Source organism: Streptomyces deccanensis, assembly GCF_022385335.1.
In the GTDB taxonomy this organism is placed as follows: Bacteria; Actinomycetota; Actinomycetes; order Streptomycetales; family Streptomycetaceae; genus Streptomyces; species Streptomyces deccanensis.
The window spans coordinates 7,960,658-8,017,528 of record NZ_CP092431.1 but is presented as its reverse complement, the minus strand read 5'-3'; the positions used below and the strand labels follow the sequence as shown (position 1 = coordinate 8,017,528).

Below are 56,871 nucleotides of genomic sequence, written 5' to 3'. Positions count from 1 at the left end.
GACCAGTAGCGTCACCAGGTCCAGGGTGTTGCGGGTCGGGTGGGCGCGGCCGTCGGTGACGACGTACGACCGCACCAGTCGCCCCCGGGGCCGGCGGGGCGTCATGCCCGGCTGCCCGTGTCCAGCCGTGCCGGGCTGGTCAGTTCCCTGCCGAGCCGGTCGACGAGCTTGTGCATGCGGTACGTCACCGCCTCCATGTCGACCTCGTCGCCGGTGGAGACCGCGAGATAGGCGCCCTCGCCGGCCGCGACGAGGAAGACGAAGCCGTGGCCGAACTCGATCAGGGTCTGCCGCCACGGGCGGTCGGCGGGGCCGCAGAACTCCGAGGTGCTGCGGCTGATGGACTGCAGTCCCGAGAGGCCCGCGGCGAGGCGCTCGGCGTCGTCGCGGTCGATGTCGGCGGAGTGGGCGCGGAGCATGCCGTCGGCGGAGAGCAGGATGGCGTGCCGCGCCTCGGGGACCTTCAGCACGTCGTCGAGCATCCAGCCCAGCTCGTTGTTCGTGGGCTCGATCATGCGTGGGGGGTCCCTTCGTTCTGGTGGGGGGCGGACGGCGTGTGACGGTCACCGAGGTCATCACCGACAGCGGGGCCGGGGCCACGGTCGCCGTCGCGGCGGCGGTCCTGGTCAAGGTCGAGGGCGCGGTCACGGCCGTCGTCATGGCCCCGGTCGCCGTCACCGTCGTCGTCACGGTCCCGGTCCCGGTCGTGGGCGGCGTCCACGGCCGCATCGCGGTCGGGGGCGGGTTCCCGGACGTACTCCTCCTCGTCGAGGATCCGTCCCGCCGCCCGGCCGAAGCGGGTGCCGCGGGCGAAGGCACCCATGATGCGGGCGTTCTCCTCGGGCGATCGGCCTGGGGGCTCCTCGGCCTGGGTCGTGGGCTCCGGCTCGGGGACAGCGGTCCGCCTGGGGGTGCGTCGGCGGCGTTTGGGCAGACCGCCCTCGGTGGTCTCGGCGGTCTCGGCGGTCTCGGCGGACGCGGCCTCGACGGTCGTCGGGCGCGGGCCGTCGGCGGTCACGGGCGCCGGCGCCGGGGCGGTCCGTGGTTGCGGCGCCGGGGCGGGCCGTGGCTTCGGGGTGGCGGGCTCCAGCTGGGTGAGCAGCGCGGTGGGCAGGAACGCGACGGCGCGGACTCCGCCGTACGGCGAGCGGGTGTCCACGGAGACGGTGAACCCGTAGCGCCGGGCGAGCATCCCGATGACGGCGAAGCCGAACTGGGGCGGGTCGTCGAGCCGGGTCACGTCCACCTCGCCGTCCCCGGCGAGCAGCCGGGTGGCGCGCTGCACGGTGTGGGCGTCCATGCCGACCCCGGCGTCGTCGATGACCACGCAGGCGCCGTTGTGCACGTTCTGGACGTCCACCTCGACGGTGGTGTTGGGCTGGGAGTGCCGGGCGGCGTTGTCGAGGAGCTCGGCGATCGCGAGGACGACCGGTTCCACGGCACGGCTCTCCACCGCGAGGTCGACCTGTCCGTGGACGCGGACGCGCCGGTAGTCGCGGATGCGCGAGGTGGCGCCCCGGACCACCTCGACGAGCGGGGAAGTGGACCGCTGCCGCCCCGGCCAGGAGCCGCAGAGCACGGCGATGGCCTGGGCGCGTCGGCCGAACTGGGCGTTGGTGTGGTCGACTTCGAGGAGGTCGCGCAGCACGTCGGGGTCGTCGTGCCGCTCCTGCATCTCGGAGATGGACATCTGCTGCTCGTTGGCGAGGGCCTGGATCGAGCGCATGGACGCCTTGAGAGCGGCCTTGGCGGACTGGTCGGCGCGGTGCTGGGCGTGCTCGACGGCGCCGGAGAAGCGGACGAGCACCTCCTCGAGGCCCTTGCCGAACTCCGTGCCGGCGAGGCGGTCGTCGAGCGGTCCGACGCCGGGGACGGCCTGGCCCGGGTGATCGGCGAGAGCCGGCAGGCGGACCGTGACCAGATGGCGCAGCTCTTCCTCCCGGGCCCGCACGTCATCGGCCAGGGCGGCGTTCCTGGCGCGCTGCCGCCTGGTGATCCCGTGCTGGCGCAACAGGAGTACGGCGGTGGCGCACAGGGCCGCCGCGAGGGCCCAGGTCGCCGCCTGCGATATCGGTTCGGTCATGAAGTAGGAGTCCTAACGTCCTCAAGTCCCCAGGCGTCCGGGGGTCCCGGGACGCCGGCGGGAGTTGACGGAGCGCACGACGCTAGCGGCGCGACCGCGTCGGCACTTTCCGTGACGCGCAGGGAAGTTGTCACAGGGCGCATGAGTGACGCGAGGGGCGCGATGCGCGCGGTGAGGTTCCCCCTGGCATGTCCGGCCACTCGGCCCGGGCGGAACGGCAACCGCTTGCCACGCTAGGGTGCCCTCCGAGTCCGACCGGACCATAACTATTCTTGATCAAGCGGAAGTTGAAAACTTCCGCACGGGGGGCCGTAAGAGACCACGGGGGCCGTAGACGACAAGGACGTCGTCGGGGGGCCCGCACCGGGGAGGAGAGCGTTGCCCGCCGGAAGTTACAGCGTCGAGGCGCTGACCACCGAGGAGCTGGCCCCGCGTGAGCGTGCCGACTTCTGGACCGAGCAGATCGGCTCGTACCAGTCCCGGATGGGTTTCGGATACGCGCGGGCGGAGAACTTCCGCGGTGAGACCGTCCGGCAGCGCACCGACACGTACCAGTTGGTGAAGTACCGGTCCGACGAGATCGAGTACACCCGCACGATGCGCCAGGTGCGCCAGGATCCGGACGAGGACTACCGGCTGCTGCTGCCGACGAGCGGCGAGATCGTGCTGCGACAGGACGGCGCGGAGGCCCGGCTGACCCCGGGCACGGCCGCCCTGGTCACCTTCGCGTCCCCGTTCCAGTGCCTGCAGAGCGACGCCATCGACGCGTTCATCCTCACCATCCCGGCCCGTGAGGTGGACGGCCGGCTCAACAGCAGGTCGCCGGTGGCCAGCGGGCTGGACCTCGCGACCGGTCTCGGCCGTATCGTCGGCTCGATGCTGACCGGGCTGTACGAGGAGCGGGAGCACCTCACCGACCCGGAGTTCAACGCCGTCTCCGACCGGGTGGTGGAGCTGGTGTGCATGCTGGCCGCCGGCGACGACCGCCCCGACGCCCCGGGACAGCTGGGCGAGGTGGAGACGATGGTCCGCCGCTATGTGCGCGACCACGCCGCCGATCCCAACCTCACGGGCACGGCGGTGGCGCGCGCCCTCGGCTGGTCGCTGCGTCAGATCCAACTGGCCCTGCAGCAGGCGGGCACCACGCCCCGCGAGTTGATCCGGGAGGAGCGGCTGCGGCTGGTCCGGGACCGTTTACTGTGCGCGGAGTGCGAGCACCTGACGATCACGGATCTCGCCCACTCCGCGGGCTTCTCCTCCGCGAGCGCGCTGAGTACGGCCTTCCGCCGACGCTACGGCGTCAGCCCCCGGGAGATGCGGCAGAGCATACGTTGACTCAACTCCTGATGCGGACAACGGAGTTCGGGCAGGTGAGGCATGACGGACGCTACGCCGCCGAGTAGGCTCTTACATCGATCCACCCTGTCGTTCCATTGAAGTCTAAAGCTTAGTCAAAGCATGACCGTCGGTCGACCTCGGTCACTTTCCGGCCGTCGTGGTGTGAATGTTCCTGGAGTGCGTCGTGCCCACCGTGTGCGACCTCGCCCCTTTCGCACCCGACTCGCCTCGTTCCGCGGGTCGTTGACACGAGGCAACGCGGCGCGCTCTGGCCTGAATCATGCGCTCTCCACGGCCGGGAACAACGGCCGGAACGGCTGAATCCGCAGGTGACCCCCACTCCGGGCAGCCCCTCTTTCACAGTCGACGGGACGCCGTGGCCGAGGTGTGAAGAACTGCTGCGGCGCGGCCTCGCCGGAGACGGTAGAAAGGCGTCGCAGACCCTTGCCGCGCTGACGGCACCTCAGGTGACAGACCTCCCCTGAGCGTCTAGGACCGCTGGTCAGATAGTTGACGTTCTTCGCTACTCTGTCGCGTACTGGCTGATCGAGAGGACTCCGATGCCTGAACCCCCACCCTTCGCGACGACCCCGGATCGCGGTCGGCCGGACACGACGACGCCCCCGGCCCGTCACCGGCACGGAAAGCCCGGGGTGTCGGATTCCGCGAACTCCTCCGCAGCACAGCCCCGACTGACCCGGCTCGCCGTTCTTCCGGCCGCGTTCATGGCCGGAATATCCACCGCCGTCACGGGCACGGTCCTGCGGCTCCAGGAGGGCACCGCCGACGCCGCCACATGGGGGGTGCTGGCGGGCGGTGCGGTCCTCGGCTGCGGCTGTCTGGCCGGAGCCGTGCTGTCGGCCAGGAAGCGGGCGAGGTCCGACGCGCGGCGTGCCGAATCGTTGCGGCAGGCCATCACCAACGGCAACTGGGCGCTCGAGGAGGACCTGGCCCGCCTCAAGCGCGGCGAACAGCTGCTCTCGCGCGGCTTCGCCTACCAGGCCTCGCGCGGCGAAGACCCGTACCAGAAGCTGGAGTACGACGTCACGGAGGCCCAGCACCGGGCCCGGGAGGCGCTCGTCTGGGCGGCGAGCTACTTCCAGGCCGCCTCCGACGACAACAGCGACAAGGTCGAGGTCTTCGTCAACCTGGCCCGTCGGCTCCAGTCGCTCGTCCACCGCACCATCCGTGAACTGGACGACCTGGAGAACCAGGTCGAGGACCCGGACCTGCTCCGCCGGATCTTCGGCATCGACCACCTGGCCACCCGAATACGCCGGCACGCCGAGAACCTGGCGGTGCTCGGCGGGGCGGTCTCGCGTCGCCAGTGGACGAACCCGGTGACGCTGACCGAGGTGCTGCGGTCCTCCATCGCCGAGGTCGAGCAGTACTCCCGCGTCAAACTGGTGCCGCCCATCGAGGGCACGCTGCGCGGCCACGCGGTCGCCGACGTCATCCACCTGCTGGCCGAGCTGGTCGAGAACGCCACGATGTTCTCCCACCCGGACACCCAGATCCTCCTGCGCTCCCGCCGGGTGACCGCCGGCATCGCCATCGAGGTGGAGGACCGCGGCCTGGGCATCCCCCAGGAGGACCAGGACCGGATCAACACGCTGCTCGCCGACCCGGCCCGCATCGACGTCGCCAAGCTGCTCGCCGACGGCCGCATCGGTCTGTTCGTGGTCTCCTCGCTGGCCCGCCGGCACGGCATCGCGGTCCAGTTGCAGGGCAACATCTACGGCGGTGTGCAGGCGATCCTGGTCCTCCCGCAGGGTCTGCTGGGCGACGAGGAGGGACAGGCGCCCCTCCAGGCCCCGGCCCAGGCACGGCCGCCCGCCGCCCCCCGGCCGGCGCAGACGCCCGCGCCCTCCTGGCAGCCCTCGCCGCACGCGGCTCCCCCGGCCGCCGCGCCGTCCCACGCGCACGCGGCTCCCCCGCCCCGCACCGCCTCCCCGGCCGGTCCGCCGCCGGGCGTGCCGCAGCGGTCGGCCGCGCCCGCGCCGCCCCCGCCGGCCGCCCGGCACGAGCGGGCGCAGCCCGTCGCCGACGTACGGTCCGAGTACCGCCCGTCCGGCTACGAGCGTCCGGCGGCTGCCCCGCACGGCTCCGGCGGGCCCGGCGGAGCCGGCAGGCCGAACCTGCCCAAGCGGCGCGCCATGGAACACCTGGCCCCCGAACTCCGCCAGGGGCCCGCTCCGCGTCCCGACACCACCGAGCAGGAACTGAACTTCAGCCCCGGCCTCCTGGCCGGAATCAATCGAGGCTTCGGTCTCGCCGGCGCGACCTCCGACGCGATCCCCGTCGACGACGCGCGCTGGGCCCCGCCCCAACCGCAAGGAGAAGAACCCCACCATGGTGAGCGATAGCCACCCCACCGGGCAGAACATCGACTGGCTGCTGGACAATCTCAAGAAGACCGTTCCCGGTACCCGGCAGGTCCTGTTGCTGTCGTCCGACGGCTTGAGCAAGGCACATGTGGATCTGAGCACCGACGACGCCGACCGGCTGGCCGCGATAGCCTCCGGGCTCAACTCCCTGGGCCGTTCCTTCGGTCACGACAGGGTGCTGGGCAACGGCGGCACCGTCCGCCAGGTCATCGTGGAGCTGCACAACGGCATCCTCATCGTGGCCTCGGCGGGCCACGGCGCCGTGCTGGCGGTCACCGCGGACGCGTCCACGCACACGGAGACGCTCGGCTACGAGATGGGCATGCTCATCCGGGCCGTGCAGCCGTTCCTCGCCACGCCGGCCCGCCGCCCGACCATCGCGCCGTCCAGCGCGGGGATGTGACGCGATGACGGACGAGCTGTTCCTGGACGAGGAGGCCGGCCGCTTAGTCCGGCCGTTCACCGTCAGCAACGGGCGCACTCGACCCTCGACATCCTTCGACCTGCTCACCCTGGTGATGGCCACCGGCATCCGGCCGCTCGCCGACCTCGGCCCCGACCACGACATGGTGCTCGGGCTGTGCGTCAGGCCGGTGCCGGTGGTCGAGGTGGCCGCGCGGATGAACCTGCCGATCGCGGTCACCAAAGTCCTGTTGTCCGACCTGGTGCAGCACGAGGCGCTCACGGCACGGGCGCCCCGTGCCGTAGAGGCGGCCTCCGCCGCCAACCGAGAAGTTCTGGAGGCGGTGCTCGATGGCCTACGCGCACGACTCTGACCCCTTCCCGACCGCCCTGAAGATCCTCGTGGCGGGCGGATTCGGGGTCGGCAAGACGACCTTCGTGGGGGCGGTCAGCGAGATCGCGCCGCTGAGCACCGAGGAGGTCATCACCACGGCCAGCGCCGGCACGGACAGCCTCGCCGGGATCGAGGAGAAGGCCACCACCACCGTGGCCCTGGACTTCGGCCGGATCACCCTCGGCTCGGACCACGTCCTGTACCTGTTCGGCACCCCCGGACAGGAACGGTTCTGGTTCATGTGGGACGAGCTCTCCGACGGGGCGCTGGGCGCGGTGGTGCTCGCCGACACCCGCCGGCTCGACGCGTGCTTCCCCGCGGTGGACTTCTTCGAGGTGCGCGGCATCCCGTTCGTCGTGGGGGTGAACGAGTTCGACGGCGCCTACCAGTACTCCCTCGAAGAGGTACGTGACGCCATCGGCCTGAAGTCCAACGCACCGATCGTGTTCTGCGACGCCCGGCACTGCAGCTCCGGCACGGGCGTGCTCGTCGAACTCGTGCAGCATCTGCTCGGCATGACCCCACCCGTGGCTTCGCACCAGCCGCCCGCGCTGCGTTGACATCAGCTCAACTCGGCCGATCTCGAACGGAGTTCTGATGAACAGCCCCTATTCCGCCTATGAGCCACCGCTCGACCGCCTGCTCCTCACCCCCGAGGACCCGGGGGCGCCGCAGCGTGCCGCGAGGCTCGCCCAGTTGGGGCTCGCCGACACCCCCCGGGCCGAGTTCGACGCGTTCGCGCGGCGGCTGGCCCTGGAGCTGGACGCGCCGTACGCGATGGTCAACTTCGTCGACGACAGGCGTCAGTTCTTCGCCGGGCTCTACACGCCGGACGCCGGGCCCGTGAACATCGCGCAGGGGCAGGCCGCCGAGACGTCGATGAGCCGGGAGATGCGCCTGGACCACGGCTTCTGCCCGCACACCGTCAAGCGGACGGCGGCCCTGGTGCTCGACGACGTCTGCGACTACCCGCGGTTCGCGGGCAATCCGGTCGTCGACGAGATCGGCATCCGCTCCTACATGGGCGCGCCGCTCGTCGACGCGCTGGGCGGCATGAACCTCGGCACGATCTGCGTCGTCGACACCGACTCCCGTACGTGGGGGCGGCAGCGGCTGGAGATCATCAAGCACATGGCCCAGGAGATGTCCGACCGGATCCAGGCCATCGCCACCGGTCACTGAGGCCGACGGGCGCCGCCTGTCCGTCACGGTCGAGGGAAGCGGGCCACCGGGCACCCGGAACACGAAAGCCGCGGACACGTCGTCGTGTCCGCGGTTCTCTGCGTTCCCCGTCCCCGGGGGCGCTGTGACGGCCCCGCGGGCCGGTGGGGGCCGGTCGCGCGCACGCGGCGGTGCCGCGCCTCGGGACAGCCCCCCGCGCCCCGTGCGGGGCGCGGGTGCCGGGCCTCAGACCAGTTCCCCGACCGGGACCGGTTCCGGTTCCGGCTGCCGCTGCTCGACCTGCGGGGTGCGGACCAGTTCGGAGAGCCGTTCGGACCATTCGCCCTTGTTCTCGCCGAGTGCGAACTCGCCCAGCCTGAGGCCCTGGATCTCGGAGGTGCCGGCGGGCGCGTAGATGTGGAAGGCGTCGCGCAGGTAGCGCTCCACGGGGCGGTCGGTGAACAGGCCGCAGGCGGCGTGCATCTTGACGGACTCCTGGGCCGACTCGATGGACGCCTCGACGTTGTAGAGCTTCGCGGACATCAACTCGACGTCGCAGGGCCGCCCGTTGTCCAGCAGGTGCGCGGCGAGATAGGCGCTCTGCCGGGCGAGGGTGAGGCGCTGCAGCATCCGCCCCAGCTCGATCTTGATGTTGGGCAGGTGCCCGAGCGGCTTGCCGTAGCGCTCGGTCTCCCCGCAGTACCGGGCGGTCTCCTCGAACACCGCCTGGTGGATGCCCAGGGACACCGCGGTCAGGTTGAGGCGGCCGTAGAGCACCGACGAGGAGTAGGCGACGGCCAGCCCCTCGCCCTCCTCACCGAGCCGGTTGGCGGCCGGCACCCGGCAGTTGTCGAAGATGAGTTCCCCGAAGCTGAACCCGTGCAGGCCCATGGAGGGCACCTGGGGCGCGAGGGAGAAGCCGGGGCGGTCGGACTCGACGAGGAAGGCGGTCATGCCCTTGGAGCCCGGCCCGGTGCGGACCACGACGCCGTGCACGTCGCCCACATGGCTGTTGCCGACGAAGACCTTGCGGCCGTTGAGGACGTAGTCGTCGCCGTCCCGTACCGCGCTGCTCTCCATGCCGGCCACATGGCCCCCCGACCCCGGCTCGGTGACAGCGATCGTGGGCAGCACCTCTCCCGCGGCGATCCTCGGCAGCCAGTACCGTTTCTGGCTGTCGTCGCCGAAGTGGATGATCTTGGCGACGCCGAGTTGGGAGGCCTGGACCATGGCCCCCATCGCGCCGCTCACCCGGGACAGTTCCTCGATGATGATGGTCTTGGCGAGATGGCCCGCGCCCATGCCGCCGTAGGCCGGGTCGATCGTGGCGCCGATCCAGCCCTGTTGGGCGATCAGACGGGAGAGCCCCACCAGTGCGGTGCGGGAGGCCTCCATCTCGGGTATCAGGGGGCGTACCACCCGCTCGGCGAACTCGCGTACGCGCTGCCGTAGATCTTCGTGATCCTGGGTTGTGAAGACGTGTTCCACGCCAAGCCCTTCTAGGCGTTTCCCCGCGCCCGGGGGAGACGCGGTGGCTGTGCGTCGGATCGTGGTTCCGGTTCGGAAGTCTGACCCACGTGGAACATGGTCTACAAATCAACCTCTTACGCCAAGATCGTTTAGGGGGTTTGGCCGAAACATTGACAGTTGAAATATGAGCCAAAATGTGAGATACGAGTACGATGTTGTCCACATTTTGATACTTTCCGAGCCGAACTTGCGCGACTGCCTCAACTCGGAACAGAGCGGCGACGGACCTGACGACCTGCCAAACGCCGTACGACGCACGTTTCTTCGCGCTGTGCACCGCCAAATACCAAACTGCGGAGCCCCGCGTGCAGGTTTGAGCAGGTAGCCATAAATTTCAAGCCACCCGCCCCGAAGTCGGATGTGGCCGGAGGGTGCCGATCCTGCGAGGCCGCTGTGTCGACAAGTCAGCTTTTCCTGAGCCTCCGGAATCTTCCGCTCCTCCGCCGGACCTTCCGCTCCACCACCCCCGGCACCGGCACCGCGACACCCTCCCGGCCCGGGTGCCAAGTACTCCCGCCCGGTGGCGAGTTGCGCCGGGGCCCGGGAGCGGGTCGAGGCCCGGCAGGTGCTGACGACGGGGCTCGTGTCCTGATACCGTTCCGTCCGCCCGCCGACTTCCGCCGACGGTGCGTCAAGCCGGGCACAGGGGATGCCGGGCGGCACGCGGGCGCACCCCCACCGCCGTCGGACGTTCACTGTCGTACGAGGAATCAGATGCCAGGCACCCTCCCCCGCGCTCGGACCGAGTCGCGTGGCGGGACCCCCACCGGCACCCCACGCGGTACGAGCCGGTGGCCCCGATGAGCGGTGACACGCCCCGCACCGAGACCGGCGCCGCGTCCCTCCCCCGGGGTCTGCCCCGGCGGGCCCGCAGCGCCCCGCCCGCGCCACGGCTCCGCGAGAACGCGGCCGACGCCGCCCCGGCGGCCGACGACGACACCGAGGACACGCTCCGCCCCGACGACCTGGCCCGCGTCATGGTGGCGATCCAGCGGGGCTCGGCACGGGCCCGGCTCGCCGAACCCGATGGCGCCCACGACGCCGACGGCACCCGCAGCACGCACAGCACCGACGGCCGACCGGCACCCCGACCAGGTCCCGAGGCCGCCTGACGGGCGCTGCCCCGGCGCCCCGACGACCCGGCGCCGCCCCTGGCGCCGACCGACCGTGAGGAACACGCACGACATGACAGAGCAGGAACGACCCGGTCCCCAACTGGACTGGCTGCTGGACGGGCTCGTGGAACGCATACCCGAGATCCACTGCGCCATCGTGCTCTCCGGGGACGGCCTTCTCATCGGCAAGTCGAAGGACATCCGGTTCGACGACGCGGAGCATCTGTCGGCCGTCGGCTCGGGCATGCACAGTCTGGCCAGGGGCGTGGCCCGTCATTTCCAGGGCGGTGAGGTCCAGCAGACCGTCATCCAGATGGAGCGGGCGTTCCTCTTCGTCACCGCCGCGGGGCGGGGCGCGCGGCTCGCGGCGATCGCCTCCGAGGAGGTCGACGTCGGCATGATGGCGTTCGAGATGGGCACCTTGGTCAAACAGGTCGGCAAGTACCTGAGCGCGGCGCCCCGTTCGGAAACCCCGTCCGGCTACGTGCAGGACGCGTGAGCCGGGCCGGCGGCCGGGCCTGGAACTCGTCGAAAGGGTGATGGATGGTGTCCGTCAGCTCCGGGCCGGTCGTACCCACCGCCCTGAAGATCCTCATCGCGGGCGGTTTCGGCGTCGGCAAGACCACGATGGTCGGCTCGGTGAGCGAGGTGACCCCGCTGGCCACCGAGGAGCACATCACCCCGGCCGGCAGACGCGTGGACGACCTCAGGGGCGTCGAGAAGAAGGTCTCCACCACCGTCGCCCTGGACTTCGGCCGGATCACGTTCTCGCCCGAGCTGGTGCTGTACCTCTTCGGCACGCCGGGACAGGACCGGTTCTGGTTCATGTGGGACGACCTGTGCAGCGGCGCCCTCGGGGCCGTGGTCCTCGCCGACACCCGCAAGCTCGACGCCTGTTTCCCCGCGGTCGACTTCTTCGAGTCCCGCGACATCCCCTTCGCGGTCGGCGTCAACTGCTTCGACGGCAAGCGTGAGGTGGACGCCGAGCAGGTCCGCCAGGCGCTCGACCTGTCGCCCGAGGTCCCGATCCTCCTCTGCGACGTACGGCAGCGCCACTCCAGCAAGGAACTACTGCTGGCGGTGCTCGGCGCGGCCCGCCGCAGGATGGAGGCCCGCCTGGTGGCGGCGGGTCTCCGCCCGGGCTGAGGAGTCAGGGAGTCAACTCCTCGGCGGTGGCCAGCAGTTCGGTGCGTCCGATCGCGTCGGTGCGGGTCGAGGGGACGGTGCAGGCGTACGCGCCCGCGATGGCGCCGAAGAGCGCGCACCGACGCGGTGGTTCACCGGTGAGCCTGCCGAAGAGATAGCCCGCCGCGAAGGCGTCGCCCGCCCCGTTGGAGTCCACGACCGGGGTCGGCGGGGCCACCGGCGGCACATGACTCAGCTCGCCGTCGACGAGGTGGTACGCGCCCCGCTCCCCGTCCGTGGCGACGACGGTCCGGGCCCGGCCCCGCTCGGCGATCCGGCGCATGGTCTTCTCCGGGTCGGAGAGCCCGGCTGCCGACAGGAAGACCAGGTCGGCGGCGAGGGCGAACGGCTCGTGGTACGGGTTGACGCCGTCCCAGTCGTGCAGATCGGTCGAGACGGTGACCTCCAGCTCGCGCAGCAGCGGCAGCGAGGCCGCGCACGGCTGGCTGATGGAGACATGGACGTGCCGGCTGACCCCGGCCAGCGCGCGGACCGTGTCCGGGGGCAGCTCGTCCACCTCCTGGCTCCGGCTGCCGTCGTAGAGCGAGCAGCGGCGCCCGTCGGGGCCGACCAGGTTCACCGCGCGCCGGGTGCCGCCGGGCAGCGGCGCCTCGGTGAGCGGGATGCCCCGGTCGCGGTGGAGCGCGCGGACCAGGTCTCCCTCGTGGTCGTCGCCGAGCAGGTCGAAGTGGTGCGTCCGCAGGCCGAGCGCATGCGTGGCGACGGCCATGAAGTCGCCGGTCTGTCCGGCCCGGGTCTCGATGGCCGGCACCAGATGGCTGTCGGCGAACGGGAGCGGCAGTTCGGGGACGTAGACGATGGTGTCGACGCCCGCCCCGCCCAGCACGAGGACGTCGATCTCGGACTCGCTGCGCACGCTGCCTCCCACGGGAACGGGCTGACTGTGGGGGCAGCGTACGTCCGGTGCGCCGCCGCGTCCCGAAGGGGCGCGGGGACCTGCGCGGCCAGCCACGACATGCCCGCGGCCGACAGACAACCGGAGCAGGCGCCGTGTTCCGACCGGAGCGTCTACGTCCAGGACGGGTCGGTCACGGGAAACCCTCCGCTCTCGTGCGGAGCCGTCGGAGGGGCGGGCTCGGCGGTTTCCCGGCCCTCCGACGGCAGTTCTGCCCAGACGACACGACCGGACCGTTGTGGGGTGTCGCGCACCCCCCAGTCGCTGCTGAGCATGCCGACCAGCATGAGCCCACGCCCGTTCTGGTCGTCGGGGCCCGGACGACGCCGGGCAGGCTGTGCGTGACCGCTGTTCTGGTCCTCCACCTCGATCCGGAGGCGGCGGCCGGTGAAGTGCAGTCGGCACACGATCCACTCGCTGTCCGTGTGGGTCAGCGCGTTGGTGAACAGCTCGGACGTGATCAGGAGCGCGTCCTCACGGGTCTCCGGACGCACCTCCCACTCGTCGAGCAGCTCGCGCACGGTTCTGCGCGCCTCGCCCGCGGAGGCGGGCACCGCGGGCAGTCCGAACACGCCCGCTCTGTGGGGTTCGTACGCCTCTGTGCCGAGTGGGTACATGGTCGGGGCTAACCGGTCCGGGGACTGGGGGAGGGTGGGCGGAGCCATCGCCGTATGCCTTTCGTTGGCCCTTCGCACCGGTGGGGTGCCGGTGCCACGGCCGCCTCGCCACTCGCCGCGAGCTTGGGCAACTCGCCTCGAACAGCGCTGAGTTGCGGCCACATCTCCCCCAACCTGGCCGCGCGGCCCCAGTGTTCGCCGGGGCCGTGACGGTACGTCCACTGTGGCATCCGCGAACAACACCTCGCAACCAGCAAGTTGAAATTTGCAATTTGTGGGTCGCGTGCTGCCACCGTTCGAGCCAAGATCGTGTCAGACTGCGCACTCGAAGCGACTCGCACAACAACGCGCATTCCTTGAACGAAAGCGCTCAGGACCCGTAATCCAGATCGACATGACCTCTGTGGCTCGGCGTGAGGGGTGGTGGGCGTGACCGCGGAAACGGACTGGGGCGGCGCCCCCTCCGTCCTGCGCATGATCCTCGGCAGACAGCTGGAGGAGTTGCGCACGCGCGCCGGGCTCACGTTCGAGCAGGCGGGTGAGGCGATCGGTGTCAGCCATTCCACGATCCGCCGTCTGGAGGCCGCCAAGGTCGCCCGGTTGCGCCTGCCGGATGTCGAAAAACTGCTCCAGGTCTACGGCGTACGGGACCAGCAGGAGATCGAGACCTTCCTGGCGTCGGTCCGCGAGGCCAACAAGCGCGGTTGGTGGCACACCTACCGCGACGTCCTGCCCGACTGGTTCGCCGCCTACCTCAGCCTGGAGCAGGCGGCGCTCCAGATCCGCGCGTACGAGGCGCAGTTCGTGCACGGCCTGCTCCAGACCGAGGAGTACGCCCGTGCCCTGCTCGGCGCCGGCAACCCGCACGCGGCGACGGAGGACACCGAGCGGCGGGTGGCGCTGCGGATGCGCCGCCAGGAACTCCTCACCCGCCCGCAGCCGCCCCGGCTGTGGGTGGTGATGGACGAGACGGTGCTCAGATGGCCGGTCGGCGGACCGGACGTGATGCGCGCCCAGGTCGACCATCTGATCGAGCTGAACCGGCTGCCGCATGTCACGGTCCAGATCATGCCGTTCCAGAACGGTCCGCATCCCGCGATGCGGGCCGGTGCGTTCCACCTCTTCCGGTTCAGGGCCCCCGAGTTGCCCGACATCGTCTACCTCAGCGGTCTGGTGGGCGCGGTGTACCTCGACAAGCAGGACGACGTCGTCGTCTACCGCGAGGCCCTGGACCGGCTGGGCGCCCAGTCGGCGCCCGCCCGCAAGACCGAGGCCCTCCTCGGCGCGCTACGCAAGGAGCTCTGACGTGCACCACCACATGTCCAAGGGAACGACCCACGGAGTACACCACGACATCCGCAACGGCATGCCCGCCCGCGACCTCGGCGCCCAGGACTGGCACCGGCCGTGGAGCGACGACGCGGGCGGCGCCTGCGTCGAGGTGAAGAAGCTCGCCGACGGCCGGGTCGCCGTACGGCAGTCGACCGACCCGGACGGCCCGGCGCTGCTCTTCACCCCCCGTGAGATGACCACCTTCCTGGCCGGCGTGAAGGCGGGCGAGGCCGACTTTCTGCTCTGAACCTCTCAACCTGCTTGCTGCCACGCCTCGTTGACGCACCACCTGCTGTTTGTGGACCCGGGGTTCTCGTCGCTTGCCGAACCCCTGGTCCCTGCCCGATCGTGCACCTGACAGAACCATTTGATGGGAGGGACGGCGTTGCCCGACAACGGATGGCCGGCCGACCGGATCGACACCGAGCACGCGCACTCCGCGCGTATCTACGACTACATCCTCGGCGGCAAGGACTATTACCCGGCCGACAAGGAGGCCGGTGACGCGATGGCGCACGAGTGGCCGGCGCTGCCGGTCCACATGCGCGCCAACCGCGACTGGATGAACCGCGCGGTGCGCTGGCTCGCCGAGAAGGCGGGCATGCGCCAGTTCCTCGACATCGGAACCGGCATCCCCACCTCCCCCAACCTCCACGAGATAGCCCAGTCGGTGGCCCCCGAGTCCCGGGTCGTCTACGTGGACAACGACCCGATCGTCCTCACCCTCTCCCAGGGGTTACTGGCCAGCACCCCCGAGGGCAGGACCGCGTACATCGAGGCGGACTTCCAGGACCCGGAGACCGTCCTCGGCTCCCCCGAGTTCCGGGACACCCTCGACCTGAGCGAGCCGGTCGCGCTCACGGTGATAGCGATCGTCCACTTCGTGCTGGACGAGGACGACGCGGTCGGCATCGTCCGCCGGCTCCTCGAACCCCTCCCCTCGGGCAGCTATCTGGCGATGACCATCGGCACCGCCGAGTTCGCCCCCGAGGAGGTGGGCCGGGTCGCTCGCGAGTACGCGGCCCGCGACATGCCGATGCGGCTGCGCACGATCGACGAGGCCCACGAGTTCTTCGAGGGCCTGGAACTCGTCGAGCCGGGCATCGTCCAGGTCCACAAGTGGCACCCGGACGGCACGGGCGAGCAGAACATCCGTGACGAGGACATCGCGATGTACGGGGCGATCGCGAGAAAGCCGTGAGCTAGGACGGCGTGCCCCTGGCCCTGCTCTCGACGCCGGGCCGGGGGCGCGACCGTCTGGGGCCCGTCAGGGCCCCTCAGGGGCGTGGGGAACTGCGCGACCAGCCCCCACCGAACCCGCAGTCGCCCGAAAACCCTCCCTGGCAGCCCCGTAGGCGCCCGGAACCTACCTCGCCGTCCCCGTACTGTCACGAACGATCAGCTCGACCGGGATGACGGGGTCCCTCTCCAACGCCTCGCCGCCCTCCTCCGGGTCGTCCAACTGCGTCAGCAGCAGCCGCAACGCCCGTCTGCCGATCTCGGGGAAGTCCGTACGGATCGTCGTCAGCGGCGGCAGCAGATGCGCCGCCTCCGGGATGTCGTCGTAGCCGACCACGCTCACGTCGTCCGGCACCCGGCGTCCCGCCTCGTGCAGGGCGCGCAGCAGACCGAGCGCCATCTGGTCGTTGGAGACGAACACGGCGGTGACGTCCGAGCGGGCCGCGAGCCGCCGGCCCACGTCGTAGCCGGAGTCGGCGCTCCAGTCCCCGACGAGAGGTTCGTGGACGGGCGCGCCGGCGTCCCGCAGGGTCTCGCGCCAGCTCGCGGCGCGCATGTCGGCGGAGGTCCAGCCGGTGGGGCCCGCGATGTGCCAGACGGTGGGGTGGCCGAGGTCCAGCAGATGCCCGGTCGCGAGCCGGGCGCCCGCCGTGAAGTCCGAGGAGACCACGGGGGTGCCGTCGCCGAGGCCGTTGTCCAGCATCACCATCGGGGTGTCCGGGCGGGTCCGCGCGAGCGCGGTGGCGACCGGGCGCTGGGGGGCGATGGCGATGATCCCGTCCGCGCCCTCCGCCGACAGCCGGTCCACCGCCTGGACGACGGTGTCCCGGTCGGCCGTGTCGAGGGCGATGGAGCTGACGAGGTAACCCGCCGTCTGGGCTGCCGTGTTGATCGCGGTGAGGGTGGAGGCGGGGCCGTAGCGGGCCGCGTCGAAGGAGATCACGCCGAGCATGCGGGTGCGGCCGCTGGCCAGGGAGCGGGCGCTGCGGCTGGGACGGTAGCCGAGCGTCCGCATGGCCTCCAGCACGGCCTCACGGGTCTCCGGTCGGACCGCCGGGTTGTCGTTGAGGACGCGGGAGACGGTCTGCTTGGAGACACCGGCGAGACGGGCGACGTCGTCCATCACCGGCCGGGAACCGGCGAAGTTCCGACGGCTGCGGGTGCGGACGGGTTCGCCGGGCTCACGCCCGCCCGCGCCGCCGGCCGTGGTGCTTCGGGGCATGCGGCATCCTTTTCGACGGGGTTCGGGGTTTTCGGTGCGGAGTGGGGATGGGGTGGGTGCGTCGGTTCGGGGCCACAGGATAGGTCCGGCCCCTTCTTCGCCCCCGCCGCCCCTACCCGTCCCATCCTCAAGGGGCTGCGCCCCTTCGACCCCCACACGTCCGTCCGGTGGGGGCTGGTCGCGCAGTTCCCCGCGCCCCTGAAAAGCAGGGGCTGCGCCCCGTGCTTTTCGGGCCGAAAGGCCGTAGGCCTTTCAGGGGCGCGGGGAACTGCGCGAGAAGCCCCACCGGCCCGCAGCCGACGGACGACCGAGCGGGGTCGAAGGGGCGCAGCCCCTGGGGATGGGACGGGTAGGGGCGGCGGGGGCGAGGAAGCGTGGGGTCAGCCTGGGCGGAGGGGCCAGGATCGGACCGTGGCGCACTCCGCGCGCAGCAGCTCCGCCGGGATCGCCGCGTCACCCACCCGGCCGGGCACATACACCGGCGCCCCACCAGCGAGGGGCAGCACCCGCACCCGCAGCTCCCCCACCGGCAACCGGTCGAGCCCGATCTCCCACACCCGCCCCGAGTAGAACTGATCGGCGACCAGCCGCTCCCCCACATACGCACGGGCCACGTCACCGCTCCAGTGCAGCCGCAGCAGGGTCCCGGGAGGCGGACCGTCCGGCAGCGCGACGCGGTACTCCGCGGCCGCCGAGTCGAAGCACCCGTCGGCCGGTACGCTCGCCCGGCCCATGACGCCCGTGGTGACCGAAGGCGCCTCGCCCGCGGGCCGCACCAGGGTGACCGGCAGTACGTCGTCCCCCGACCGCCCGTCGTCCCCCGCGACCACCGTGTAGCGCACGAACACCCCGTCCTCCGCCTCCTTCACCGACGCCCCGGTCACCACCGGAGCACGGCGCGGCGCCGGCAGGACGGCGAACGACGGTTCTCCGGCCGCGCTGTGGAGGCGTACCTCGTCCGCGTGGGCGTCGAAGACCACTCCGCCGTCCGCCGACAGGATCAACCGCTCGGCGCCCCACGCGGGCCCCCGATAGGCGCCACGGGCCGTCGCCGCGTCCAGGACCAGCACACCGACCCGGCGGCCGTCGGCGGTGTCGACCTCGACCAGGGCGTCCGTGCCGGGGCGCAGCGCCGTCACCAGGGCACGGTCGCCCGCCGTCGTGACCTCGGCGTCCGACGGCGCGGACACGGTCGTCACGGTGCGCAGGTCCAGGGCGAGTTCGGGGGCGACGCCGTCGGTCGCGGCCAGGACCAGGATCGTCCGGCCGTGTCCGTCGTCGACCGTGCAGACGGGCTGCGCGGTGGCCCAGTCGAGCCGCAGCCCGGCCACCTCCAGCCGCAACGGCCAGCAGAAATAGGCCCCTTGGGGGATCGTGACAGGCACGCTCGGCAACGTCAGCACCGGCCCGTCCCCGGGGAACTGCACCTCGAACGACGTGTCCGGGCGGTCCGGCAGCGGCTCGTGCGGCTGGTGGTTGTTGACGAAGAGGAAGCCCGAGCGGTCGTCGGCGCGGACCGCCCAGCGCAGCGTCTCCCGGTCGTGCTGGCCCGTCGGCAGCCGCTCGGGCAGGACCGACTCCATCGGGGCGATCAGCCCGCCGAAGTCGGCCAACAGCAGGTGCTGGAGGCGGAGTTCGTCGTAGGAGGGGCGGTACTGGCCGTACTCGCCGAGGGGGGCCTGGAAGTCGTAGGTGAGGCGGGGGAGGTCGTTGGGGTAGCCGGTGGCGTGGGACTCCTGGAGGGGGGTGAGGTCGCCCGGCGGGTTGGTGCCGCCGTGGAACATGTAGTAGCCCTGCCACACCGAACCGCAGCCGATCTTGGTGAGGCCGAGGGCTCCGACATCGGCGGCGTCGACGCGCGGCCGACGGTGGTACGCCACCGCCATGCCCCCGCCCAACTCGCAGGTCGCCCAGGGAAATCGGTCCGACAGCTCCTCCGGGTCACCGCCCCGCACCGTGGTCGGACGGAGGTCCGCGCCGATGCCCTCGTCGTCCCGCTGGTGGGTGAAGAAGAAGTGCTTGCGGCAGGTGTCGGGCCAGCCGCCGTCCGCCTCGGTCCAGAAGGTCTCGGGGTAGCCGCCGTAGAGAGGGAGGAGTTCGTCCGGCGGCAGCCGCACCCCGCCCCAGGCGGTCGACGTCCACAGCGGTGCCGACAGACCCGCCTCCTGGGCCATGCGTTTCAGGGTGAGCAGATGGTCCGGCTGGTCGTACAGCTCGTTCTCGATCTGGATCGCGACGATCGGGCCGCCGCCGGCTCGGTCCAGGCCCCGGAGCTGCTCGGCGATCGCGGTGTACCAGCGGCGTACGGGGGCGAGGTAGGCCGGGTCGTCGGTGCGTGGGGCTTCCGTGCGAGCCAGGACCCAGTCGGGCAGGCCCCCGTTGCGGACCTCGGCGTGCACCCAGGGCCCGATGCGGGGGATGAAGTCCAGGCCGTGCCGGGCGCAGAGTTCGGCGAACCGGCGCAGATCGCGGTCGCCGTCGAAGCGGACGCGGCCCTCGGTCTCCTCGTGGTGGATCCAGATGACGTACGCGGCGACGACCGTCACCCCGCCCGCCTTCATCTTCAGCAGTTCCTCCTCCCACTCCCCCGCCGGGTAGCGGGAGTAGTGGAACTCCCCGGAGACGGGGAACCAGGGGCGGCCGCCCCGCGTGAGCAGACGGCTGCCGACCTCGATGGGGTCGGACACGCCGGGGGCGTCGGCGAACGGCAGACGGCCTCGGCGTTCAGGCTCGACGGGCCCCCGGAGGCGCACGCGGTGCGGCCGCGCCATCAGGGCTTCACCGGGCCCAGGTCGGGCGTGTCCGTGAACTCCACGCGCGCGCTGGTCGTGGCGTTGAGCTCCAGCAGCACCAGCTCGTTGGCGCCGGCGCGCAGGACGGGACCGGGGACGTACAGGGTGCGCTGGGGGCCACGATTCCAGTAGCGGCCGAGGTGGAAGCCGTTGATCCAGGCCTGGCCCTTGGTCCAGCCGGGCAGCGACAGGAAGGTGTCGGCGGGGGTGTCGACCTCGAAGGTGCCGTGGTGGAAGGCCGGGACGGTGACCGGGGTCGCGTCGGCGGGGGCGAAGGGGACCGTGGACAGGTCGGCCAGCGGGAGGCGGTGGGTGTCCCAGCCGAGCAGGGCGGTGCCGTTGAAGGTGACCGGGCCGAGGAGGCCCTTGGCGGCGCCGATGCGGGGGCCGTAGTTCACGCCGCCCATGTTCTCGACCAGCACGTCGAGCGTGGCGCCGGGGCGCGGCACGCGCAGCGGCAGCGTCTCGTCGTGGCGTTCGCGTTCCAGTACGCCGACGGGGGCGCCGTCCACGAAGACCTGGGCGCGGTCACCGACCCCGCCGCTGAAGTGCAGCAGACCGTCACCCGCCTCGGGGAGGGTGGTGCGGTAGAGGGCGTAGCCGGAGCGCTGGCCGAACTCCTCCATGGTGAGCGGGTGTTCGCTGCGCGCCACGGCGGCGCCGGAGAGGGCGGTCGCGTAGGGCAGCAGGGGCGCCCGGCGGTCCAGCTCCACGGTGATGCCGGAGAGTCTGGGCGCGGGCGCCGGGACGGGCTCGTCCGGGACCGGGGCGTGGCGGGCGATCACCTCGCGGAAGGCGTGGTACTTGGGGCCCGGGTCGCCGGACTCGGTGAGGGCGGCGTCGTAGTCGTAGGACGTGACGATCGGGGCGTAGCACTGGTCGTGGTTGGCGCCGTTGGTGAAGCCGAAGTTGGTGCCGCCGTGGAACATGTAGATGTTGACGGAGGCCCCGGCGGCCAGCAGCGTGTCGAGGTCGGCGGCGGCGCTCTCCACATCGCGCACGTGGTGCTCCTCGCCCCAGTGGTCGAACCAGCCGATCCAGAACTCCGAGCACATCAGCGGTCCTTCGGGCATGTGGGCCCGCAGTGCCTTCAGGTTCTCGTCGATCCTGCCGCCGAAGGTGGCGGTGGACAGGACGCCGGGCAGGCTCCCGGCGGCCAGGTGGTGGGCCGAGCCGGCCTGGTCGCAGGTGAAGAGCAGTTCCTCGACGCCGCGCGACCGGAACGCCTGGTGCACGTGCTTGAGGTACGCGGTGTCGTCGCCGTACGCCCCGTACTCGTTCTCGACCTGGACGGCGATGACCGGACCGTCGTTCGCGGCCATGTACGGCAGCAGCGGGGGCAGCAGGATGTCGAAGTAGCGGTCGAGGGCGTCGGTGAAGCGGGGGTCGCTGGAGCGCAGCCGGATGTCGGCGTCCGAGGTGAGCCAGGAGGGCAGGCCGCCGCCGTCCCACTCGGCGCAGATGTACGGGCCGGGGCGCAGCAGGACGTGCAGGCCCTCGGCGCGGGCGAGGCTCAGGTAGCGGGGCAGGTCCAGCAGTCCGTCGAGGACGAGGTCGCTGTCGGGGTCGGGCTGGTGGAGGTTCCAGGGGACGTACGTCTCCACGGTGTTGAGGCCCATCAGCCGGGCCTTGCGCAGTCGGTCGGCCCACAGGTCGGGGTGGATGCGGAAGTAGTGCATCGCGCCGGAGATGATCCGGAACGGCTCACCGTGCAGGAGGAAACCGTCGGACGTCGTGGTCAGAGCGGGCGAGCGCAAGGCTGTTTCCCTTCGGCTGGAAAGTGCGGGGAGGGGCGGGACGGGTGGGAGGCGACGGGGGCTACGGGGAACCGGGGGTGGAGCGGGTGGCCCGGATGAGCCACAGGGTGGCCGCCAGACAGACGGCCGAGACCGCGCCGAGCAGCAGCGGGACCGCGCGCACGCCGGACCACTCGATGGCCTTGCCGAGCGCCGGACCCGCCGCCACCCCGCCGATCATGGAGGCGGCGATGACGAGCGCTCCGGCGCGGCGGGCCCGGGGTGCGGCCGCGTTCAGCCAGGGCAGACCGGTGGGGAAGATCGGCGCGATGAACAGGCCCACGCCGGCGTAGGCGTACGGGGCGAGCGACGGTACCGAGGCCAGCAGCAGGCAGACGGTCATACCGGCGCAGGAGACGGTGATGATCGTCTGTGCGGAGTGGCGCAGCGCGATGGGGGCGACCAGGAAACGGCCGATCGTCATCATCAGCCAGTACACGGAGGTGGCGGTCGCGGCGGCCCCGGCGCCGTATCCGACCGTCTCCAGGTGGGTGGGCTCCCAGCCGCCGACGCCCGCCTCGATGCCGACGTGCAGCACGTAGAGGGTGACGAACACCCCGAGCACCGAGCCCAGGCTGCGGCCGAGCACCGAGCCGTTCGACGCCGCCGCCGAGTCCGAAACGCCGGTCGCGGCGGTCACGGCGGAGGCCGACTGGGGCACCTGGTCGCGTACGCCCCGCAGGCAGAACAGCAGGGGCAGGTTGGCGGCGGCGAAGGCGAGGAAGAGCGCGGGGTAGTGCTCGGCGCCTACGGCGGCGACCAGGGCGGGGCCCAGGATCGCGCCGATGCCGAAGTGAGCGTTGAGGATGTTCAGCATGGCGGTCGAGCGGTGGCCGAAGCCGACGGCGAAGAGCTGGTTGAGGCCGTAGTCGATACCGCCGAACCCGAGTCCGGCGAGCAGGGCGGCGGCCAGTCCGGCGGGCCAGCTCGGGGCGAACGCGAAGCCCGCCGCGCCGAGGGCCATCAGCAGGTAGGAGGTGCCGAGGATCCGCCGGTTGCCCATCCGCCCGTAGAGCCGGTCGAAGAGCAGCACCCCGGCGACACCGCCGGTGAAGTGGGCGCTCAGTCCCAGCCCGGCGGCCGACGGCGAGAGGTCGTAGGTGTCGCGGAGGGCGGGGATGGCGGGGCCGTACAGCGCCTGCAGCACGCCGATGAGGACGAAGCCGACGCAGGACGCGACCACGGCTGCGGGGCTGAACACCCGTGCCCCCGGGGCGGGTCGGCTGTGCTTCACCTCTTGCGCGGTAGGTGTGTCGGGCACGCGGAACTCCGCCTCTCCGTGACTGGGCCACTCGCAGTGTTACCGGTAACATCACCGCCGTCAAGGTTGCCCGCAGGCCTGGGTGACCGAGCGGTGCGGGTGCGGCGTCAGCCGGAGGGAGCGTGGCGCGGAGAGCGTCGGCCCGGCGCGAAGGGGGCGAGGGACGGCGCAGGGTCGGGCCCGAGCCGGGGGCGGTCGCGCCGGGAGCGCAGGGGCGGGCGCGCCCGGGAGCGGGTGCCGGGCGCGCCCTGTGGTGGGGCCGGTCAGCAGATGGTCTGGGAGCTGTTGACCAGGCGGTTGTTGCGGAAGGTGGTGTTCTCGCCGCAGGGGCTCTCCCTGATGGACGAGTTGGTGACCGTCAGGTTCTGGACGGTGATGTCCCGGTTGTTGGCGAATTCCGACCGCGCCGCGAGCCGGATCTCACCACCGCCGGAGACCGTGCCGCTCTGGGCCGCCAGGTTCACGTTGTAGCAGTTCTCGATCAGGATCGCGTTGTTGCCCGTGTTGGTGAGGTTGATCCGGTCGATGACCGCGCCGCCGCTCTCGGAGACACAGAAGACGCCGCGTCCGCCGCCGCGCGCGATCACCTCGCCGACCCGGATGTTGGTCGGATAGGCGCTGCCCACACGGCCGTTGCGGTTGGCCATGCGGAAGGCCGCGTAGCCGGTGCCGGCGCCCGCGCCGTCCGCGTCGACCTTGGTGACCGTGGCGTTGATCGTCTGGTTGAGGAGCAGTCCGGACTCGCCCACGTTGCGGGCGGTCACCGTGCCCACGGTGAGCCCGTCGACGCCGTACGTCTCGACCGCGTGACTGCTCGCCCCGGACACGTACACGTTGTCGATCCTGACGTTGCGCGTCCACTGGCTGGTGTCGCCCCGGTTGTCGATCCGGACGCCGAGCCCGCGCGTCAGACGCATGTCGAGCTGGCCGAGGACGACGTTCTGGACGTTGCGCAGGAAGATCCCGTACAGCGGGGTGCCGGTGAGGTTGAGGTGCTGGACCTCGATGTCACGGGTGCCCCGGGAGTACACCGGCGCCTGGTCGCCGGAGCCGGTGCCGGTGACGTTGATCGTGCCGCACACGTCGAGCACGGTGTAGCTCGGCAGCGAGACCCGGGAGCCCGCGCCGATGGAGCCGGAACCGCGCACGACGACGCGTTCCTTCGAGGTCCGCCCGGCGGTGAGGCTGTTGACGGCGGCCTGCATCGCCGCGCGCATGTCGGTTCCGGTGTACGTGACCGTGCTGCCGCGCCGGGCGGTCCAGGTGCTGCCGCTGAGCACGGCCTCCGCCTGGTACGCGCCCTCGCCGCACGCCGCGGCCCCCGCCTCGGCGGCGACCGGCGCCGCGGCCAGTTCCGCGGCCGGGCCGGCGGGGGCGGCGGGGGCGGTCAACGCGGCGGCACCGGTGAGCAGGGCGGTGGCACAGGCGGCGGTGACGAGGGCGCGGGTGCGGGCGCGGGTATGGCGGGGGGTCGGACGGGTGGTGGAGGTCGTGGGGGTGGTGGACATGGTGGGGGTGGGGGGCGTGAGGGGTGTCGCGGTCGGTGCGGGGGCTGCGGCTCTGCGGTCGGCGATGCGTCCCATCTCGGCTTCTCCTGTGGGGGGTTCGGCCCGCCTGCCGTGCGTTTCACCGTTCGCCACGGCCTCCTCGTCGAACTCGTTTCGACCGAGTCGTCCACGGTCGAGAGGCTCGGCGGGCCGACGACCTGGAGTGACGCGGATGCGTACGGCGCTCCCGGGTGGTACGGCGGTGCGGCGATGCGGCGGCAGACGATTCCTATGGCGGGCCGCGAGTGTGGCAAGCGCTTTCTGACGTAGTCAAGCCCTGGGGCCGATACGTGCGGGTAACTCTCGGTAACTCGCGGTCTCACGTAAGGTCATGGGGCGCGAGGAAGATACGAGATACGAGATATCAGGAGGGGCAATTGGCGCTGGAGCCGGTGCGGTTCGCGGTTCTGGGGTCGGTCCGCGTGGAGCGGGCGGGGGTGGAACCCGCGCCGGGGCGTCCGCAGGAGAGGGCGCTGCTGGGGCTGTTGCTGGTGCGGGCGGGACAGCCCGTGACGGTGAGCGAGATCGTCGACGTGCTGTGGGGCGGGCGACCGCCGGACAGCGCGGTGAATGTGGTCCGACGCCATGTGGGGTCGCTACGACGGCTGTTGGAGCCGGGCCTGCCCACCCGTGCCGCCGGACGGTGGCTGATACGGGACGCCGGCGGATACCGGCTCCTGGTCGACGCCGACTCCCTGGACCTGCTGGAGTTCCGCCGGCTGCGGGACGAGGCGAGCCGGCTCGCCGGCGACACGCGGGAGTCGGCGGCACGGGTCGTGGAACTCCTGACCGAGGCGCTGGCGCTGTGGCGGGGCCCGGCCGGCGCCGGGCTCCCCGCCGAGGTGCGGGAGCGCGCGGGGTTCCCGGCGGTGGACCGGGAACGAACGGCGGCCGTACGGGACGCGGCCGACGCGGCGCTCCGGGCCGGCACCCCGGCCGCCGTGCTGCACCTGCTCCAGGAGGCCGCGAGCGACGCGCCGCTGGACGAACCCCTGCTGGCGCGGCTCGTCCGCACCCTGGCCGCCACCGGGCACGAGGCGCGGGCGCTGAGCACCTACCGCGCCGCCCGCGCGAGGCTCGCCGAGGAACTGGGCATCGACCCGGGGCCGGAACTCCGCGCCGCCCACCGAGCGGTACTGCACGGCACGGGGCTGCCGAACTCGGCACCGACCCCAACCTCGGCCCCGGCCCCGGCCCCAACCCTGACCCCGATCTCTGCCTCACCCGAGCCCTCAGCTCCCGTCCCCACACCCCCGCCCACGCCCGCGCCCACCCCCACCCCAGCCCCACAGTCGCCACCGACCACCACCCCCGCCCAACTCCCCCACGACCTACCGACGTTCACCGGTCGTCGTGCCGAGCTGGAGCAGGTGCTGGCGCTTCTCACCGACGACGGCGACAGCGGCCCCGGCACCGTCGTCATCAGCGCCATCGCCGGGATGGCCGGTATCGGGAAGACCACGCTCGCCGTGCACTGGGCCCACCGGGTCGCGGACCGCTTCCCGGACGGGCAGCTCTACGTCAATCTCAGGGGCTTCGCGCCCTCGGGCAGGGTGATGGGGTCCGGCGAAGCCGTGCGGGTCTTCCTCGACGCGCTGGGCGTATCGCCGGAACGCGTACCGCACGGCGTCGACGCCCAGGCCGCGCTGTACCGCAGCCTGTTGGCGGGACGGCGGTTCCTGGTGCTGCTGGACAACGCCCGGGACACCGAGCAGGTGCGTCCCCTGCTGCCCGGGACGCCCGGCTGTCTGACCATCGTGACGAGCCGCGACCAGTTGTCGGGCCTGGTCTCCGCGCACGGCGCGCACACCCTGGCGTTGCGTCCGCTGGACACCGCGCAGGCGCGGTCGTTCCTTGAACGCAGACTGGGGGCCGCGCGGCTCGCGGGCGAGGCGCGGGCGGTGGCGGAGATCGCGACCATGTGCGGGGGACTGCCGCTGGCGCTGGCCTGTGTCGCGGCGCGGGCCGCCACGCACCCGGACTTCCCGTTGTCGGCGATCGCGGCGGAACTGCGCGCGGCGCACGGCAGCCTGGACGCGTTCAGCCGGACGGACACGGCGGCGAACGTCGCGGCGGTGTTCTCCTGGTCGCTGGGTGCCGTGTCGGCCGAGGCGGCCCTCCTCTTCCCTCTGCTCGCCCTGCATCCCGGCCCCGACTTCTCCGTGGCGGCGACGGCGTCGCTCGCCCGGCTGTCCCCGCGCCGCACCCGGTCCCTCCTCGCCGAACTGGCCGGCGTCCACCTCGTGGGCGAGCCCGCGCCCGGCCGGTACGCCCTGCACGACCTGCTGCGCGCCCACGCGGCCGAACTCCTGGAGGAGCAGCACCCGGAGGACGCGCGGGAGGCGGCCGCCGACCGGCTGTACGCGTACTACCTGCACACCGCGCACACCGCCGAGCCGCTCCTCGCGCCGCACGCGGATCCGATGCCGCCGGGTCCGCTCCCGCCCGGCGTCCACGCCGAACCGCTCGCCGACCACCCGCAGGCGCTGGCCTGGCTGACCGCCGAGTATCCGGTGCTGCTGGCCGTTGTCGGGGCGGCGGCCCGGTCCGGCCGCGACCGGGTGGCGTGTCTGCTCGCCTGGTCGCTGGAGCCATTCTTCGACCGGCGAGGGCACTGGCACGACTGGACGACCGTCCAGCGGATCGCGCTCGACGCGGCGCTCCGGACGGCCGATCCCTTGTGGGAGGCCAGGGGCCTGCGCGCGCTGGCCCGGGCCGAGAGCAGGCTCGGTCTGCACGGGTCGGCCCGTCTCCGCCTCGACCGCGCGCTGGCGCTCTTCACCGAGTCGGGCGACACCGTCGGGCGGGCCGACACCCATCGCAGCCTCGGCTGGACCCACGACCAGGAGGGGGACCTGCCCGGCGCCCTCCGCCACAACCGGCTGGCCATGGAGCTCTTCCGGGACAGCGGTCGCCGCGCCGCGTACGCCAGTGTGCTCAACTCCGTCGGCTGGTACCACGCACTGCTCGGCGAGCACCAGGAGGCGCTGAGCCACTGCCACCAGGCCCTGGCCCTGCTCCGGGAACTCGGCGACCGCTACGGCGAGGCCGCGACCTGGCACACCATCGCGTACGCCCACCACCACCTCGGGCGCCACCCGAACGCCCTCCTCGGCTACGGCCACGCGCTCGCCCTCTACCGGGAGTTGGGCGTTCCCTACCTGGAGGCCTGCACCCTCGTCAGCATCGGCGACACCCATGCCGCGATGAGCGACCACGCCGCCGCCGTCGAGGTCCGGCAGCAGGCCCTCACCCTCCTCATCACCCTCGGCCACCCGGACGCCGACCAGGTCCGGGCGCTGCTCACCACGAGCGAGCGATACGCGTGACCGAGGACCCGGACCCCGTTCGGCCCCTCCCCCTCGTCCGGCAGGGGGAGCCGCTGCGGTTCGACGTGCTGGGGCCGCTGCGCGTGCGCCGGGGCGAGCGGGAACTCGACCTCGGCTTCCCCCAACAGCGAGCCCTGCTGGGGCTGTTGGTCGTACGGGCGGGCCGCGTGGTGCCGTTGGGCGAGGTCGTCGACGTACTGTGGCCGGAGGGGGCACCGGCGAGTGCGCTGAACGTGGTCCGCCGGTACGCCGGTTCGCTGCGGCGGCTGCTCGAACCCGGGCTGCCGCCCCGGGAGCCCGGACGGCGGCTGCCGCGACACGCCGGCGGCTATCTGCTGGACGCCGACGAGGACGAGGTCGACCTGCTGCGCTTCCGCGCGCTCACCAAACGGGGCAAGCGGGCCGCCGCCACCGGGCGGTCCGAGGCGGCGACAAGGTACTTCGTGGACGCGCTGCGCGAGTGGCGGGGCCCGGTGGCGAGGGGGATCCCGGCCACCGTCCGGGAGCACGCCGTGTTCGCGGACGTGGAACGGGAGTTGGTCCGCACGACCAGGATGGCCGCCGACGCGGCGCTCCTGTGCGGGAGAAGCGAGCAGGTGCTGCCGCGACTGCGCCAGGCCCTCGAACTCGACCCCCTGGACGAGTCGTTGCACGCGGCCCTCGTCATGGCCCTGGCCGCGTCCGGTCTCCAGGCGGAGGCGCTGACCGCGTACGAGCGCGTACGCGGGCTGCTGGCCGAGGAGTTGGGCGTGACACCGGGCCCGGACCTGACGCGGGCGCACACCGGGGTGCTCCGCCAGGAGTGGACTCAGCCACGACCGCACACCGGGGCGCTCCGCGACGAGGGGCCCCCGCCGCGACCACCCGCCCCGCCGACGCCGTCCACACAGCCGGGTGCCATGCCCACACGGCAGGGTGCCCTGCCCACAGGGCCGGGCGCTTTGCCCACACGGCCGAGTGCCCTGCCCACAGGGCCGGTCGCTCCGCCCACCCGTCCCGCCGGCCCGGCGGAGCCCTCGCGTGGGCCGCACGGGTCGCCGGCCGCGCCCTCCGCCGTGCCGCTCACCCACCTTCCGCCGTCCCCCCAGGTCTTCGTCGGCAGACGGGACGAACTCCGGCGTCTTGCGGAGATCACGGACGGGGTCGGCCCGTCCGGAGGGGCACCGGCCACCGTGCTGATCAGCGGGATGCCCGGCATCGGCAAGACGGCCCTGGCGGTGCGCTGGGCACGCACGGTCGCCGAGCGGTTCCCCGACGGTCAACTGCACGTCGGACTGCGGGGGTTCGACCCGCAGGACGCCCCCTTGCACCCGGACACGGCACTGCGCGCGCTCCTCACCGCGCTCGGAGTACCGCCCGCACGCCTGCCGCGCCGCACGGACTCGCTCGCCGGGCTGTACCGGAGCCTGCTGGTCGACCGTCGGCTGCTCGTGGTGCTGGACGACGCGGCCGACACCGAGCAGGTACGTCCCCTGCTGCCCGCGTCCCCCGGCTCCCTGACCCTGGTCACCAGCCGCAACACCCTCTCCGGCCTCATAGCGTCGGGCGCCCACCCACTCCGCCTGAACCTCCCGTCACCGACGGACGCCAGATCCACTCTGACGGCCCACCTCGACCACCCCCACCGGCCTCCGGGCCCCACGGCAACCGCGTGGCCGGGGCAGACCGAGGCAGCCGACGCAGCCGACGCAGCCGACGCAGCCGAGGAGATCGTGAACCGGTGCGGGCGGCTGCCGTTGGCTCTCGTGGTCGTCGCGGCCCGTGCCGCCCAGCAGCCCTCCCGCCCCCTCGCTGATCTCGCGGCCGAGCTGCGGAACTCCCCGCGAGAACTCGACGCGTTCACCGCGCCCGGCGGCACACCCGACCTCCGCGCCGTCCTCACCCGTTCCTACCGCCGCCTGCCGCCGGAGCACGCCCGGCTGTTCCGGCTGCTGTCCCTGCACCCCGGCCCCGACCTGGACGCCGACACGGCCGCGGCCCTGGCCGGACTCCCCGTCCGACGCGCCCGGCACCTGCTCGACGGCCTCGCCGACGCGCACCTCGTCATGGAACACACCCCCGGCCGCTACACCCAGCACGTACTCCTGCGCGCCCTCGCCACCGAGCTCACCGAGCTCACCGAGACATGCGACGACTAGCCCGGCACCCGACCCAGTGACGATCGCCGTCACTTCACGGTCACTCTTCTTTCACATCTCCCTTCCTAGGCTCCGGATGCAGTACTCGACCGGTGTGCTCGAACGGCCTTGGAGGCAGAGACAGATGACCAGGTCCGACATCGCCACCATCGCGCCGGCGGCTCTCCGCATCGCCGTCCTCGGCGGCACCACCGCCGAGTTGCCCGGCGAGGGACGGCCAGGCGTCGGGGCGTACCGACTGACCGCACGGGCCGGGGGCGCGTATCTGTTCGTGGGGGTGCACGGAACCCGCCTCGCGCCCCCCACGCGCATCCCGGACCTCTCGCTCCAGCCGGGGGACATCTGCTTCTACGACGCGCACCGTCCGCCGTTACTGGACTTCCCCGCGCACTGCCGCCTCAAGGTCTTCCTGGTCCCGCACGAGGAACTGGGCCTGGAGGACGGCGGCGACGACCTACGGCGCGTCGTCACGCACCCGGTCGCCCGGTCCTCCCGGCTGGGGACCCTGCTGTCGCCGTTCCTGTCCGAACTGGCCGACACGGCGGTCTCGGCGATCTCCGCGGAGCCCCCGGTCGGCGAGATGCTCGCCCGGAACGCGGTGAACCTGCTGGCCACGCTCGCCGCGGAGCAGCTGGGCCGGACTCGGACCGGTACGCCGGGCGCCGACCCGACGGACACCCCGGTGGGCCGGTCGCCCCTGATGGCGCGTGTCCTGGGGTTCATCGACGAGCATCTGGCCGACGCGGACCTGTCGCCCGAGGTGATCGCGAGCGCCCACCACATCTCGGTGCGCTATCTGCACCGGCTCTTCCAGGACGAGGGGACGTCCGTGGGGCGCTGGGTCCAGCGCCGACGGCTGGAGGAGTGCCGACGCGACCTGGTGCTCGGCGTCCGCAACCGTCGGACCATCGCCTCGGTCGCCGGCCGCTGGGGCTTCCTCAGCGCGACCCACTTCAGCCGGGTGTTCCGGGCGGCGTACGGCATGTCACCGAGCGAGTGGCGGGACTCGGCGGGACAGGGCCAGGCCGGCGGCCGGGGCACACCGCTCCGCGACCGCCGGCCCCGGCCGGCCCCGCCCCCGCCGACGGACGACCCGCTCCGCAGCCCGTCCGTCAGCCCCTCCCTCAGCCCGTCCCTCAGCCCGCCGCGTGCTCGCCGATGACGGCCTCGGCGTAGACGATCCCGAGTCCGTAGGCGCCGCCGTGTTCCTTGACCACCTCGGTGGTGGGCCCGTACGTCTCCGTACGGGCCCAGTCGCGCTGGAACTCCAGGAGCACCTGCAGCCAGGTGACCGGTACCGCGCCCGCCTGGATCATCCGCTGCACGGCGTGCTCGTGGGCCTGCGGGCTGACCCCGCCGGACGCGTCGGTGACGACGTAGACCTCGTAGCCCTGGGTGAGTGCGGACAGGGCGGGAAGCACGACGCACACCTCGGTCCACAGGCCGGCGATGACGAGTTTCGGCCGACCGGTCGCCTTCACCGCCTCGACGAAGGCGACGTCCTCCCAGGCGTTCATCGTCGTACGGTCGATGGTCTTCCGGTCGGGGAAGACGTCCGCGAGCTGCGGCAGGAGCGGGCCGGAGAAGGACTCGGCGGCCACCGTGCTGAGGACCACCGGCACGTCGAAGACCTTGGCGGCCTTGGCCAGCCCCACGGTCGCGTCGATGATCGCGGTGCGGTCACCGCTGCCGGTGCCGAAGAACATCTGCGGCTGGTGGTCCACGAACAGGACCGCGCAGTTGTCGGGGGTGAGCAGATCGGGGCCGGGAGTGGCGGTGACGGCGTCGATGTCGAGGTCGCGGTGGAGGTCGGCCATGGGATTCCTTCCGAGGGGGGTGTCCGTCCGGCGAAACGGATCGCCGGCGATGCCGGAAAGCTAGGCGTGCCGGACGACTCCCTCTGGTCCGGCGGCGCACCGCGTTCGTCCTCACAGCGCACGGGCGACCCCCGCACCCCAAGTCGTGCGCTCCCGGACCGGTTTCGGTGCGCTGGCGGGCCATACGGCACCCGACCGCGGTCCTAACGTGCTGGCCGTGGCGCCGCCCACACGCCCCACCGGACCGAACGCGACCACAGCGACCGGCCCGAACCGGACCGGCTCATCGGACCGGCCCATCGGACCGGCGCATCGGACCGAACGCGACCGGCCCGACCCACTGCACCGAACGCGCTCGGCCCCACCCACCGGGCCGAACCCGACCGGCGCGCCCCACCGATCCGTGGGCCGCTCGCACGAGGCTCGACCCGGGCGGCGGCGCCCGCACGACATCACGACCCATCGGGAGAACCACATGTCCGACACCTCCGAGCCCACCCGCCCGGTCCTGGAACCGGCGGCCGCCGCCTTCGCCGAGGCCACCGCCAACCCTCCCTTCCTCTTCGAACTGCCGCCCGCCGAGGGCCGGAAGGCGGTCGACGAGGTGCAGTCCGGCGAGATCGCCAAGCCGGAGATCGACGAGGAGTGGATCACCGTCTCCGGCGGTCCGACGGGCAGTGTCCGGGCGCGGATCGTCCGGCCCGCCGGGACCGAGGGCGTCCTGCCCGTGATCCTCTACATCCACGGCGCGGGCTGGGTGTTCGGCAACGCCCACACCCACGACCGGCTGGTGCGCGAGCTGGCCGTCGGCGCGCGGGCCGCCGTGGTCTTCCCCGAGTACGACCTCTCCCCCGAGGCCCGCTACCCGGTCGCCATCGAGCAGAACTACGCGGTCGCGAAGTGGGTCGTCGAACAGGGCGCGTCCAAGGACCTGGACGGTGCCCGGCTCGCGGTCGCCGGGGACTCGGTCGGCGGCAACATGACCGCCGCGCTGACCCTGATGGCCAAGCAGCGCGGTGACGTCCCGCTGGTCCAGCAGGTGCTGTTCTACCCGGTGACGGACGCGGGCTTCGACACCGGCTCCTACCACCAGTTCGCCACGGGCTACTTCCTGCGCCGCGACGGAATGCAATGGTTCTGGGACCAGTACACGACCGACGAGGCCGAGCGCGCCCAGATCACCGCGTCCCCGCTGCGGGCGAGCGTCGACCAGCTCAAGGACCTGCCTCCGGCCCTGGTCGTCACCGGTGAGGCCGACGTCCTGCGCGACGAGGGCGAGGCGTACGCGAACAAGCTGCGCGAGGCCGGTGTGGCGGTGACCGCCGTGCGCTTCCAGGGCGTCATCCACGACTTCGTCATGCTGAACGCCCTGCGCGAGACCCACGCCGCCGAGGCCGCGATCACCCTGGCCACGACCACCCTGCGCACGGCCCTGCACGGCAACTGACGCCGCACTGCCCCAACCGCCGCCCTCCCGCACCGCCGCACCACCACGGCCATTCGGCACCCAGCCGGTCGGCCCTCAGAACGGAGAGAACCCGCTTCATGTCCACCACCACCTCCACCCCCACCGTCCTCCTCGTGCACGGAGCCTTCGCCGACGCGTCCAGCTGGGCCGGCGTCGTCGAGGAACTGCGCGGCCAGGGCATCCCGGTCCGCGCACTGCCGAACCCCCTGCGCGGCCTGGCCTCGGACGCCGCGTACGTCGCGTCCGCGGCGGCCCAGGTCGACGGCCCGGTCGTCCTCGTCGGCCACTCCTACGGCGGCGCGATCATCACCGTGGCGGGCGCCGCCGAGAACGTCGTCGGCCTGGTCTACGTCGCCGCGTACGTGCCCGAACAGGGCGAGAGCCTGGGCGAGTTGCAGGGCCGCTTCCCACTGTCCCCGCTCGTCGCCAACCTCGACGAGTGGACGTACCCCGTCGAGGGCGCCGACCCCGGCGTGGAGGTCACCATCAAGCCGGACGCCTTCCCCGGCATCTTCGCCGCGGACGTCCCGGCCGAGGTCACCGAGATCCTCGCGGTGTCCCAACGTCCTCTCTCAGCCTCGGTGTTCACGGAGGCGGCCGCCACCGCGGCATGGCGGACCAAGCCCTCCTGGGCCGTGGTCGCCGACGCGGACCAGGCCATCAACCCCGACGTCCAGCGCTTCGGCGCGAAGCGCGCCGGCGCCACCGTCACCGAACTGGAGGGCGCCTCCCACGCGGTGGCGGTCTCCCGCCCCAAGGAGGTCGCGACCGTGATCCAGGAGGCGGTACGAGCCACCGCCTGACCCACCAAGCCGGACGAGGGCCCCGCGCCCTCGTCCCCCGGCGATACATCAACTCCCCTTGCGCGAGCAGCCGTTGTGCCGGTCTTCCGAGCCTCGGACAGCAGCACGGGGGGTAAGGGGCGCGGGGAACTGCGCGACAGGCCCCCACCGAACCCGCGGACAACGACGCACCCCTCACCGGCTTTTCGCGCGCTCCGCGCGCACCGCCCCCACCACCACCCCCGCCCGCACCGCCCGCGACATCCGGATCAACGACGGCTGCCCGGTGTCCAGCCCCTGCCCCCCGGCCGCAGGCTCCGCGTACCCCCCGCCGAGCCCCACGAGCGCCTCCAGGGCGGCACGGTCCAGGCCCTCCTGACGCGGCCCCCCGGCCCGCCCCCGCGTGCCGGACGCCACGGCGACGGCCACCATCGCCGCGTCCCCGATGGCCTCCGCCTCACCGGCACTGGAGCCGAGGGAGAGCGCCTGCCGGTAGGCACGCTCACGGACCGTCTCGTCGAAGTGCACGGACACGTCCCGCAGTCCGTCCCGTATGGCCGTCGTCCGGTGTGTCAGCCGCAGCTCGACGTCGCCGAGGGAACGCCAGGACAGCAGCACGTTCCGTCCGACGCGGCCGGTGCTCCGGGAGCCGACGAGCCGGAAGAGCGGCCCGAGCCGCAGGAAGGCGATCAGGCTGTCGATACGGGGCCCGAGCAGCGGCAGGACATAGCCGGCCGAGGTGAGGGCCGCACCCACGGCGACCAGCATGGGGGCCAGCCGGGTGCTCAGCGGATCCCAGTGCTGCCCGGTCCAGCGGCCGGAGAGGGCGACCATCTTCAGGACGCCGTACGCGCTGTTGCACAGCCACCCGACGGCGAGCACCGTCAGCGCCCGCCCCGTCCAGCCGCTGATCTGGAGGGTCCAGCGCGAGCAGAGGACCGTGGTGGTGAGGGCCGCCACCAGGTGGGCGACCAGATAGAGGACGATCATCTCGCGGATGAACGGCGTGTCCGCGTAGTAGGTGTCGAAGTCGCTGAGGCGCTCGACGGGCGCGTCACCGACGGCGAAGAGCACCGTCTGCGCCGCGATGATCACGGCGTACGCGAGCAGCCACCGGCGGGAGACCCGGCGCAGCCGCTCGGGGTCGTCGGCACCGCGCCAGTGGACGATCAGCACGAGGGACGCGGCGGAGAAGGCGTTGATGGCCCCGTAGGTGAGGCACGCGGCGGCGTTGGGCACGCCGACGACGCGGTTGACGAAGCCGACGGTGGGCGGGGCGCCGAGGGCGAAACAGAAACCGGCCAGGAAGATCACGGCACAGAGCGCACGCTTCATCGGATCACGCGGCTCGCGCCACAGGCCGGGCAGTTGGGCGGCGAAGCCGGTCCACAGGGCGGCGGCCGCCAGGAAGTAGACCAGTCCATTCACGTCGGGCCCCCCGGCTCGGTCCGAGAGACCTCTCGCGTCAACACCCTTCACACAGTAGTCACGTAGTCAACCCCGCCAACGGGTGGACATGCGACGACAGGTGAAGGGATGTCGACGGCCGCCCCTCAGCCCTCGCCGACGCTCAGCCCTCGTCCGCGGTCAGCGTCAGCGAGATGCTGTTGATGCAGTACCGCTGGTCGGTCGGCGTGGGGTACCCCTCGCCCGCGAAGACGTGCCCGAGGTGCGAGCCGCACCGGGCGCACCGCACCTCCGTGCGCACCATCCCGTGCGACCGGTCGTCGAGCAGCTCGACCGCGTCGCTGTCCTTCGGGTCGTAGAAGGACGGCCAGCCGCAGTGCGAATCGAACTTCGTGTCGGAGGTGAAGAGTTCGGCGCCGCAGGCACGGCAGGAGTAGACGCCCTTGGTCTTGGTGTCGGTGTACTCACCGACGAACGCGGGCTCCGTGCCGGCCTGCCGCAGCACGGCGTACTCGGCCGGCGTCAGCTCCGCACGCCACTGCTCGTCCGGCTTCTCGACGTCGTACGACATGAGCCTCAGCCTCTCAACTCAACTCAGCTGGAAAGACGGTCCAGGATCCGCGGGCCCAGGTCCGTCACATCACCCGCGCCCATGGTGAGAACGAGATCGCCGGGCCTCGCCATTCCCGCGATCACGGCGGGCACCTCGGCCTTGTCGTGCAGGGCGGTGACGTCCGCGCCCGCGGTCCGGGCCGCGTCGATGATCAGCTCGCTGGTGATCCCCGGGATCGGGTCCTCGCGGGCCGGGTAGATGTCGAGGACGACCGACGCGTCCGCCAGCGCCAGGGACTGGCCCATCTCGGCGCCCAGCTCCTGGGTGCGGGAGAACAGGTGCGGCTGGAAGACCACCAGGATCCGCGCGTCGCCGGCGGCGGCCCGCATGGCCTCCAGGTCGGCGGTCATCTCGGTCGGGTGGTGCGCGTAGGAGTCGATGACCTGCACCCCGGCGGCCTCGCCCTTGAGCTGCAGCCGTCGCTTCACGCCGGTGTACGCCGCCAGCGCGGGCGCCAGCTCCGCCGCCGGCACACCGAGCGCGACCCCGGCCGCCAGCGCGGCGACGGCGTTGTGCGCGTAGTGCCGTCCGGGCACGGACACGGTGAACGTGATCTCCTGCCCGTCCAGCAGGACCGTGACCTCGCTCTTCAGCCCCTGCGCCACGACCGACAGCACGCGGACGTCGGCGTCCTCGCGCTCGCCGTACGTCACCGTCCTCACCCCGGACAGCCGTGAGGTCAGCTCGCGCGCGCCCTCGTGGTCGGCGGAGATCACCAGCGTGCCACCGGGCACGATCTTCCCCGCGAACGTCTCGAAGGACTCGTAGATCTCGTCCATGGACGCGTAGTTGGCGTGGTGGTCCAGTTCCACGTTGAGGACGATCGCCACCTCGGGCGCGTACTTGTGGAAGCTGCGGTCGCTTTCGTCCGCCTCGGCGACGAAGATGTCGCCGTCGCCGTGGTCGGCGTTCGAGCCGGGTACGTCGAGGTCGCCGCCGATGGCGTACGACGGCCGCAGCCCCAGCTCGCCCAGCGACACCGCCAGCATGGACGTCGTCGTGGTCTTGCCGTGCGTGCCGGCGACCGCGATCGGCCGCAGCCCGTCCATCAGCCGGGCGAGCGCGTCCGACCGGTGGACGACGGGGATCCCCAGCTCGGCGGCGCGGGCCAGCTCGGGGTTGTCGGCGCGGATGGCCGAGGAGACGACCACGGCCGTCGCGTCGTCCGCGAGGTGCTCGGCGGCGTGCCCGATGTGCACGGTCGCCCCGAGCGCCCGCAGCGCCTCGGCCGTCTCCGACTCCTTGGCGTCACTCCCGGCGACCTTCGCCCCGCGCTGCGCCAGGATCTTGGCGATCCCGGACATCCCGGCCCCACCGATCCCGATGAAGTGCGGCCGATCCATGGCGGAAGGCAGTCCGGGTGCCATGTCTGTTCTCCAAGCGACGGTACGAACACGATCCACGCCCCACAGCAGGCGCGCCCCCACCCTATTGCCTGGTGTCACGGTCCAGGGCCCGTGCCCCGGATGGCGGCGCAGCCGCCTTTCAGGGGCGCGGGGCTGTTTCTCTGTGCGGCTCCGCCGCGTGGGCGCGACAAGCCACGACGCACCCGCAGCCGACGCATCACAGCACCCCCACGGCGCCCCTCCCTCAAACCCGACTGTGCGAGAACAACTTCAACACCGGCACCCCCACCTTGTGCCGAGCCCGCGAAGCCCAGTCCCGATGGAAGAACTCCTCCACGTAGTGCGGATCGGTCAGCACCAGCACCTCATCGGCCGAAACCTCCTCCACCAGCGACTTCAGCGCATCCAGCGGATGATCATCGATCAGCCGCCCCTCCGCCGTGCTCCCGGCCGCACGCAGCGCCTGCAGGGAGACCTCCAGAGCCCGTTCCCCCGCGTCCATCGCCTGTTCCCCCTCCGGCGTCTCCCCCTCCCGCGCCGCCTCGTCCAGCTCACCGAGGGCGAGGTCGTCGATGGCCCGCAGCAACCGGTCGGCCTGATTTCCGCGCGGCTGGAGCAGCACGTGGAAGGAGGCCCGCTCGTCCCCGTGCAGGGTCGTGACGAACTCGACGTCCGCCGACGTCAGAGCCTTCTCGATCATCAATACGCTCGTGAACGACACCACAGGCGCCCTTCTCCTCGGAGGGCCCTGCGGGCCCTCACTCCTCAGAGTTCTAGTGTGCCCGGCGAAAGCTAAACGGAACGGCAGATTCCGCCCGCTTTCACGTGCGACGATCCTGCTTTCACGTACGACGGTAACGACCGAACAGGAACCCGGACTCCTCCAGCAGCGAGGCCAGGGCGAAGCGCTTGGGCACCGTCACCGAGGGCCCTCCGGCGATCCGCTGCGCGTCCCCCGCCGTGAGCATCGGCGACACGGTCAGGCAGAGCTCGTCGAGGACGTCGGCGGCGACCAGCTGCCCCAGGATGCGCGGGCCGCCCTCGGTGAGCAGTCGGGTCAGCCCCAGGTCGGCGAGGGCCCGTACCGCGCGGGCGGGGTCGACGCCCATGCCGTCCCCGGCGACCACCACCCGGACCCCCGCCTTCTCGGCGGTGGCGACCCGGTCCGGGGCCGCGGCGGCCCCGGTGAGCAGCAGGGTGGGCGTCAGCGGCGAGGTGAACAACGGCAGCGAGAAGTCCAGGTCCAGGCTCGCGCTCACCACGGCGACGGCGGGCGCGGGCGTCTGTCCGGCCGCCCGGCGCGCCTCGGCGAATGCCTCACGCGCGCGTGCCGGGCGGTACCCCTCCTGCCGGACCGTTTCCGCGCCGACGATCACCACGTCCGCGAGTCCCCGCAGTGTGCCGAAGATCCGCATGTCGGCGTCGCTGGAGATCGGCTGGGAGCGCCCGCCGTGCTGGGCCGCGCCGTCGAGGGTGGACACCATGTTGGCCCGCAGCCACGGCTCCCGCCCGCCCGGCGCCGGTTCGGGGTACGCGTACGCCGCCGCCAACTCGTCGAGGCTCCACTCCCGGTCGACGAGATCGGACGGACCGGAAAGACCGGAGCGCCCGGAAAGACCGGACTTCCCGGCCCCCGCCGAGCCCTCACCCCCACCAGCCGTCGCCACCTCGGCCGCACTCGCCCCACCGGTCGCTTCCGGTGTCCGGGCCGCTGTCTCTTCGGTCACAGGGAACAGGCGTCGCATGTCGTGCAGTGTGGCACGACCCTTAGACTCGGTAACCGTGTCGTCGTCCTCTGCCACCGTGTCCGGAATCGGTCCGATACCCGAAGCGGCCCCCGCGTCCCTGTGCACCCGCGAGCCCCATGTCCCCGCGGACCGGCTCGTCGCCGAGATGGTGCCGCCGCCGCGTTTCGACTCGGTGCGCTTCGACACCTACCTCCCGGACCCGAACCAGCCGAGCCAGACCGAGGCCGTCCGCGTCCTGAGCGGTTTCGCGGCGGGCCTCGGCGGGGCGCACGCGACCGGCGCCGGCCGGCGCGGCTTCCTCGGCTTCGGCCGGTCGAAGGCCCCCAAGATGCCGGCGGGCCCGCGCGGCGTCTACCTGGACGGCGGTTACGGCGTCGGCAAGACGCACCTCCTCGCCTCCCTCTGGCACGCCACCCCGGCCGAACCCTCCCTCAAGGCCTTCGGCACCTTCGTGGAGCTGACGAACCTGGTCGGCGCGCTCGGGTTCCAGAAGACGGTCCAGACCCTCTCCGGCCACCGCCTGCTGTGCATCGACGAGTTCGAGCTGGACGACCCGGGCGACACGGTCCTGGTGTCGACCCTGCTCGGCAAGCTCGTCGACGCGGGCGTGGCCCTGGCCGCCACCTCGAACACCCTGCCGGGCAAGCTCGGTGAGGGCCGGTTCGCGTCGGTCGACTTCCTGCGCGAGATCCAGGGCCTGTCGGCCCACTTCCGCTCCCTGCGGATCGACGGCGAGGACTACCGCCACCGCGGTCTGCCGGAGGCTCCGGCGCCGTACTCCGACGAGGAGGTCACGAAGGCGGCGTACGCCACCGAGGGCGCCTCGCTCGACGACTTCCCGCATCTGCTGGCCCACCTCGCGCGCGTCCACCCCAGCCGGTACGGCGCCCTGACGGACGGCCTGAAAGCGGTGTGCCTGACGGACGTCCAGCCGGTGCCTGACCAGTCCACAGCACTGCGGCTGGTGGTGCTCGCCGACCGGCTGTACGACCGCGAGGTGCCGGTGCTCGCCTCGGGGCTGCCCTTCGACCGGCTGTTCAGCGAGGAGATGCTGAACGGCGGCTACCGCAAGAAGTACTTCCGCGCCATCTCCCGCCTCACCGCCCTCGCGCGCGACGCGCAGCGACTGGTGTAACAGGACCCGACCCCCGCAGGTCAAGAGGCGTTTCCAGCCAACCCGACCTCGCTTTTCAGGCTCTCTTCAGCTCGCAACGTTAAGTTAACCCTGCAAACAACTTTGCAGGGTTAACGTGTTTCTTGACCAGTGGTTGACCATCGGTTGACCAAGTCGAGCAACTGTCGACGCGTGAGAGACACCTGGAACTGCCAGTGGGGAGGCTCATATTGCGAGGTACGACGACCCGGACCGTCTTTTCGGCCCTAGCCGCCGTCCTGCTCACCCTGGCGTTCTTCACTCCCGCGACATCCTTCGCAGCCGCGCACACGCTCGGCCATGTCAAGGCCAAAGCCGAGCCCGGAAACACCCTCACCGCGAAGCCCCTGCGTGACACGGCGGTCACCCACCGCACGTGCGCGCCCTCGCAGGACCCGACCGGTCCTCATCGCACACGGGACCGGCATCGCCCGGCCACCCACACCGTTCCCGGGACGCCCGCGCGTCCGCCGCTGGGGGAGAACCCGGCGGCCGCGAGCGCACCCGAACGGCCCTCGGCCCCGTACCACCGGGCGTCGAGACCACTCACGGCCCACACCCCGGCCGTTCTCCAGGTCTTCCGCTGCTGAGCCGCGGAGCGCCTGTTCCCCCCACTCTGTCGTGCAAGCCCGACGCGCCACCGAGGCGCGCCAGGAGGAGTCACCACATCATGCAGCCCCTCATCGACAACGCCCGTACGTTCGGACAGCGCCCTGAGGAGTTCGCCAGGCTGGCCGAAGGCCAGTCCCCCGAGGTCCTGTTCATCACCTGCTCCGACTCGCGGGTCGTCCCGGCCCTGATCACGGGCGCCCGCCCCGGCGAGCTCTTCGAACTGCGCACCGCCGGCAACATCGTCCCGCCCTACGCCGCCGACCGCCCCACCGGTGAGACGGCCACCATCGAGTACGCCGTGGAGGTCCTCGGCGTCACCGACATCGTGGTCTGCGGACACTCGCACTGCGGCGCCGTGGGCGCCCTGGTGCGCGGCGACGACCTGGACGCCGTACCCGCCGTACGCGACTGGCTGACCAACGCCACGCCCCGCCCGGAAGGGGCGGTCGAGGACCCGACGGTCGCCGACGGCGTGCAGAACCACGTCCTCAGCCAGCTGCTGCGCCTGCGCTCCTACCCGTGCGTGGAGAAGCGCCTCGCGGACGGACGGCTGCGGTTGCGCGGCTGGTACTACGAGGTCCACACGGGTGCCGTGCGGGAACACCGCGCGGAGACCGACAAGTTCGAGACCCTGTGACCGGCGGCCAGGTGTCCGACATGAACTCCACGACCTCGCCCCCGTCCTCCCCGTCCGCCCTCTCCAGGTTCCCCCATCTGCGACAGGACTTCGGCGCCTCGCTCGTCGTCTTCCTGGTCGCCCTCCCGCTGTGCGTCGGTGTCGCCGTCGCCTCCGGGGTACCGGCCGAACTCGGCCTGGTCACCGGCATCGTGGGCGGCATCGTCGCCGGGATGCTGCCCGGCAGCAGCCTCCAGGTCTCCGGCCCGGCGGCCGGTATGACCGTGCTGGTCTTCGAAGCGGTCCGCCAGTTCGGGCTGCCCGCCCTCGGCGTGATCGTGCTCGCCGCCGGTCTGCTCCAACTCGCCATGGGCGCGCTGAAGCTGGGCCGTTGGTTCCGGGCCATATCCGTCTCCGTCGTCGAGGGCATGCTCGCCGGTATCGGGCTGGTGATCATCGCCGGCCAGCTCTACGCGGCGGCCGGTCTGGAGGCCCCCGCCTCCGGCATCGACAAGATCGTGGGCCTGCCCGGCGCCTTCGTCGACGCCGTGAGCAGCACCGCCGCGCTCGCCTCGCTGGCGGTCGGCGCCGGCACCATCGCGGTGATGGTGCTGTGGAAGCGGCTGCCGAAGAAGGTCCAGCTGGTCCCCGGCGCGCTCGCCGCGGTCCTGCTGGCCACCCTCGTCAGCCTCGCGTTCGACCTGCCGGTGGCGAACGTCGAGGTGAAGGGTCTGCTGGACGTGATCCAGCCGCCCGGCCTGGACGCCTTCGGCCAGCTCGCCGACGTGGCGCTGCTCGGCACGATCCTCGCCTTCACCCTCATCGCCTCCGCGGAGAGCCTGTTCAGCGCGGCGGCCGTGGACCGGATGCACGACGGTCCGCGCACCGAGTACGACAAGGAGCTGATGGCCCAGGGCGCCGGCAACACCGTGTGCGGGCTGCTGGGCGCGCTGCCGATGACGGCGGTGATCGTGCGCAGCTCCGCCAACCTCCAGGCCGGCGCGAGGACGAAGGCCTCCCGGGTGCTGCACGGCGTCTGGCTGCTGCTCTTCGTGGCGCTGCTGCCGGGCACGCTCGCCCTGATCCCGCTCCCGGCCCTGGCCGGCATCCTCGTCCACGCGGGCTTCAAGCTGATCCCGTTCCGCGGGGTCGTCTCCCTGTGGCGCACGCACCGGGGCGAGGCGCTGATCCTGGTGGCCACGGCCGTGGCGATCGTCGCGGTCAACATGTTCGAGGGCGTCCTGATCGGTCTGGCCCTGTCCGTGGCCAAGACCGCGTGGGAGGCCTCGCACATCAAGCTGGAGGTCATCGACAAGGGCGCCGGGCCGGTCCAGGCCTATCTCTCCGGCAACGCGACCTTCCTGCGCCTGCCGAAGATCCTGGACAGCCTGGAGGCCCTCCCCCAGGACCGCCCCGTGGAACTCCACCTCACCGGGCTCCACCACCTGGACCACGCCTGCCGCACCGCCCTGGAGAACTGGGCGGCCCGCCACAGCACGACAGGCACGGAACCGGTCCGCATGACGGTCCCGGAACCGGAAAAGGCGACGTCAGCAACGCTCTGACCTCGCCCTGAACCGTCCACCTGTGCCGTCCCGGCGCACGCTGCCCACACTGCGGGCAATCGTGCCGCTGGGGCGGCACGGGTGGGCGCAGCGGCACCCTGCAAGCGCCGGCAAGCGAAACCCACCCCCGCCCGACCCCAGCCCCGGGGCACACCCCACCCCCGAGCCCCACAGCTCCCCGCACCCCTCCCCCGGCCGACACTCGCCCCACCCCCCATCTCCGGCATATCGTGGTATACGCACCCATCACGCACCGAGAGCGACGGCTCAGGGGGTCGTCATGGTCGAGACGCTGCTCATCACCGCCGCGGCGATCGGCTCCGCCGCGGTCGTCTACGTCGCCGCCGCGGCCCGAGTCGTCAAGCAGTACGAACGAGGCGTGGTCTTCCGCCTCGGCCGCCTGCGCGGCACCCCCAGAACGCCCGGTTTCACCATGGTCGTCCCCGGCATCGACCACATCCGCAAGGTCAACATGCAGATCGTGACGATGCCCGTCCCCGCCCAGGAGGGCATCACCCGCGACAACGTCACCGTCCGTGTCGACGCGGTGGTCTACTTCAAGGTCGTCGACGCGGCGAACGCGGTCGTCCAGGTCGAGGACTACCGCTTCGCCGTCTCGCAGATGGCCCAGACCTCCCTGCGCTCCATCATCGGCAAGAGCGACCTCGACGACCTCCTCTCCAACCGCGAGAAGCTCAACCAGGGCCTGGAGCTGATGATCGACAGCCCCGCCGTGGAGTGGGGCGTCACCATCGACCGCGTCGAGATCAAGGACGTCTCCCTCCCCGACACCATGAAGCGCTCCATGGCCCGCCAGGCCGAGGCCGACCGGGAACGCCGCGCCCGCATCATCAACGCGGACGCGGAGCTGCAGGCGTCGAGGAAGCTGGCCGAGGCGGCGAAGGAGATGGCCGACACCCCCTCCGCCCTCCAACTCCGCCTGCTGCAGACGGTGGTGGCGGTGGCAGCCGAGAAGAACTCCACCCTCGTCCTGCCCTTCCCGGTGGAACTCCTCCGCTTCCTGGAGCGATCCCAGGCGGGCCCCCCACCGGACGCCGCACACGCGCCTCCTCAGGCACCTCCCTCGCCTCCCTCCGCCCCACCCGTCACGCCCCCTCCGACCGGGTGACTCGGGGGACGACTCCTCCTCCGACCTCTCCGCGCGTGGTTCACGTGGCGTTGACCACGTGATACACACAGGCGGGTCACATCCTGTCCGCCAACAGGAAGGTTGTCCCCGTGTCAGTGACCCGCCGTCAGGCCCTCGCCCGCTCGGGCGCGGGTATCGCAGGTATCGCGTTCACCGGAACCCTCTCCGAACTCTTCGTGGGCACGGCCACCGCGCAGAGCCCCCTCGGCCACTCCGGCTACGGCCCCCTGATCCCCGACCCGAACGGCCTGCTCGACCTGCCGAAAGGTTTCCGCTATCGGGTCCTCTCCCGTGAGGGCGACCCCCTCCGCTCGGGCGAGGGCCCGGTGCCCAGCAACCACGACGGCATGTCCGCCCTTCCCGGCAGACACGGCCGTGTCCACCTCGTCCGCAACCACGAGAACCGCCACAACGGCCGTATCCCGGTCCCCACGATCGAGGGCCTGACCTACGACCCGATGGGCAAGGGCGGCTGTACGTCCCTGACGCTCGACGCCCGGGGCAAGGTCCTCTCGGAGCGCGTCGCGATCGCCGGCACGGCGGTCAACTGCGCGGGCGGCCCCACCCCTTGGGGCACCTGGCTGACCTGTGAGGAGAACGAGGACAAGGCCGGCACCAACGGCTACACCAAGGACCACGGCTTCATCTTCGAGGTGGACCCCTCCGACCCGCACCGCTCGGGAGCCGTGCCCCTGACCGCGATGGGCCGCTTCCAGCACGAGGCGATCGCGGTGGACCCGAAGCGGGGAGTCGTATACGAGACGGAGGACGCCTTCGAGCGCCCCTTCGGCCTCTTCTACCGCTTCCTCCCCGACCAGCCCAAGGGCGGCCTCGGTTCACTGCGCGCGGGCGGCCGTCTCCAGGCGATGCGCGTCCCGGGCGTCCCCGACCTCTCCCCCATCCAGGAGCCCGGAGCCTGCTTCGACGGCATCGAGTGGGTCGACGTCCCCGACCCCCTGGCCGCCCGGACCGCCATCCGCCACCAGGACTTCGGCCCCGAGGGCATCACCCACGCGCAGAAACTGGAAGGCTGCTACTGGGGCGGCCGCTGCGTCTACTTCGTCTCCTCCTTCGCCCGCAGCGCGGAGGGCTCGGCCGCCGACCACTACGGCCAGATCTGGCGCTACGACCCCGACCACCGCACCCTCACCCTGGTCATCGCCTTCGGCCCCGACACCGACCTCCAACTCCCCGGCGAATCCCCCGACAACATCTGCCTCGCCCCCTCCGGCGGCCTCATGGTCTGCGAGGACGGCAACGGCGCCCAACACGTCTACGGCGTCACCCGCCGCGGCGAGGTCTACGCCATGGCCCGCAACGCCCAGAACATCGGCACGGCCGACGACCCCGAATGGGGCGAGTTCGCAGGCGTCACCTTCTCCCCCGACGGCGACACGATGTACGTCAACTGCTACACCCCGGGCACGACCTTCGCGGTGACGGGGCCGTGGCGTCGGACCTGAACGAGCTCGTGTGCGGGTGGACGACGACCGCCGTCCACCCGCTCGCCACCTGAGGAAGACCCGCCGACCACGTGCCGGCCATCTCCTGACCACCTGCCCGGCACGCATCCCGCGTAGATTTTTCTGTTCCTCTCCTGAGAGACCTCGAAGGCACCTCTGATCGGTCCCGGCTTCACTGTCCGTTCGGACAGACAGCTCGCTTGTGGGCGTCTCACCGGCGCCCGCTCGACATGGACCGGTGAACCACATGGGCACACCCCCCACTTCGGTGTCCAGCGGCGACAAGGTGACACGTGTCTTCGTCGCCCATGACAAGCTCCCGCAGGCGCTGCGGCTGTACCGGCACCTGCGCTCGGCCGGCATGCGCGTCGCCCTCCCCCGAGGCGGCGTCGGCGCCTCCGCACTGGGACAGATTCGCGAACAGGCGCCTGACGTGGCGCTGTTGTCGGTCACGAGGTCTGCCGCCTCCTGGGATTCCGTGGCGCTGGCACGCGCGCTGCGCGGACAGCGGAAGCGGCCCGGCATCCTCTTCCTCACCAGCGGCCAGTGCCGGGCGGAGGAGCTCAGCCTGGCCGACGACTACGCGCATGAGAACTGCCACCCCGACGAACTGGCCCTACGCGTCGAGGTGTTACTGAGCAGGCGCTCCGCGCCGGACTCCGCCCCGGCCCCCGCATCAGGACTCCAGGTACTTCCGGAGAGCCGCCGAGCCCTGCGCGACGGGCGCGAAGTGGTCCTCACGGCAACGGAGTTCGACATTCTGCAGCTCCTGACGACGCACTCGGGGAAGGTCGTGTCGAAGGGGGAGATCCTCGACCACGTCTGGCACCACGACTTCAACGGCGAGTCCAACATCGTGGAGGCCTACATCTGCACCCTGCGCCGCAAACTCGCCGACTCCGACCGGTCGCTCATCAGGACGGTGCGCGGCGTGGGCTATCTGCTGGCCTCTCCCGGATCCTTAATCCACCTTTAAGGATCACCGCTCCCCCGGCTGCTGAAGTGGTCACATGCACAACGGCCCGACAAGAGGAGCGAACAAGGTGAAGCCCATGAGAGCGCTGACGACCCTGGCCGGCACCGCCGCAGCCGCGGCCGCCCTGGTCGCGGGCACGGCCACACCGTCCGCGGCGGCGGTGCGCGACTGCCCGGACTTCGGCGTCTTCTGCGCCTTCAAGCACGTCAACTACGGCGGAACCCCGGTGTGGACCGAGAGCCGGCCCGGCTACTACAGCTTCACGGGGACCGTGCGGGCCACGACCTCGGTGGTCAACCGGACGGCGTACAAGGTCAGGATCGTCGGCGACAACGAGTTCCTGGGACTGTGCGTCGCACGGGGTCACGCCGTTCGCGATCTGCCGGACGGCTTCGACGACAAGCTCAGCGCCATCGAGATCAACCCGCCCGCCGATTCCACCTGCGACTACAACTACTGAGGCCGTTGAACATGCGCGTACGCACAGCACTCGCCGGATTCGCCGCCGCGGCCGGGCTGGTCGGCCTCGCCTCCGCACCGGCCTCCGCCGCCCCCTACGACGACTGCAGGGGCCTCCAGCTCGCCTGCGTGTTCGAGCACCCCGACCACGGCGGCCTGGCCGTGTGGACCGGCGCGGAGGACGGCACCTATCGGATCAACTACCGCACCCGCACGACCGGTTCGAACATCGTCAACTCCTCCGGCAGCTTCGTGCACGTCAAGGCGTACAGCGGCGGCCGGTCCTGCCACGTCTACCCCGGCCGCGAGGCCAACCTGCCCGGCGGGATCAACGACAACATCGGCCAGATCGTCCTGACCAACTGGAACGGCGGCCTTCCGGCCTGCTGACCACGCGGCATCCGTACACACCTGCACACACCTCAGGAGACAGGAAATGAAGGCCACCACCCCCCGCGCCCTTCGCTCGCTCCTCGCCGGTGGCGTCCTCACCGGCGTCGCGCTGACAGGCCTCGCGGTACCCGCTCAGGCGGCCACGGGCGGCGCGGACGCCTGCAGCAGCTTCACCCGCGCCAAGGTCGTCACCAAGCGCGAGATCCTCAACCCGGTCGTCAACGGCGAACTGCGCAACCGTACGACGACGGAGCAGACGCTCGTCATCGAGCGCTCGGTCAGCGACACCCGCACCACGAGCAAGGAGTTCCGCGCCGACTGGGACCTCTTCAAGGGCGTGTTCACGGCGGGTGTCTCGCGCACGGTGACCGAGGAGCACACCGTCAGCGGCATGCAGCAGGGCCGCATCACCGTGGCTCCCGGGCGCAGGGTCTCGGCCACCGGTTACATCCGTACCTGGCGCGTGGAGAGCGAGGTCACCCGCCGGGACGGCAACTGCAACTACAGCACCCGTCGCGTCACCGGGGATGTGGCCACCACGGACTCCATGGTCTGGGACGCCCGCGACATCGGCGCCGCGTAACCCCACCCGCCCCGCGCCGGACCACCCCACACACGTAACGGAGAACCACCCCCATGAAGAAAAAACTCGCGTACACCCTCACCGCTGCTCTTGCCATGCTCATGACAGTCGGGCTCGGCGCCCCCGCCGCCCAGGCCAAGGCCTCGGACTGCAAGGAGGCCCAGCTCTGCTTCTTCGCCGACCGGAACTTCGAGGGGAAGCGCCTGTACTGGTGGGACGACCAGCTCAAGCTGTCGACCAAGCTCACCATCACTTCCCACGAACCGTCGTGGACAGCCTCCTCGGTGATCAACAGAACGCCGTACTACGCCCACATCTGGAACGCCAGGGGCGAGCACCGCTGCCTCCCGCCCGGCTACAACTTCACGTACGTCGGCGACGCCTACGACAACAAGATCACCCACATCGGCCTCTACGTCGACTGGTGCTGATCCCGGTGACCCGGACCGCGTGTACGGCCCCCTGCCGTACACGCGTGTTCGATGGACAGTACGCGTAACCGTTCGTGACTCTGGGTGAGTTGATCGTGGAGAGATCCGACTCATCTGGAGGTGGCCGAGCATGGGTGTCGACTGGGAGCCGGATCCGTCCGACAGTCTGAAGACGTTCGGTGCGTTCGTGCAGGCGCTGCGCGAGCACCACGGTTATACGCGGGAGCAGTTCGCTCCGCTGGTGCGCTTCAGCGTGCACACGGTCGCCTCGATCGAGCTGGGCAGGCGGATGGCGGACGAGGTGTTCGTGGAGCGCGCGGACCGGGTCCTGGGGGACACGGGCGCGCTGCGCAGGGCGGCGAAACACGTCTCCCGGCAACCGGGCCTGGCGTCGTGGTTCCGCCGGTGGGCCCAGCTGGAACGCCACGCGGTGAGCCTGTGCACGTACGAGTGCCGCTTGATTCCGGGGTTGCTGCAGACCGAGACGTACGCGCGAGATCTCTTCGACAACCGTGTTCCGCCGCTCTCCGACGCCGAGTTGGAGAGCCGACTCGCGGCCCGCACGGACCGGCAGCGGCTCTTGCGAGAACGGCCGCACACCACCTTCGACTTCATCATCGAGGAGGCCGTGTTCATGCGGCGTCTGGGTGGGCGGGACGCCACTCGCAGTCTGTTCGACCACGTGCTGGCCGTCGGCCGACTCCGCAATGTCACCCTCCAGATCATGCCTGCGGACAGCGCGCACCACGCGGGCCTGGCCGGCCCCATCCGCCTGCTCGAAACGCCGGACAGCAAGCGCTACGCGTACTCCGAGGGACAGGAGACCGGTCGCCTGATCGCTGACCGGAAAGAAGTCGCCGCACTCGGGATGCGCTATGCGAGACTGCGCTCACAGGCCCTCTCTCCGCAGGACTCCACGGGCCTGTTGGAGCGAATGCGAGGAGCGCTATGAGCACCGCTGCACAAGCCTGGTTCAAAAGCAGCTACAGCAGCGATCAGGGCGACGACTGCGTGGAAGTCGCCACCCTCCCCTCCGCCGTCCGCGTTCGTGACTCCAAGCGTCCCGCCGGTCCCGCGCTGACCCTCTCCCCCGCCGCCTGGGCCCCCTTTATCGCCCAGGCGGGTGACTTCGGGGCGGACTCCCTGGCGTTCGGCAGTTAGACCGACTGTCCGCTGACCCGATCGCCGTACTTTCGTACGGTGATCAGTCCTGTACGCAGCATCACCGCGCTCTGCGCACTCGGCGCGCTCGGCGCCGCCCTCGCCGCCTGCGGCACCCCGCACGCCTCGACGCGCATCGTCAACGCCACCGCCAGCCCCTCGGCCGTGTCGGCGTCCCGGCCGCCCACGCTCGCGCCGGGGCCGGCCGGGCTGACCCCGGTGTTCGAGCACGGCCTGCGCAGCCGCACCGACAAGACCGTCGCGCTCACCTTCGACGCGGACATGACCGCAGATCAGGGGGACCGGGCCGCCGCGGGCGAACGGTTCGACAATCCGGAGCTGATCGCCGCGCTGCGGCAGCTGAAGGTTCCGGCCACGCTGTTCATGACGGGGCGGTGGGTCGAGGAGTACCCGATCCAGGCGCGGTCCATCGGACGGGACCCCCTGTTCGAGGTCGCGAACCACTCGTACAGCCATCACGCCTTCACCGAGAACTGCCACGGCCTGCCGACCATGGCACCCGCGCGCATGCGGGCGGATCTGGAGCGGGCCTACCGGGTGTTCCGGGAGGCGGGCGTGCGGAACCCGATGCCGTACTTCCGGTTCCCCGGTGGCTGCTACGACAGCCGCGCGCTGCGCAGGCTCAGCGCCTCCGGGGTGACGGCGGTGCAGTGGGACGTGACGAGCGGCGACGCGTTCGCGACGGACGCGGACGACGTGGTGCGGGAGGTGCTGGACGGGGTGCGGTCGGGGTCCGTCGTGGTCATGCACTGCACACGGAGTGGCGCACCGGTCACGGAGCGGGCCGTGCGGAAGATCGTGCCGGCACTGCGGGCGCGCGGTTTCCGGTTCGTGAAGGTGTCGGAGCTGGTCGGCACGACGGCGGCGAAAGCCGTGGCGGCGCGCTGAGCAGGTCCGCGCGCCGCCGCTCTACGCTGGAGATATGAGCGACGACGACTACTGCGGCAGCGGCAGCGGCGAGGGGACGGCCACGACACCTGACGCGGCTCGGGCCTCGTCGTCGGAGACCGTCGGCGGTCCGCCCTTCGCCGAGTGCGTCCTGTGCCGGAAGCCCACCGAGTACCCGGAGTCCCACAAGGGGATCACCCTGTGCCCGGTGTGCGAGTGGAGGGAGGCCGAGCGGGTCGCCTGTTCAGGCTGAGCGGCGCCTGGTCAGGGCGCAGGCCACGGCGGTCGCGGCCGCCGTGAGGAGCCCGGCCGCGAGCAGGGGCAGGACGGGGACCGGGACGGTCGCGTGCCGCGAGCCGTCGACGAGGGCCGAGACCGCCACCCGCGCCGGGGAGCCCGCCACCACCAGGGCCAGCAGCGCCCCGAGCAGGAGCGCGGGGACGGCGCGGCCCGGCGACCGCAGCAGCGGCCAGGTGGTGAGCGCGCCGACGGCCGTGCCGAGCAGGGCGCAGGCGAGGACGGCCAGCAGGCCCGCGCCGCCCGCCGGGAGCGCCTCGACACGCGTCTGGTGGTCCGTGCTCGTGGGCGCGCTGATGAACGTGACGAGGATCGTGGCCGCCGTGCCGAGGAGGGCGGCCGCCGCGAACGCGACCAGGACACAGGCCAGGTGCGCACGTCCGGGACCGGCCGCCGCGCCGGTACAACTGCGGGCCGCGGGCGGCTCGTTGGTGACACAGATCCGCATCAGCCACGCGGAGACGGGCAGCAGCGCGGCGGCCGTGTAGCCGAGGGAGTCGAGCACCGGCTGTCCGCTCTGCACCCCGACGGCGAGGAACGCCGCGTACAGGATGACGGGCGGCAACCAGCGCTGGGAGCGGACGAGGAGAGCGGCGTGGTAACGGAGGAGGGCGGTCATCGGGAGCTTTCCACTTCCAGTTCCGGTTCCGGTGTTTCCTGGGCCGCGGGCTCGGACGCCGGGGTCACCCGCACCACGTGCCAGGGCGGACGCGCTCCCAGCAACGCCCGGAGCAGCGCGTCGGAGCGGGCCGCCGGGACCGTGAAGAGGTGTGTCCCAGACCCTGACTCCTGCACCTCGGAGATCAACTCATCGATTTCGGGCGGCACTTGAGCACCCGACACCCCCTGTCCCTCCACCACGACGGCGACCCCAGCCCAGGGGTCCCCCTCCCCCGACCGGAGTTCGAGCGCCCCGCCGACCACCGCGTACGTCGCGTCGGGAGCCCCGTCGAGCCGGCGCGGGTCGTGGTCGACGAAGACCACGGCGGCGCCCGCGGCGGTCCGCTCCCGTACGACCCGCTCCAACTCCTCGCGCGCGTCGGCGTCCAGGCCCGTCCACGCCTCGTCGAGAACGAGCAACTCCCGTTCGGCGAGCAGCGCCTGGGCCACCGCGACCTTCTGGGTGCTGCCCTTGGAGAGCTCCGCCATCGGCGTACGGGCGTACTCGGCGGCACCGAAACGCTCCAGCCAGTCGGCGGCGGCGCGGGCGGCGGCCGGGCGGCGCAGGCCCTGCACGGCACCGAGGTGGGTGAGGTACTCGACGGCGGTGAACGGCAGCGCGGCGGGGAAGCGCTCGGGGACGTACGCCGTACGTGGGCGTCCCGTCACCCGGCCCCGCGTGGGCGCGTCGAGCCCGGCGAGGACGCGCAGCAGCGTCGACTTGCCGGTGCCGTTGGCGCCCTCCACCCGGATCAGCGTGCCGGGGGCGATCTCCAGGTCGACGCCGCGCAGCACCCAGTCGCCACGGACGCCGTACTGTCGGCCGACGCCCTCCAGTGTCAGCAGTAACTCACGTTCCATGCCCCCATCCTCGTACAGGCGAGCGAGCAGGGGGCCGGGAACGGGTCTCGCGCCTGGCAGACTGGGCGGGTGACCACCGGTGATCCCACTCAGGACAGCCCCTTCCGGGACGAGCGGCCCTCTCGCGACGAGGCGCCGCAGTTCGTGCTGCCCCTGGTCGCGCACATCGAGAAGGCCTCGCCCCCGGCGCGTACGGACGCGTTGGAGACGGCGGCGCGGGCGGTGCTGGTGATGCTGAGCGACGCGCGGTCGCTGGGCGACGGGGAGTGGGCCGAGGCGGTGCGGAGCTGGCAGGACGCCCGGATCCGGAAGGTGGTCCGGCGGGCGCGCGGCGCGGAGTGGCGGCGGGCCGAGGCACTGCCGGGGATCACGGTGACGGGCAAGTCGGCCGAGGTGCGCGTCTTCCCGCCGGTCCCGCTCGACGGCTGGCCCAAGGACCTGGCCCGCCTCCAGGTCTCCGGCACGGACCTCGACGACCCGGAGCCGCCGGCCGACCCCGAGCCCGCGGCCCCGGTCCTGTGGCTGAACCCCGAGGTGGAGATGTCGGCGGGCAAGGCGATGGCCCAGGCGGGCCACGGCGCCCAGCTCGCGTGGTGGGACCTGGACGACGCGGCCCGCACCGCCTGGCGCGACGCGGGCTTCCCCCTCGCCGTCCGCACCGCACCCGCCGCCGTCTGGCACACCCTCACCACCACCGCGCTCCCCGTCGTACGCGACGCCGGCTTCACCGAAGTAGCCCCGGGCTCCTGCACGGTGGTGGCGGACCACCGGCCGCTGCGCGGCTGAGCGGCGGCGGCCCGAAACCCCGGCCGCGCTGAATCGTGTCCGCCTGAGCGCCTTCCTCAGCCGGTTCAAAGGTCGTTGAACAACACCGGCACCCCGCACGTACTTCCCGGTACTGGCCAAGCAACTGCTCCAACGACCAGTTGGCATCATCCGGGAGGATCACTTTGCCTCGTCTCAACGGCTCGGTCTACGCCAGCCTGGCTCTCGTCGTCACCGTCGGCGCGCTGTCGTTCCCGATGTGGTCCTACGAAGACCGTTCGGGCACCGCCCAGGCCAACATGGCCTCCAGCTCGGTGAACACGCAGTGGGGGCCGCTGACGGCCGCCGACCGGGACCTGATCATCCGTGTCCGGCTGGCGGGGCTGTGGGAACTGCCCGCCGCCGAGAAGGCCATGGCGCGGTCGAAGAGCCCCGAGGTCAGGGAGGCGGCGGACCACCTGATCGTGGGCCACAAGGACCTCGACGAGCGGGTGCGGGCCGTGGCCTCCCAGATGGGCGTCGAGCTGCCGAACGTACCGAACGAGCAGCAGCAGGGCTTCCTCGCGCAGATGGACAACGCGACCGACGAGCAGTTCGACCGGGTCTGGGCCAACCTGCTGCGCTCCGCGCACGGCAAGATCTTCCCGGCCATCGGTCAGGTGCGGAACATGACCGAGAACACCCTGGTGCGCCAGCTGGCCTCGGACACCAACCAGACCGTGCTCGACCACATCACGATGCTGGAGAAGACCGGCCAGGTCGACTTCGACGCCATCGCCAACGGCACGATCTGACGCGCCCCCGGCGCCGCCCCCGGGCGGTGGCCCGGAACCGACAGGCACAGCCACACCCCGCGGTCACATTCCGCGCCCAAGCAACAGTTCAGTCCCCAACGATCAGTTGGTTTCCTCCGGGAGGCTCATTTGCGACGCTCCAAGGGCTCTGTGCTCGTCGCCCTGGCGATCGCCGGCACACTCACCGCGGTCGCCTACCCCATCTTCTACTCGTACCCCAACCGCAACGCGACAGCCGCGGCCGCGCTCACCGGTGACACGGTGACCACGCAGTGGGGGCCGCTCACCCCCGCCGACCGCGACCTGCTCGTCCGCGTGCGGCTGGCGGGCCTGTGGGAGCTGCCCGCCGGGCAGCAGGCGCTGGAGCGCAGCGGCAGCGCGTCCGTCAGAGAGGCCGCCGACCACCTGATCGTGGGCCACACCGACCTCGACAAGCGGTCCCGGGTCATCGCCGCGAAGCTGGGCGTCGAGCTGCCGAACCAGCCCACGGCCGAACAGCAGGGCTGGCTGGACCAGATGACCGCCTCCAAGACCGAGGCCGAGTACAACAAGACGTGGGCGAACCTGCTGCGGGCCGCGCACGGCAAGATCTTCCCGGCGATCGCCACCGTGCGGAACTCCACCCGCAACACGCTGATCCGCCAGCTGGCCTCCGACGCCAACCAGACCGTGCTGGACCACATCACGATCCTGGAGAAGACCGGCGAGGTCGACTTCGCGACGATCGCCGACAACTCGGTCAGCGGTACCGCCAGCCCGACCGGCCCGCCGCCGCCCGTCCCGGGCCAGGTGCCGCCCGCCGCGCCCCCGGCGGTGCCGTCGACCAACCCGGACGTGCAGTCGAAGCCGTCGCCCTTCGACAACGGGCCGGTCCCGACCGGTCGTCCGGACCCGGAGGAGATCAACAAGGACCAGGGTCTGCCGCAGGTCCAGTAGAAAGCTCAAATGTTGCTCTGAAGGTCCCCTCCACGGGGTTCGGCCCCGGCTGTCGGGGCCATGACTCCGACACGCCGGAACACAGGTCCGCCGTAAGGAGACACACAGGGTCCTGGTGAAGCCGTGGCCGACGTGACCGAGGAGGGGACGGGGACGATGGAGCAGATCGCACAGTTGGGGACGGGGATCGGCTGGCGGCCGGAGATCGCCGACGCCGTGGAGCGCATGGCCGGTGCGGACGGCGGTGTCGACTGGGTCGAGGTCGTCGCCGAGAACGTCTGTCCCGGCCACATCGCGGAATCGTTGCTGCGCCTGCGGGAGCGGGGCGTCACGGTCGTGCCGCACGGCGTCTCCCTCGGTCTCGGTGGCGCCGACCGCCCCGACGAGCAGCGCCTGCGCTCCCTGGCGGAGCGCGCGGAGGCGCTGGGCGCCCCCCTCGTCACCGAGCACATCGCCTTCGTCCGGGCGGGCGGCGCCCTCACCGCGTCGCCGCTGCTGGAGGCCGGCCATCTGCTGCCGGTGCCGCGTACCCGGGACGCACTCGACGTGCTGTGCGAGAACGTCCGGATCGCCCAGGACGCGCTGCCGGTGCCGCTGGCACTGGAGAACATCGCGGCGCTCATCAACTGGCCGGGCGAGGAGATGACGGAGGGGCAGTTCCTCTACGACCTCGTCGACCGCACCGGCGTCCGGCTCCTCATCGACGTGGCGAACCTGCACACCAACCACGTCAACCGGGGCGAGGACCCCGCGAAGGCGCTCGACGAGCTGCCGGTCGAGGCCATCGCGTACGTCCATGTCGCGGGCGGCTTCGAGCGCGACGGGGTGTGGCACGACAGCCACGCCCACCCTGTCCCGCAGCAGGTCCTCGACGTCCTCGCCGACCTCGCCTCCCGGGTCGCCCCGCCGGGTGTGCTCCTGGAGCGCGACGACAACTTCCCCGAGCCGGGCGAACTGGAGCGGGAGCTGGTGGCGATCCGAGGAGTGCTGGAGAAGGCCGAGGTGCGGGGCCCCGAGCGGCAGGCACCCGCGGGCGCGTCCGTGGCCGACGAGGAGGCCGAGCCCGTCGCACGGCAGCGGCTCGGACTCGCGCAGGCGGCGCTGCTGTCCGCGCTGGTCGCGGGGACCCCGGTGCCCGAGGGGTTCGACCGGGTGCGACTGGGCGTCCAAGCGCGGGCCCTCGCCGCCAAGCGCGCGGACGTGGTGGCGAAGGTGGCGCCGGAGCTCCCGGAGATCCTCGGATCGTCGTACCGGCCGACTTTCATCGCGTACGCGCAGGGCCACCCGATGAACGACGGCTACCGGCGGGACGCCCTCTCCTTCGCCGAGCACGTGATGCTCACGGGGCGCCCGGACGACACGGACGTCCTGCGTGAGGTGCGGCGCTGGTGGCTGGAGCGCTCGGGTCCCGCGCCGCTCTCCCAGCGGCCGACGGCCCGGCTGGCCCGCGCGACCCGCAGGGTGCTGCTACGCCGGTGAGCCGGGGTGTTCACCCGGGGATGTGCTGCGATTAACAGACCCGTGCCCCTCGCACGGGTCCACCGCCCCGTGCGCCACGCTTTGGCGCGATTCGTCCGCCCGCTCGCGTACCCCATCCGACGCGCTTTGTCCCCTCCGCAACCGTTCCTCCTCATACGGCAGTTGGCGTAGACCGGGCAGTAACATGCCGGTGTGTAGGCCAATCAGCACCCGTTGCGCACTAGCGTGCGGTGCCGCGAGCAGGAGGCACCATGCGAACCACCAACGGCAGAGGAGGACTGTTCAGTGGCACAGGACTCATCGTCGCCGGACTGACGGCAACGCTCGTCGCGTTGCTCTTCCCGATCTGGTCCTACGCGGACCGCTCCGGCACCGGAGTCAGCGTGCTCAACGCGTCCACCGTGACGACGCAGTACGGCCCGCTGTCCGCCCTGGACCGGGACTTCGTCACCAAGGTCAGGCTGGCGGGCCTGTGGGAACTGCCGGCCGGACAGCAGGCGCAGACCAAGGGCACCACCCTGGCCGTACGCACCGCCGGGGAGCATCTCGTCGAGGGGCACACCTTCCTCGACGCGCGGGTCCGCGATGTCGCCGCGCGCCTCGCCCTGCCGCTGCCCAACCAGCCGAGCGACCAGCAGAAGGC

55 protein-coding genes (2 of these 55 only partly in view) are annotated in these 56,871 nt (G+C 71.8%); 36 read left to right on the top strand and 19 right to left on the bottom strand.

The window, feature by feature from the left end; all coding sequences use genetic code 11:
* The 3 genes in view from L3078_RS35510 to L3078_RS35500 are tightly spaced (each overlapping or abutting the next) and all read right to left on the bottom strand, a layout consistent with a single transcriptional unit that may run on beyond the window.
* A protein-coding gene (locus tag L3078_RS35510; protein ID WP_239758018.1) for a DUF742 domain-containing protein crosses the window boundary here: on the bottom strand, positions 1–105 show its 5' end (the start). 288 nt of this gene lie to the left of the window's left edge; only the first 105 of its 393 coding nucleotides appear in the window; it begins with the start codon at positions 103–105; its stop codon lies beyond the left edge, outside the window.
* Complete coding sequence (locus L3078_RS35505) at positions 102–515, bottom strand: roadblock/LC7 domain-containing protein (protein ID WP_239758017.1); 414 nt, start codon at positions 513–515, stop codon at positions 102–104. Before L3078_RS35505 ends, L3078_RS35510 begins: the two co-directional genes overlap by 4 nt.
* Entirely contained in the window at positions 512–2,083 is a 1,572-nt protein-coding gene (locus tag L3078_RS35500) for an ATP-binding protein (RefSeq protein ID WP_338059542.1), read from the bottom strand. Before L3078_RS35500 ends, L3078_RS35505 begins: the two co-directional genes overlap by 4 nt.
* Positions 2,084–2,461: 378 nt before the next feature.
* Here L3078_RS35500 and L3078_RS35495 point away from each other — a divergent pair, with 378 nt between their 5' ends.
* The 6 genes from L3078_RS35495 (at position 2,462) to L3078_RS35470 (ending at position 7,786) form a co-directional block, all read left to right on the top strand.
* Positions 2,462–3,418 (top strand): AraC family transcriptional regulator, encoded by a 957-nt coding sequence (locus L3078_RS35495; protein ID WP_239758016.1) that lies wholly within the window; start codon positions 2,462–2,464, stop codon positions 3,416–3,418.
* A gap of 656 nt (positions 3,419–4,074) precedes the next feature.
* On the top strand, positions 4,075–5,787 hold the full coding sequence (locus tag L3078_RS35490) for a sensor histidine kinase (protein WP_239758015.1): 1,713 nt from the start codon (positions 4,075–4,077) through the stop codon (positions 5,785–5,787).
* The gene (locus L3078_RS35485; RefSeq protein WP_033529461.1) at positions 5,774–6,211 is read left to right on the top strand and encodes a roadblock/LC7 domain-containing protein; all 438 of its coding nucleotides are present in this window, start codon (positions 5,774–5,776) and stop codon (positions 6,209–6,211) included. The genes L3078_RS35490 and L3078_RS35485 overlap by 14 nt, the downstream gene beginning before the upstream one ends.
* Positions 6,212–6,215: 4 nt before the next feature.
* The gene (locus L3078_RS35480) at positions 6,216–6,584 is read left to right on the top strand and encodes a DUF742 domain-containing protein (protein WP_045559822.1); all 369 of its coding nucleotides are present in this window, start codon (positions 6,216–6,218) and stop codon (positions 6,582–6,584) included.
* Complete coding sequence (locus L3078_RS35475) at positions 6,562–7,164, top strand: GTP-binding protein (protein WP_239758014.1); 603 nt, start codon at positions 6,562–6,564, stop codon at positions 7,162–7,164. The genes L3078_RS35480 and L3078_RS35475 overlap by 23 nt, the downstream gene beginning before the upstream one ends.
* Before the next feature lie 37 nt (positions 7,165–7,201).
* The gene (locus L3078_RS35470; RefSeq protein ID WP_086803821.1) at positions 7,202–7,786 is read left to right on the top strand and encodes a GAF domain-containing protein; all 585 of its coding nucleotides are present in this window, start codon (positions 7,202–7,204) and stop codon (positions 7,784–7,786) included.
* 225 nt (positions 7,787–8,011) lie between these two features.
* On the opposite strand, the gene L3078_RS35465 is transcribed toward L3078_RS35470, so the two are convergent.
* Positions 8,012–9,253: an acyl-CoA dehydrogenase family protein gene (locus L3078_RS35465; protein ID WP_239758013.1), complete on the bottom strand. Its 1,242-nt coding sequence runs from the start codon at positions 9,251–9,253 to the stop codon at positions 8,012–8,014.
* Between the two features lie 842 nt (positions 9,254–10,095).
* Between L3078_RS35465 and L3078_RS35455 the strand changes: the two genes are divergently transcribed.
* The 3 genes from L3078_RS35455 to L3078_RS35445 all read left to right on the top strand — a co-directional run bounded on the left by L3078_RS35455 (position 10,096) and on the right by L3078_RS35445 (position 11,556).
* A complete protein-coding gene (locus tag L3078_RS35455) occupies positions 10,096–10,407 on the top strand; it encodes a hypothetical protein (RefSeq protein ID WP_239758012.1) in 312 nt (103 codons plus the stop codon).
* A gap of 73 nt (positions 10,408–10,480) precedes the next feature.
* Entirely contained in the window at positions 10,481–10,909 is a 429-nt protein-coding gene (locus L3078_RS35450; protein WP_033529372.1) for a roadblock/LC7 domain-containing protein, read from the top strand.
* Positions 10,910–10,953: 44 nt separating this feature from the next.
* Positions 10,954–11,556, top strand: coding sequence for a GTP-binding protein (locus L3078_RS35445; RefSeq protein WP_239758011.1), 603 nt, complete (start codon positions 10,954–10,956; stop codon positions 11,554–11,556).
* Positions 11,557–11,560: 4 nt separating this feature from the next.
* Here L3078_RS35445 and L3078_RS35440 read toward each other — a convergent pair whose 3' ends face one another.
* Positions 11,561–12,472 (bottom strand): adenosine kinase, encoded by a 912-nt coding sequence (locus L3078_RS35440; RefSeq protein ID WP_239758010.1) that lies wholly within the window; start codon positions 12,470–12,472, stop codon positions 11,561–11,563.
* 152 nt (positions 12,473–12,624) lie between these two features.
* Positions 12,625–13,083: an ATP-binding protein gene (locus L3078_RS35435; protein ID WP_239758009.1), complete on the bottom strand. Its 459-nt coding sequence runs from the start codon at positions 13,081–13,083 to the stop codon at positions 12,625–12,627.
* 474 nt (positions 13,084–13,557) lie between these two features.
* Here L3078_RS35435 and L3078_RS35430 point away from each other — a divergent pair, with 474 nt between their 5' ends.
* From L3078_RS35430 to L3078_RS35420, 3 genes are all read left to right on the top strand, one after another.
* The gene (locus L3078_RS35430) at positions 13,558–14,433 is read left to right on the top strand and encodes a helix-turn-helix domain-containing protein (protein WP_239758008.1); all 876 of its coding nucleotides are present in this window, start codon (positions 13,558–13,560) and stop codon (positions 14,431–14,433) included.
* A 13-nt stretch (positions 14,434–14,446) separates the two neighbouring features.
* Positions 14,447–14,707, top strand: coding sequence for a DUF397 domain-containing protein (locus L3078_RS35425; protein ID WP_239760588.1), 261 nt, complete (start codon positions 14,447–14,449; stop codon positions 14,705–14,707).
* 138 nt (positions 14,708–14,845) lie between these two features.
* Positions 14,846–15,661 carry an SAM-dependent methyltransferase gene (locus tag L3078_RS35420; protein WP_239758007.1) on the top strand — a complete coding sequence of 272 codons (816 nt, stop codon included), beginning with the start codon at positions 14,846–14,848 and terminating at the stop codon, positions 15,659–15,661.
* A 165-nt stretch (positions 15,662–15,826) separates the two neighbouring features.
* Here the strand turns inward: L3078_RS35420 and L3078_RS35415 are convergent, their stop codons facing one another.
* From L3078_RS35415 to L3078_RS35395, 5 genes are all read right to left on the bottom strand, one after another.
* Entirely contained in the window at positions 15,827–16,921 is a 1,095-nt protein-coding gene (locus L3078_RS35415; protein WP_239758006.1) for a LacI family DNA-binding transcriptional regulator, read from the bottom strand.
* Between the two features lie 380 nt (positions 16,922–17,301).
* Positions 17,302–19,692, bottom strand: coding sequence for a beta-galactosidase (locus L3078_RS35410; protein WP_239758005.1), 2,391 nt, complete (start codon positions 19,690–19,692; stop codon positions 17,302–17,304).
* Positions 19,692–21,470, bottom strand: coding sequence for a glycoside hydrolase family 35 protein (locus tag L3078_RS35405; RefSeq protein WP_239758004.1), 1,779 nt, complete (start codon positions 21,468–21,470; stop codon positions 19,692–19,694). Before L3078_RS35405 ends, L3078_RS35410 begins: the two co-directional genes overlap by 1 nt.
* Positions 21,471–21,531: 61 nt before the next feature.
* Entirely contained in the window at positions 21,532–22,710 is a 1,179-nt protein-coding gene (locus L3078_RS35400) for an MFS transporter (protein WP_392312327.1), read from the bottom strand.
* 323 nt (positions 22,711–23,033) lie between these two features.
* Positions 23,034–24,278 carry a hypothetical protein gene (locus L3078_RS35395; protein ID WP_239760587.1) on the bottom strand — a complete coding sequence of 415 codons (1,245 nt, stop codon included), beginning with the start codon at positions 24,276–24,278 and terminating at the stop codon, positions 23,034–23,036.
* Positions 24,279–24,694: 416 nt separating this feature from the next.
* Here L3078_RS35395 and L3078_RS35390 point away from each other — a divergent pair, with 416 nt between their 5' ends.
* The 3 genes from L3078_RS35390 to L3078_RS35380 all read left to right on the top strand — a co-directional run bounded on the left by L3078_RS35390 (position 24,695) and on the right by L3078_RS35380 (position 30,946).
* Positions 24,695–27,646 (top strand): AfsR/SARP family transcriptional regulator, encoded by a 2,952-nt coding sequence (locus tag L3078_RS35390; RefSeq protein WP_239758002.1) that lies wholly within the window; start codon positions 24,695–24,697, stop codon positions 27,644–27,646.
* Positions 27,643–29,784 carry an AfsR/SARP family transcriptional regulator gene (locus tag L3078_RS35385; protein ID WP_239758001.1) on the top strand — a complete coding sequence of 714 codons (2,142 nt, stop codon included), beginning with the start codon at positions 27,643–27,645 and terminating at the stop codon, positions 29,782–29,784. The genes L3078_RS35390 and L3078_RS35385 overlap by 4 nt, the downstream gene beginning before the upstream one ends.
* Positions 29,785–29,908: 124 nt before the next feature.
* A complete protein-coding gene (locus L3078_RS35380; RefSeq protein WP_239758000.1) occupies positions 29,909–30,946 on the top strand; it encodes a helix-turn-helix domain-containing protein in 1,038 nt (345 codons plus the stop codon).
* Here the strand turns inward: L3078_RS35380 and L3078_RS35375 are convergent.
* Complete coding sequence (locus L3078_RS35375; RefSeq protein WP_239757999.1) at positions 30,921–31,601, bottom strand: hydrolase; 681 nt, start codon at positions 31,599–31,601, stop codon at positions 30,921–30,923. The genes L3078_RS35380 and L3078_RS35375 overlap by 26 nt on opposite strands.
* A gap of 475 nt (positions 31,602–32,076) precedes the next feature.
* On the opposite strand from L3078_RS35375, the gene L3078_RS35370 reads away from it, so the two are divergent.
* Positions 32,077–33,048, top strand: a complete 972-nt coding sequence (locus tag L3078_RS35370; RefSeq protein WP_239757998.1) for an alpha/beta hydrolase — start codon at positions 32,077–32,079, stop codon at positions 33,046–33,048.
* A gap of 98 nt (positions 33,049–33,146) precedes the next feature.
* The gene (locus L3078_RS35365; RefSeq protein WP_239757997.1) at positions 33,147–33,872 is read left to right on the top strand and encodes an alpha/beta fold hydrolase; all 726 of its coding nucleotides are present in this window, start codon (positions 33,147–33,149) and stop codon (positions 33,870–33,872) included.
* A gap of 174 nt (positions 33,873–34,046) precedes the next feature.
* Here the strand turns inward: L3078_RS35365 and L3078_RS35360 are convergent, their stop codons facing one another.
* From L3078_RS35360 to L3078_RS35340, 5 genes are all read right to left on the bottom strand, one after another.
* Positions 34,047–35,279: an MAB_1171c family putative transporter gene (locus L3078_RS35360; RefSeq protein WP_239757996.1), complete on the bottom strand. Its 1,233-nt coding sequence runs from the start codon at positions 35,277–35,279 to the stop codon at positions 34,047–34,049.
* Between the two features lie 142 nt (positions 35,280–35,421).
* On the bottom strand, positions 35,422–35,829 hold the full coding sequence (gene msrB / locus L3078_RS35355) for a peptide-methionine (R)-S-oxide reductase MsrB (protein ID WP_239757995.1): 408 nt from the start codon (positions 35,827–35,829) through the stop codon (positions 35,422–35,424).
* 23 nt (positions 35,830–35,852) lie between these two features.
* Positions 35,853–37,238, bottom strand: coding sequence for a UDP-N-acetylmuramate--L-alanine ligase (gene murC, locus L3078_RS35350; protein ID WP_239757994.1), 1,386 nt, complete (start codon positions 37,236–37,238; stop codon positions 35,853–35,855).
* Positions 37,239–37,461: 223 nt separating this feature from the next.
* Entirely contained in the window at positions 37,462–37,917 is a 456-nt protein-coding gene (locus L3078_RS35345) for an indole-3-glycerol phosphate synthase (RefSeq protein WP_239757993.1), read from the bottom strand.
* Positions 37,918–38,059: 142 nt separating this feature from the next.
* Positions 38,060–38,962, bottom strand: a complete 903-nt coding sequence (locus L3078_RS35340) for a pyrimidine reductase family protein (protein WP_239757992.1) — start codon at positions 38,960–38,962, stop codon at positions 38,060–38,062.
* On the opposite strand from L3078_RS35340, the gene zapE reads away from it, so the two are divergent.
* From zapE to L3078_RS35265, 14 genes are all read left to right on the top strand, one after another.
* Positions 38,961–40,100, top strand: coding sequence for a cell division protein ZapE (zapE, locus tag L3078_RS35335; RefSeq protein ID WP_239757991.1), 1,140 nt, complete (start codon positions 38,961–38,963; stop codon positions 40,098–40,100). The genes L3078_RS35340 and zapE overlap by 2 nt on opposite strands.
* 688 nt (positions 40,101–40,788) lie before the next feature.
* Positions 40,789–41,367, top strand: a complete 579-nt coding sequence (locus L3078_RS35325) for a carbonic anhydrase (protein WP_239757989.1) — start codon at positions 40,789–40,791, stop codon at positions 41,365–41,367.
* A 20-nt stretch (positions 41,368–41,387) separates the two neighbouring features.
* On the top strand, positions 41,388–42,911 hold the full coding sequence (locus L3078_RS35320) for a SulP family inorganic anion transporter (protein ID WP_239757988.1): 1,524 nt from the start codon (positions 41,388–41,390) through the stop codon (positions 42,909–42,911).
* A 280-nt stretch (positions 42,912–43,191) separates the two neighbouring features.
* Positions 43,192–44,040 (top strand): slipin family protein, encoded by an 849-nt coding sequence (locus tag L3078_RS35315; protein ID WP_239757987.1) that lies wholly within the window; start codon positions 43,192–43,194, stop codon positions 44,038–44,040.
* 116 nt (positions 44,041–44,156) lie between these two features.
* A complete protein-coding gene (locus L3078_RS35310) occupies positions 44,157–45,524 on the top strand; it encodes a PhoX family protein (RefSeq protein WP_239760585.1) in 1,368 nt (455 codons plus the stop codon).
* Positions 45,525–45,771: 247 nt separating this feature from the next.
* Positions 45,772–46,500 carry a winged helix-turn-helix transcriptional regulator gene (locus tag L3078_RS35305; protein WP_239757986.1) on the top strand — a complete coding sequence of 243 codons (729 nt, stop codon included), beginning with the start codon at positions 45,772–45,774 and terminating at the stop codon, positions 46,498–46,500.
* Positions 46,501–46,576: 76 nt separating this feature from the next.
* Positions 46,577–46,960, top strand: coding sequence for a peptidase inhibitor family I36 protein (locus L3078_RS35300; protein WP_239757985.1), 384 nt, complete (start codon positions 46,577–46,579; stop codon positions 46,958–46,960).
* An 11-nt stretch (positions 46,961–46,971) separates the two neighbouring features.
* A complete protein-coding gene (locus L3078_RS35295) occupies positions 46,972–47,349 on the top strand; it encodes a hypothetical protein (RefSeq protein ID WP_239757984.1) in 378 nt (125 codons plus the stop codon).
* Positions 47,350–47,395: 46 nt separating this feature from the next.
* Positions 47,396–47,935 carry a hypothetical protein gene (locus L3078_RS35290; RefSeq protein WP_239757983.1) on the top strand — a complete coding sequence of 180 codons (540 nt, stop codon included), beginning with the start codon at positions 47,396–47,398 and terminating at the stop codon, positions 47,933–47,935.
* Between the two features lie 53 nt (positions 47,936–47,988).
* Complete coding sequence (locus L3078_RS35285) at positions 47,989–48,366, top strand: peptidase inhibitor family I36 protein (RefSeq protein WP_239757982.1); 378 nt, start codon at positions 47,989–47,991, stop codon at positions 48,364–48,366.
* 130 nt (positions 48,367–48,496) lie between these two features.
* Positions 48,497–49,318 (top strand): helix-turn-helix domain-containing protein, encoded by an 822-nt coding sequence (locus L3078_RS35280; RefSeq protein WP_239757981.1) that lies wholly within the window; start codon positions 48,497–48,499, stop codon positions 49,316–49,318.
* Positions 49,315–49,527, top strand: coding sequence for a DUF397 domain-containing protein (locus L3078_RS35275; protein ID WP_239757980.1), 213 nt, complete (start codon positions 49,315–49,317; stop codon positions 49,525–49,527). Before L3078_RS35280 ends, L3078_RS35275 begins: the two co-directional genes overlap by 4 nt.
* Positions 49,528–49,566: 39 nt before the next feature.
* A complete protein-coding gene (locus L3078_RS35270; RefSeq protein WP_239757979.1) occupies positions 49,567–50,436 on the top strand; it encodes a polysaccharide deacetylase family protein in 870 nt (289 codons plus the stop codon).
* Positions 50,437–50,470: 34 nt separating this feature from the next.
* Positions 50,471–50,689: a hypothetical protein gene (locus L3078_RS35265; RefSeq protein ID WP_239757978.1), complete on the top strand. Its 219-nt coding sequence runs from the start codon at positions 50,471–50,473 to the stop codon at positions 50,687–50,689.
* Here the strand turns inward: L3078_RS35265 and L3078_RS35260 are convergent.
* Together L3078_RS35260 and L3078_RS35255 are read right to left on the bottom strand one after the other, a co-directional pair.
* Positions 50,681–51,352 carry an ABC transporter gene (locus L3078_RS35260; RefSeq protein WP_239757977.1) on the bottom strand — a complete coding sequence of 224 codons (672 nt, stop codon included), beginning with the start codon at positions 51,350–51,352 and terminating at the stop codon, positions 50,681–50,683. The genes L3078_RS35265 and L3078_RS35260 overlap by 9 nt on opposite strands.
* Positions 51,349–52,254, bottom strand: a complete 906-nt coding sequence (locus L3078_RS35255) for an ABC transporter ATP-binding protein (RefSeq protein WP_239757976.1) — start codon at positions 52,252–52,254, stop codon at positions 51,349–51,351. The genes L3078_RS35260 and L3078_RS35255 overlap by 4 nt, the downstream gene beginning before the upstream one ends.
* A gap of 69 nt (positions 52,255–52,323) precedes the next feature.
* Between L3078_RS35255 and L3078_RS35250 the strand changes: the two genes are divergently transcribed.
* The 5 genes from L3078_RS35250 to L3078_RS35230 all read left to right on the top strand — a co-directional run.
* Positions 52,324–53,040 (top strand): peptidyl-tRNA hydrolase, encoded by a 717-nt coding sequence (locus tag L3078_RS35250; protein ID WP_239757975.1) that lies wholly within the window; start codon positions 52,324–52,326, stop codon positions 53,038–53,040.
* A gap of 164 nt (positions 53,041–53,204) precedes the next feature.
* Complete coding sequence (locus L3078_RS35245) at positions 53,205–53,813, top strand: DUF4142 domain-containing protein (protein WP_239757974.1); 609 nt, start codon at positions 53,205–53,207, stop codon at positions 53,811–53,813.
* Positions 53,814–53,942: 129 nt separating this feature from the next.
* Positions 53,943–54,749: a DUF4142 domain-containing protein gene (locus tag L3078_RS35240; protein ID WP_239757973.1), complete on the top strand. Its 807-nt coding sequence runs from the start codon at positions 53,943–53,945 to the stop codon at positions 54,747–54,749.
* A gap of 156 nt (positions 54,750–54,905) precedes the next feature.
* A complete protein-coding gene (locus L3078_RS35235) occupies positions 54,906–56,228 on the top strand; it encodes an MbnB/TglH/ChrH family RiPP precursor modification enzyme (RefSeq protein ID WP_239760584.1) in 1,323 nt (440 codons plus the stop codon).
* A gap of 251 nt (positions 56,229–56,479) precedes the next feature.
* Positions 56,480–56,871, top strand: partial view of a DUF4142 domain-containing protein gene (locus L3078_RS35230; protein WP_239757972.1) — the 5' portion only. It continues 400 nt past the right edge of the window; 392 of the gene's 792 nt are visible here — the first part of the coding sequence; the start codon lies at positions 56,480–56,482; its stop codon lies off the right edge, out of view.

Coding starts and splice junctions, on each gene's coding strand:
- L3078_RS35505 (WP_239758017.1), bottom strand. CDS start 515: ATGATCGAGCCCACGAACAACGAGCTGGGCTGGATGCTCGACGACGTG.
- L3078_RS35500 (WP_338059542.1), bottom strand. CDS start 2,083: ATGACCGAACCGATATCGCAGGCGGCGACCTGGGCCCTCGCGGCGGCC.
- L3078_RS35485 (WP_033529461.1), top strand. CDS start 5,774: ATGGTGAGCGATAGCCACCCCACCGGGCAGAACATCGACTGGCTGCTG.
- L3078_RS35480 (WP_045559822.1), top strand. CDS start 6,216: ATGACGGACGAGCTGTTCCTGGACGAGGAGGCCGGCCGCTTAGTCCGG.
- L3078_RS35475 (WP_239758014.1), top strand. CDS start 6,562: ATGGCCTACGCGCACGACTCTGACCCCTTCCCGACCGCCCTGAAGATC.
- L3078_RS35470 (WP_086803821.1), top strand. CDS start 7,202: ATGAACAGCCCCTATTCCGCCTATGAGCCACCGCTCGACCGCCTGCTC.
- L3078_RS35455 (WP_239758012.1), top strand. CDS start 10,096: ATGAGCGGTGACACGCCCCGCACCGAGACCGGCGCCGCGTCCCTCCCC.
- L3078_RS35450 (WP_033529372.1), top strand. CDS start 10,481: ATGACAGAGCAGGAACGACCCGGTCCCCAACTGGACTGGCTGCTGGAC.
- L3078_RS35445 (WP_239758011.1), top strand. CDS start 10,954: ATGGTGTCCGTCAGCTCCGGGCCGGTCGTACCCACCGCCCTGAAGATC.
- L3078_RS35425 (WP_239760588.1), top strand. CDS start 14,447: ATGTCCAAGGGAACGACCCACGGAGTACACCACGACATCCGCAACGGC.
- L3078_RS35415 (WP_239758006.1), bottom strand. CDS start 16,921: ATGCCCCGAAGCACCACGGCCGGCGGCGCGGGCGGGCGTGAGCCCGGC.
- L3078_RS35410 (WP_239758005.1), bottom strand. CDS start 19,692: ATGGCGCGGCCGCACCGCGTGCGCCTCCGGGGGCCCGTCGAGCCTGAA.
- L3078_RS35395 (WP_239760587.1), bottom strand. CDS start 24,278: ATGTCCACCACCCCCACGACCTCCACCACCCGTCCGACCCCCCGCCAT.
- L3078_RS35380 (WP_239758000.1), top strand. CDS start 29,909: ATGACCAGGTCCGACATCGCCACCATCGCGCCGGCGGCTCTCCGCATC.
- L3078_RS35375 (WP_239757999.1), bottom strand. CDS start 31,601: ATGGCCGACCTCCACCGCGACCTCGACATCGACGCCGTCACCGCCACT.
- L3078_RS35370 (WP_239757998.1), top strand. CDS start 32,077: ATGTCCGACACCTCCGAGCCCACCCGCCCGGTCCTGGAACCGGCGGCC.
- L3078_RS35365 (WP_239757997.1), top strand. CDS start 33,147: ATGTCCACCACCACCTCCACCCCCACCGTCCTCCTCGTGCACGGAGCC.
- msrB (WP_239757995.1), bottom strand. CDS start 35,829: ATGTCGTACGACGTCGAGAAGCCGGACGAGCAGTGGCGTGCGGAGCTG.
- murC (WP_239757994.1), bottom strand. CDS start 37,238: ATGGCACCCGGACTGCCTTCCGCCATGGATCGGCCGCACTTCATCGGG.
- L3078_RS35345 (WP_239757993.1), bottom strand. CDS start 37,917: ATGATCGAGAAGGCTCTGACGTCGGCGGACGTCGAGTTCGTCACGACC.
- zapE (WP_239757991.1), top strand. CDS start 38,961: ATGTCGTGCAGTGTGGCACGACCCTTAGACTCGGTAACCGTGTCGTCG.
- L3078_RS35340 (WP_239757992.1), bottom strand. CDS start 38,962: ATGCGACGCCTGTTCCCTGTGACCGAAGAGACAGCGGCCCGGACACCG.
- L3078_RS35325 (WP_239757989.1), top strand. CDS start 40,789: ATGCAGCCCCTCATCGACAACGCCCGTACGTTCGGACAGCGCCCTGAG.
- L3078_RS35320 (WP_239757988.1), top strand. CDS start 41,388: ATGAACTCCACGACCTCGCCCCCGTCCTCCCCGTCCGCCCTCTCCAGG.
- L3078_RS35315 (WP_239757987.1), top strand. CDS start 43,192: ATGGTCGAGACGCTGCTCATCACCGCCGCGGCGATCGGCTCCGCCGCG.
- L3078_RS35305 (WP_239757986.1), top strand. CDS start 45,772: ATGGGCACACCCCCCACTTCGGTGTCCAGCGGCGACAAGGTGACACGT.
- L3078_RS35300 (WP_239757985.1), top strand. CDS start 46,577: ATGAGAGCGCTGACGACCCTGGCCGGCACCGCCGCAGCCGCGGCCGCC.
- L3078_RS35295 (WP_239757984.1), top strand. CDS start 46,972: ATGCGCGTACGCACAGCACTCGCCGGATTCGCCGCCGCGGCCGGGCTG.
- L3078_RS35290 (WP_239757983.1), top strand. CDS start 47,396: ATGAAGGCCACCACCCCCCGCGCCCTTCGCTCGCTCCTCGCCGGTGGC.
- L3078_RS35285 (WP_239757982.1), top strand. CDS start 47,989: ATGAAGAAAAAACTCGCGTACACCCTCACCGCTGCTCTTGCCATGCTC.
- L3078_RS35280 (WP_239757981.1), top strand. CDS start 48,497: ATGGGTGTCGACTGGGAGCCGGATCCGTCCGACAGTCTGAAGACGTTC.
- L3078_RS35275 (WP_239757980.1), top strand. CDS start 49,315: ATGAGCACCGCTGCACAAGCCTGGTTCAAAAGCAGCTACAGCAGCGAT.
- L3078_RS35265 (WP_239757978.1), top strand. CDS start 50,471: ATGAGCGACGACGACTACTGCGGCAGCGGCAGCGGCGAGGGGACGGCC.
- L3078_RS35260 (WP_239757977.1), bottom strand. CDS start 51,352: ATGACCGCCCTCCTCCGTTACCACGCCGCTCTCCTCGTCCGCTCCCAG.
- L3078_RS35255 (WP_239757976.1), bottom strand. CDS start 52,254: ATGGAACGTGAGTTACTGCTGACACTGGAGGGCGTCGGCCGACAGTAC.
- L3078_RS35235 (WP_239760584.1), top strand. CDS start 54,906: ATGGAGCAGATCGCACAGTTGGGGACGGGGATCGGCTGGCGGCCGGAG.